The following is a 57,671-nucleotide window of genomic DNA, read 5'->3' on the forward strand; positions in this document are numbered from 1 at the left end:
AAAATATGAATAATAGGCAATTTACACTTATTTTTAAGATAGATTCTAAGAAGAAAATCAAAAATTAAAAAGGCATTTGGGAAAGAAAGCTTTCCCAAATGCCTTTTGTCTTCAATCTGTAGAATTGTCATTTAGATGACAATTCTTTTTTTTATGAAGTTTTCATTTTATTGTTAACGATTCCTTGACGAGTATTTCAATTCCTTTATACTTTAAATTAGGCATTTCTAATTAACGATTATTAGTGAAAGTTAATGTTTAGTAGGTGATCAATTGAAAACGATTTATGATGTACAACAGCTATTGAAGAAGTTTGGAATTATTATTTATGTAGGGGATCGAATAGCTGATTTAGAGTTGATGGAAGAAGAAGTTAGACAATTATATCAGTCAAACTTAATAGAACCAAATGACTATCAAATGGCGATTTTACTCTTAAGAAGCGAAGTGCAAAGATTAAAAGGGTAAGTGAAATCGGATACTAGCTAGTCAGCAAAAAAAGAAAAAGGTTTATTATTTCCTTTGATTGAAAACGGTTTCGGGTAGATGAATATATAAATAGAGGAAAAGGTGAATAGAATGAATGAACAATGGTTAGTCGGTGTTGATTTAGGTGGAACTACAATTAAAATGGCGTTTATTAATTATTATGGTGAAATTGTAGAAAAATGGGAGATACCTACTGATAAAACTGGAAAGGAAATTACGACAGATATTGCTAAATCAATTGATACTAAATTAACAGAGTTAGGTTTTACAAAAGAGAAGCTGGCTGGAATTGGTATGGGGGCGCCAGGACCTGTTAATCTTGAAAGTGGCCTTATTTACGAAACTGTTAATCTAGGTTGGAAAAACTACCCACTACGAGACCATCTCGAATTAGAAACGGGTTTACAAGCTATAATTGATAATGATGCAAATATCGCTGCACTTGGTGAAATGTGGAAAGGTGCTGGAGATGGTGCGAAAGACCTGATATGCGTGACGCTTGGAACAGGTGTTGGGGGAGGACTTATTTCAAATGGAGAGGTCATCCATGGTGTTAATGGAGCTGGTGGAGAAATCGGGCATATTACTGTTGTTCCAGATGGTGGAGCACCATGTAATTGTGGAAAGACAGGATGTATCGAAACCATCGCATCTGCAACGGGAATTGTTAGGGTGGCAAAAGAGAAGCTATCAACAAGTGAAAAACAAAGTATTCTAAGGGAGATCCTTGAAGCAAGTGGTAATTTAACCTCGAAGGATGTCTTTGATGCACTAGAGAAAAAGGATGCTATAGCGGAAGAAATTATTGACTATGTAACGTTTCATTTAGGTTTAATGTTAGCTAATGTTGCAAATGGCTTAAATCCTGAAAAAATTGTTATCGGTGGTGGAGTTTCAAAAGCTGGTGATAAGCTTATAAAAAAAGTTGAACATTATTTTAAACGTTTCGCTTTTCCTCGTGTTGGTGATGCAGCAACAATTACTGTTGCCACATTAGGTAATGATGCGGGAGTAATTGGAGGAGCATGGCTAGTAAAAACGAAATTATTAAATAAATAGGTAATAAACAAAATAAGAAATGAGTTCAACCTTGTTGTTCTCATTTCTTATTTTTGTATATTCTGAATATTAAAACTTTTATAAAAACGAAACTTTTTTTCAACTCATACGTCTAATAATTAGGTTATTGGAATAAAGTATAGATTATAATTCTATCATGTGTTTGTTATGACAATATTAAAAAGGATTGATTTTTTGTAAAAGAAGTATTAAGATATGTTTTAGTTGTTTTATTGTATACCTAATATATGGAAAACATGAGAGATAAAACGAAAGCGCTATTGTCCTGTGGGATGAGGAGGTTATTTATGCGTAAGAAATCTTTTTCGAAAATTTCATTTTTATTAATAGCAACGCTTTTTATGTGGATTAAAACATATATTGTCTATAAAACTAGCTTTGATATTAAAATTGAAAACTTTAAACAAGAGTTTATTCTATTCATTAACCCTTTAAGTTTTTTACTTTTCATATTCGGAATTGGATTGTTTATGAAAGAAAAGAATCGGAATCGATATATTTTTGGTGCTAGTATTTTTGTGACAATACTTTTACTCGCAAATATGGTATTTTATCGATTCTACAATGATTTCTTAACAATTCCGGTCTTATTTCAGACAAGTAATATGGGGGATTTAGGAAGTAGTATTAGTAGTTTATTTTTACCTACAGACTTGTTAATGCTCGTCGATTTAGTAATATTATTTTGGTTATTGAAAAAACCAACCTTTAAATCAGATTCTCAATTAACTAAAAAAGAAAAATCAGCATATTTTTTATTAGTAGCGGCAATATTTTTCTTTAACTTAGGTTTAGCAGAAACTGAAAGACCTCAATTACTAACACGTACATTTGACAGAGAAATTCTTGTTAAGAATATTAGTGTTTATAATTTCCATATTTATGACGCATTTTTACAATCGAAAACTACGGCACAAAGAGCGCTAGCAGATAGTGATAATTTGACTGAAATTGAAAACTATGTAAATGCAAACCGTAAGGAGCCTTCTGAAGATTTATTTGGAGTAGCAAAAGGTCGAAATGTGATTTTAATTTCATTAGAATCACTACAAAGTTTTGTCATTAATGAGAAAGTAAATGGCCAGGAAATTACTCCATTCCTAAATGATTTGATTGGAGAAAGCTACTATTTTGATAATTTCTACCATCAAACTGGGCAAGGGAAAACATCAGATTCAGAGTTTATTGTCGATAACTCATTGTATCCATTAGGACGTGGTGCAGTATACTTTACAAACAGTAGTAACGAATATACTGCTACGCCTGAGTTATTAAAGGATCATGGATATTATTCAACAATTTTTCATGCTAATAATAAGAGCTTCTGGAATCGTGACATAATGTATGAAACTTTAGGTTATGAACGTTTCTTTGATGTTAATGATTATGAAGTGACAGCGGACAATTCGATTGGTTGGGGATTAAAAGATATCGACTTTTTTGAGCAAACTGTTCAACATATAGATAATCTTCCACAGCCGTTCTACACAAGACTTATTACATTAACAAACCATTTCCCATTTGATCTTGGGGAAGAGGATAAAATGATTGATGAATTTGACTCAAATAGTAAAACACTAAATCAATATATCCCGACAGTGCGATATATGGATGAGGGTGTTAAGCATTTCTTTGAGAAATTAAAGCAAACCGATGTATATGAAAATTCAATCATCATTCTATATGGTGACCATTATGGTATCTCTGAGAACCATAATAAAGCAATGGAGCAATTTACAGGAAAAGAAATTACTCCATTTGAAACAATCCAATTACAGCGTGTTCCGTTTATTGTTCATATACCTGGAGTTACTGATAAAGAACCAAAGACAATATCAAAAGTAACTGGACAAATTGATATTCGTCCTACAATTATGAGCTTACTTGGTATTGATACTTCTGATCAGATTCAATTTGGTTCAGATGCCTTCTCTGACGAAAAACTATCATTTGCAGCATTAAGAGATGGAAGCTTTATAACTGAAAATAATGTTTATACTCGTGGCGTATGTTATGACAAAGCAACAGGTGAGGAAGTCGAGGAAGCGGTTTGTGAGCCTTATATGGAAAAGGCTAAACAGGAATTAAGCTATTCGGATGAAATCATCTATGGTGATTTATTACGCTTTTACGGTAAACAGGGAGAATCCACTGAAGTAAAAAGTAATACGAAAACAAATGATAATAAATAATAATTAAGAAAGCTGACTTTATGCTAGTTCCTTTATGGAATAAACTGGCGAGGTCAGCTTTTTTATGTTGGTGCTGCTAATCTTGGTTTTTTATTTCCCTCTTGCAGTCTTTGCTTTTAGCAATTGGGTATGGAGGCTCCTGTAGCATTAAGTGCAGAGTGTCTCTCTTCGACACGCATCTTATGCATTCTCTCACTTAACAAAGTGTTAAGAAGCAACAGTAAGCTTTAACATAGCCTTTGATTGAAAAAAGCGATGTTCTACAACGTGATTTAAGGATGTTTTAGATCTGTTGTATATTAACTTAAAAATTGAATATATATGAAAAGTCAAAGCTAATATGAAATTGAATAGTATAGATCAATATTATTAAATTGACCTATAATATTTAGCATTTTTATAACAATACATAACGATGGAGGTTGGTACGTAATGCTCTTTTACATTAAAAGGAAAATATCATTAAATGATTTATCGATACTGCTCCAATTAGATAAACGTTTAATTTTGGATAGTAATAAAAAACTGAAAAACTTACAATCTGGACTTATTAACGAAGATACGTATTTGTTAATACCTTATAAGGAGTCAGTGTTGGACATAAGTAGTGAATATGTAGAACTTATGAACAATGACATAAAAATAATGCATGAAACGCAGGGAAATGGTACAATTCTTAATACTAAAAAACCTTATGATTCATTAGAATTATATTCTGAACTGAATCAATTAGTTACTTTATATCCATTTTTACAAAAGGAAATAATAGGCTATAGTGTTTTAGGAAAACCAATAGTAGAATTAAAAATTGGAAATGGTCCTAAAAAGATTCATATGAACGGATCCTTTCATGCAAATGAGTGGATTACAACAAGTATTATGATGTATTGGTTAAAGAACTTTTTGGCATCTTTAGTTAATAATCAGCTTTTAGATGGCAATTGCTGCAGTTCTTTATATAAAGAGGTAACTCTCTCATTTGTGCCAATGGTTAATCCAGATGGTGTTGATCTTGTTCGGAATGGCTTACCAAATAACTCAAAGTACAATAAGTTAATTCTTGAAATAAATGGCTATAGCCTTGATTTTTCACAATGGAAGGCAAACATTAGAGGCGTTGATTTGAATAATCAATACCCCGCTAATTGGGAGATCGAAAAAGAGAGAAAAATACCTAAAGGTCCTGCCCCACGTGATTATCCAGGAGATGCCCCGTTAACAGAACCGGAAGCAATTGCATTAGCAGATATAGTTCAGAAACGGCAATTTGACCGTGTCCTTGCTTTTCATACACAGGGAGAAGAAATTTATTGGGGTTACTTAGGGAAAGAGCCCAATGAAGCTGGCCAAATTGTTGCGGAATTTGAAAGATTAAGCGGATATAAAGCTATAAGAAATATTGATAGTCACGCTGGTTTTCGAGACTGGTTCGTCAATGAATATGAAAAGTCGGGATTTACTATTGAATTAGGACTAGGTGTAAATCCATTGCCTTTTGAACAGTTTGATGAAATGTATACAAAAAGCAAAGGAATATTTTTGGCTGCATTATTTATGTAAATTTCATAAGTTTATGAAACAAAATCTCATGTAATACGTATTAATAAGTAGAAGAAGATTTACTATAAGATAGGCTGTTTTCGCAATAAATTTGGTAAAAACAGAGAGTGGTTGATTTCCGCGGGACTGCATAGCTAACTCGGCGCTCTTTGCCTATGTGTATGCTTCACTAGTTCCGCATAATCAACCTATTTATTTTTCCTGTAAAACAGCAATCTTTTAGAAAAATTAATAACGACAAATAGAGAGGTGAAAATGAGAGTTGATGAGATTAATTAAGTTGGTTTTTCTCCTTATGTTCACGTTACTTCTTTGTGCAGGCTGTGTATCATCTCATCAACAAGAGAAAAATAAGGATCTTCCACCTACGGAGGATGTACAAAAGTCGAGAGAGGAATCTAATCAGCAAAGTAAACATGATGAAGTTATTTCTACTGAAATAGATGAAAGTGTATTCCATTCAGTAGCTGATTGGAAAGATGAGGAATCAATCTTTTACATTACTAATACAGCAAATGGGTCAACGATCCATTCCTATAATATATATACTGGAGATTCTTCTATATTTTTCCGTTCTGAAGCACCGATAGTACAGTTTGAAGCAAATAGCAACCATTCCTTGTTTTTAGTACATACAAGTCCTACAACATATGAAGCTAATTTAATCATATTAGATGAAAAAGGTGAAATACAATATAATACAAAAATTCAGTCATTTGAATTAGAATTTACTTGGAATCAGCTTAATCATGAAGAATTATTTGTGTCTAGTTTTAATGAGGATTGGACATATAATACATATATTATAAATACTACGGAAAAGTCTATAACAGATAATCCAGTTAAGATTCCTTTTATGCAATGGGTTGGGGATACTAAAATTTCCTATTTGAAGTGGAATCAGGATGTACCAACTTTAACTGCACCAATGTATATCTATGATCGAAAAATGAAAGAAGAGTCACTTTTTGCAAATAATGTGTTAACAAATACTAATTATTCAAATGTTATGACTACGGTTGAAGTTTTCGATGATAAAGGAAATGCATCTATAAAGTTTTATGAATTAAGTACAATGAAGCTAATAAATGAGTTGCCAACAAGAGTGGTGTCACTTTATTCAGATTGGTCAATTCCATACCAGGATTATAATGAAGATAAACAAGTTTTTTACTTATTAGAAGTAAATGAGGAAAATACTTCTTATTCTTTAATATCGTATAATATTGAAACAAAAGAAAAGAAAGTATTAATTGAAGGCCTTGAAAATTATCAATTTAAATTATCTCCTAACGGGGATTATGCATTATACGGCCCAAGATTTGAGTATATGATTGATTTAAAAAACAAAAAACTAGTGGATTTAATAACATTCAAATAGTGAATAAGAAAGGAAAAGATGATCATGGCTATAGTAGATGTAACAGTAATTCCTATTGGAACTAACGATCCTAGTGTAAGTAAATATGTGGCTAATATTCAGACGATCTTAAAAAAGTATGAGCTTGAGGAGAAGATTACGTATCAATTAACACCTATGAATACTATTATTGAAGGAGAATTATCAACTCTATTTGAAGTTATTAAGGCTATTCATGAAGCACCTTTCAGCATGGGCATTAATCGAGTAGCTACTAATATTCGTATTGATGATCGCCGCGATAAAAATACAACAATGCAAGGAAAATTGGAAAGTGTTCAAAAGCACTTATAATAATTAAAGAGAGGCTGACTCATTGGGGATTTATATCCCTTGATTGAGACAGCCTCTTTTAAAGCTACAATTGTTTATCACAGATGTACCTTCTTCTAAATGATAGCGTTTTAATTCAAAAGCATAAAAGTTATGTATGCATTAGTGTGTAGTAGGGAATCCGTTGTTTAATACAGTCATAACTGCAAACCATCCGAACACAGCCAAAGCACCGAACGCAAAAATCATCCCAAGAAAGTTTTTTTCTTTTAATGAACGAATCAATCCAAAAATAGCAAGAATGGTAACAAGTCCGAAAATAATTACTAAACCCATTAAAAAGCCCCCTTACGCTATATAAATTATATTCATTGTACCATGTAAAAAAAGGAGAAGATACAAACAATTCCTTATAATATTTTAATCGGTTTCATTAGCTTTGTCGAGTTAATTTTGGATTCATTTGCCATAGTTTACTAATAGAATACCCAAAGGAACGACAAATCAAACTGCTAAATGTAAAGCTTGAACCCTGAAAAAATAAGTGTAAAATAAGAGTAATTCATCAAATAGGAGTTGTTTAAAATGAATTGGAGACAAATACCACTAGGCCCACTTCAAACAAATTGTTATTTATATACCAATGGCAATAAGGAATGTTTAATAATTGATCCAGGTGGTGAAGCACAAAAACTGACGAGTATTATACAACAACAACATTTAAAACCTCTAGCAATTTTGTTAACACATGCTCATTTTGATCATATAGGAGCTGTAGACGATATCCGAAATGAATGGAAAATTCCGGTTTATGTACATAAAAATGAAAAGGATTGGCTAACGAATCCATCATTAAATGGGTCAGAATATTTTATGGCTGGGAAAATTAAGGCATCTGAGCCAGATCATCTTATTAAAGATGAAGGAATGATAGAAATAGGGAATTTTAAGCTGAGAGTTTTTGAAACACCAGGTCATTCACCAGGAAGTGTTTCATATTATGATATTCAGTCCGGAATTGTCTTTTCTGGAGATGCATTGTTTGCAGGAAGTATTGGGAGAACTGACTTGCCTGGAGGTAATCATGAAACATTACTCAAAAGCATTCATGAAAAGTTATTAACACTACCAGAAGAAACACTTGTATTATCAGGTCACGGACCGGATACAACGATAGAATTAGAAATGGAAGGAAATCCATTTTTGAATGGATTTTAAAATTAGTTATAAGAACTAAGTGAGTTTCCTAAGTAGAGGAGTATGTCAAAGTGAGTAAGTACAGCTTTGAATAGCGAGGTCTAACAAAAAAGAAACAGGCAGTAAAAAGCTGCCTGTTTCTTTTTTTATTCATAAAATTTAATGACCAGCACCTTGTCCTGGAATCATCATAAATGTTGTCCAATACGTAAATCCGACAAAGAAAATAGTTAAATATGCACCAAAGATATAAATGTACATACGTTCAGTTAATTTTAAGTAAGATAAAAAGACGAAAAACCCTGTTTGCCCGAAAAATAGTAAGGAAGTAGTCTTCATGTCTCCAAGATAAAACATGACTGCGAAGATTCCTGTCCAAAAACCTAATACTCGGAACATACGATCCATATGTATTCCTCCCTTTGTTGGTTTTGCCACAAACTGCCATGTTGTTTTAATACATGAGTCATTCTTATGTGATGTAATAACAACGTTTATAATAGCTTTAGACAAATCATCCTCATGTATAAGAAACTGCCACTTTCATTATTATAATGTACCTTTCCCATAATTGTAAATAGCGTTTACATTTCCTTCTCCAAATTAAAAATGATGTGTACTATGGAAAAAGATAATAAATTAGATTTTATATCCTGAATTTTTGAACAATTGACCATATCATTCTATAAAAGACCATTAGAAAACAAAATTGTTTTGATGAATAATACTTTTTTTGTAAGATGCTCTTCCTTTTATTATTTTGTACAATTACCTTGTAAATATACAAATAGAAGGGAGATGACGATATGCAAGCAATTGAACAATTAAGTGAACGATTAATTGAGGAGGCATGTGCGTTACATGCGTCAGATATTCATTTAATTCCAAAGGCACAAGAAACACAAATACATTTTCGGGTTGATGATGAACTAATCGAAAAGCATTCGATGAAAAAAGAAATATGTGACAGAATTATCTCTCATCTGAAATTTTTAGCATCGATGGATATAGGTGAACGAAGAAGACCTCAAAGTGGTGCGCTTTCTCTAGAGACGCCAAACATAAATGTCCACCTACGCTTATCAACGTTGCCTACTATTTATGAAGAAAGCTTAGTAATCCGAATTTTACCACAAGGAAAAATTCCAGCGATTGGGGAATTAGCGCTATTTCAAACAACGACGAAAAAGTTATTATCGATATTAAACCACTCACACGGACTGATGATTTTTACTGGACCAACTGGTTCAGGGAAAACGACTACTCTTTATTCACTTATGCACTATGCAAAACGACATTTCAATCGAAATATTATCACGCTCGAAGATCCTGTTGAAACAAGAAGTGATGAGGTATTGCAAGTTCAAGTAAATGAAAAGGCAGGAATTACCTACGCTACAGGTTTAAAAGCTATTTTAAGACATGACCCAGATATTATTATGGTTGGTGAAATCCGCGATAGGGAAACGGCACAAATCGCGATAAGGGCAAGCTTAACAGGACATTTAGTACTTTCTACAATGCATACGAGAGATGCAAAAGGGGCGATATATAGATTGCTTGAATTTGATGTTAGTTTATCGGAGATTGAGCAGACTTTAATTGCTGTTACTGCCCAACGACTCGTTCAAATAAAATGTCCTTTTTGTGAAGGGCCATGTTCCCCATTTTGTCGAAAGCTTCGAAAAAATAGAAGGTTAAGTGTATATGAAATCTTATATGGCAGGAATTTAGCAGCAGTTGTTAAGGAAGCGAAAGGAGAATCAACTGTATACCGATATCCTACATTAAAGGATGTGATTAAAAAAGGGATCGCATTAGGTTATTTATATCCAAACTCATATGATCGTTGGGTATATAACTATGAAGATTAAACATGTATGGAGTATTAAAGAGCAAGCAACACTGCTAAAAAGATTAAGTACTTTATTAGAGAAAGGTTATACACTAAATGAGGCTTTAAATTTTCTATATGTAAATGAAAAAGGAAAGAAAAAAGATGATTTGAATATTTGCTTGTCACAGCTGACTGCAGGCTATTCACTTAGGAAAGCCTTCACTATCCTTCGTTTTCACCGTGATGTACTAAGCTATTTGTATTTCGCTGAAGAGCATGGTGATTTGGAATTTGCATTAAAAGAGGGCAGTGAAATACTTCATAAAAAAATAACCCATTTAGATCAATTATTTAAAATTCTTCGCTATCCAATATTTTTAATTATTACCGTCTTTGTTATTCTTGGATTTGTTCAATCGGTTATAACTCCACAGTTTGAACAACTATATTCCTCTATGAACATCGAGTCTTCATTCTTCTCGCAATTTCTATTACTTATATTTTCGTCACTTCGATGGTTGGCGATTTTTGTTTTTATGTCTTTTATAGTTTTAGTTATATATTATTTTACCTCATATAAGAAAAAATCCAGTGAAGAGAAAATGAACATTATACTGAAAATTCCTATTTTAAAGTCGTTTTTTGTAATGATATTTAGCTACTTTTTTGCATTACAGCTAAGTAATTTATTACGTGGTGGGATGTCAATTTTTGAAAGCCTGAAAACATTTGAAAAACAAAGAATTATGCCTTTTTATCAAGTTGAAGCAAAAATTCTAATTCAAAAATTAAAAGCTGGCACAGGGTTGCATCAAATAATTTATGAGCGTGATTTTTATGAAAAGGAGCTCTCGCAGGTTATTTTACACGGACAGGCTAATGGTCAATTAGCAAGAGAGTTATATATGTATAGTCAATTTGTCATTGAAAGGCTAGAAAGTAAATTGAATAGAATAACCATGGTCATACAGCCGACAATATATGGTTTTGTTGGCATCATAGTATTATTTGTCTACTTATCTATGTTATTGCCGATGTATAAAATGATGGAAAGTATTTGAGGAGGAAAAAATGAAAGATCAAAAGGGTTTTACATTAATTGAAATGTTAGTTGTATTACTAGTTATTACGATATTATTGCTAATTACAATTCCAAACGTTACAAAACATAATAGTAGAATCCAAAAGAAAGGCTGCGAAGGATTAGTTAATATGGTACAAGCACAGGTTACGGCTTATAAAATTGACAATAATAAAACACCTAAGATGGATGATTTGCTTAATGCTGGTTACTTAAAGGGAGAGCAGGCTCCTGTCTGTCCAAATGGAAATAGCATTATTATTGGTGCTGATGGAGAGGTTACTGCTAGTGGAGAAGGTCAGTAACAATCAAGGTTATACTTTGATAGAAGCATTAGTTGTACTTTCAATCGTAAGTATCATGAGTTTTGTTCTAATAGCAAATTTAGTTCCAATCCACCAAGCCAAAATTATAGAAACGTTTTTTGATCAATTTGAAAAGGATATGATGTACGCTCAACAATATGCTCTTCTTAATGAGGAGACGATTTATATATTATTCAGAGGAGATCGTTATCAGTATACGATTGAACAAAGTAAATTAGCGGGGGCATTAATTGTTAGGAATTATCATCAGGGCATAAAAATTGAAGGTGGTACGATGAAAAATCGGGTTACATTTCGAGCAAACGGAGCAATTCAGACGAGTGGCTCTTTGCTCATTACCTATAACAATCGTACGTATAAAGTCACCTTTTATCTTGGAAAGGGGAGATTAAATATTGAAGAATTGTAGTAAAGGATTCTCCTTTTCAGAAACCCTTGCAGCCTTTAGTATATGGACGATTATTACATCTTTATTAATTCCGCAAGTTATCATGATAACAATTGAAAGAGTAAATACGAAACAATCCATTACTGCGTATAAGCTACTTCATGAAAAAGTACAGCATGCAGCATTCCAAAAAGCTGAAATGCATGATGAAGTACTAACAAAGGATAATATTGTTTATAAATTAAAATGGGAGGAGGAAGAAGCTTATAGTAAACCATGTGTTTTTTGGGAGAGTGCAAATAATAAAGAGAAAAAAGCTTGTTTATTATTATCGAAATGAACAAGGATGTACCTTTTTGAACATGTTACTATCCTTCATAGTTTACGCTATTATTATTTCTTCTCTCTCAATGGTTTTTCATTTTCTTATGAGTCATTCACAGCATTCACATGACTTAAAGCCTTTTGAATGGGAGCTTTTTACTGTTCAATTACATCGGGAATTGAAGGATGCAACTGATATTCAAGTTAAGGATGAACAGCTCTCATTTAAGAATAAATTAGGAGAGATTGTAACAGTCCAGCAATATAAAAATTTAATTCGCAGACAAGTAAATGGAAAAGGGCATGAAATCTATCTATTTCGAGTAAAAGATATTGAATTAAATAAAATAGAAGATGGGATAAAAATAAAAGTCTTTAGTAATTTTGGGAAAGATTATGAACATATATTTCGAATATTTAAGGATTTGAAAGTATGAGAAAAGATGAAGGATTTATTTTACCAACAACAATGGTTGTTATTTTCTTTTGCTTACTGATCATTACTCATATTTCAACCGCAGCAATTAGTGAAAAAAAGTTCTATAGTGAAACTGAGCAATACTATATTGTTGATCAGTTAATGCTCATAGCAGTGGAAGATTCATTAAAACAGTTACAAGCAACAGAGGCTGATAATGAGAAGACTATTTATAAAAGTACAAGCATTGGTGAAATAACGTATTCCTTTGTGAAGGTATCACCCGAAATATATGAGGTTCAGTTGAAATGCACTACATTAAAAAATAAAGACTATACGGCAAAATATCAATACGATATCGCGAAAAATGAAATGATTGTATGGTCTGAATATTAAAGATTATGTTATTGTTAAAGAAAACCGTGGAGGAATTTTTGGTGAAGGCAATATATTTAACTGGGTTTATGGGAGCAGGTAAAACGACTATAGGGGAACAGCTTGGAATCGAACTAAGTTTACCTGTCATTGATACAGATAAAGAGATTGAAAAAAAGCAAGGCTTAACGATTAAACAAATTTTCGAACAATATGGAGAAGCGTATTTTCGTGAACTCGAAACTGAAATTTTAAAAACTCTTCCTAGTGAGAATGTCATCATAACTACTGGTGGAGGCATAGTCATTAAGAGAGAAAATCGTGAACTAATGAAAAATAACGGCCAAATAATTTTACTACATGCTGAGATTGACGTGGTATATGAGCGTATTCATGCTGATCCAAATCGCCCGATTGCAAGTAAAAAGTCGAAACAACAGCTTGCTTCATTATATCTATCACGCAAATCATTTTATGAAGATTGCACTATTAAAATTGAAACAGGAAACAAAAGTATAGCTGAGATTGTAAAAGACATGATTTTACGATTAAAAAAGGTAGAAATTGGTCATAACTAAAATCAGAAACTTATAATTAAGGAGTTTTGATTTTGTCTACAAATGATTATGTTAAGTATCTTACTCAACAAATCGTAAAATTTATGGATACTCCAAAGGAAACGAGAAAGCAACAACGAGAGGAGAAAAAGTTAGGCGAGACATCGTCGACCTTCTATACAAATAGGTGGTTTGGCGTTTTACCTTTCTCAATAAAATTGTTTGTAAAAAAACGGAAAAACGATGAGTGAAATAATTAGACATTGGAAAAAGGCAAACCAATTAAAAAGTTTGCCTTTTTCCAATGAAATTTTAATGAGAAAGATGTTTTTATGCCTCTGGGATTACTTGAACTGTTTTAATTTTTCCAGAATTTGAATCATATGTGATCGTAGTATATACGGCAAAGTCTTGCAAGCCTTCTCTTAATGTAAGACGATATTGTTTGACTGTAATATCTTTTTTAGATTTATCCCATATTTTTTGAGAAAACAATACCTGTGATAGCGGATACCTCTTTTTTGTTTCTTTAACAGCAACATCTTCCCAAGATTCAGAGGAAGCAGCAAGACTGTGACTTAATTCAAATCCTTGTGTGAGTGTAAGTCCTAATAAAAAAGAAATACAAAAAACCCACCTTTTCAATATAAACACCACCCTTATTACTTATTTTTTCCAATCTGTTAAGATCTATACTTAGTGGTGTTATATCTTATTAGGAGAACGGATAATAATAATTCATTATTGTGGGAAACAAAAAGTCGAATGGTTAGAGGATGGAAATAGCATATCAGTTAGAAAAAGTGAAATACTTTGGTTAGACCTCTCACTATTCGAGAGGTCCTAAGTCATTTAATTGCTTATTTTGCAGCATGTCCATTTTGAAGAAAAAGGAGAATTTCATCAAATGACAATCCAATTTGTTTTGCCTCTTTTATTAATTCTACCCATTCAATGTCTAAATCTACTAATTGAATATTCTTCTCTGGATTATCCATTTTGACCTTGTCCTCCTGAATAAGTTTGTCCTCTTATTTTTTCTCTTCCTGCCATTTTTTGAATTTTAAATAGTCACGGAACTCTTCGAAATCTTTTTTGCTCATTCCTTCTTCAATAGCTTTGTTTAGTAACCTGCTCCATTCATCATCTAAAATAAATTCCTTCGATTGACTTCCTGACGTTGAGCCTAATAAATCTTCAACATCTATTTCAAGTGTTGAAGCAATCTTCTTTAAAAATTGAAGCGAGGGATTTTTTTGTACATCACGTTCAATGTAGCTTAAGTATGATTTTGAAACTCCTGCTAACTCAGCTAACTCACTTATAGAATATCCCTTCTCAAGTCTCAACTCCTTTAATCGTTCTCCAACCATATACGGTTCTCCTTATATTCTTTTACCAAATTTATACTAACTAAATTCATTATATGAAACAAATTGTTCTTAATAAAATAACATAATTGTATGATATAAAGAGTAAGTAGAAGAGAATAGAAGTAATTTGTTCTTTTTAACGAAAAAATGGTAAATTTTCAGAGTTTTTAAAAATAGGTAATATAGCTTATATTTATTTTTGTGCATTCGGAGAAGGGTAAAATGGTGATCAATAAAAATATTGATTTATAAGAAAAAACATTGACTTGTTCTTTATAGTGAACTATTCTAAGTTATAGAGAGAACGAACTCGGTTAAAGGTATTTAATGATAAAAAGTAGGTGGATAAATTATATGTCTAGTTTTCCAGATCTAGAAGATAAACATAAAAAAGAGCAAAAGAAAATAAAGGAAATCGATATTAGAGAAATATTCATTGTATTAAAACGATATATATGGATCATTATTATGATTACTTTTATAACAACCTCTTTAGGTACCTATTACACGATTTCAACCTTCACTCCTTTGTATCAATCTACGAACAGAATTATTTTTGGATCAGCTGATGTCAATTTAATTACAACATTAAAGGTCATTATCAAGGATACTACAGTACTAGATAAAGTTGTTAGTAAACTTGATTTACCTTATACGTCAGAAATACTGGCAGGGAAAATTGATGTAGGAACTATAGATAATTCATCAGTTGTAACGATTACTATTACAGATAAGGATCCGGAGCAAGCTGCTCTGATAGCAAATGTTGTAGCGGAAACCTATAAAGAAGAAATTCCAAAAATTATGGGATTTAATGATGTAAAACCGTTATCAGAAGCTAAGGTAAATCATACTCCAATAAATCAGAGCCAAAACCGAAATATCGTTATATCGATTTTAGGTGGTATCGTTATAGGGGTAGGGTTAGCTTTCCTATTGGAATCACTAAACAATAGTATAAGAAAAGAAGATGAGGTTGAAGAGTTATTAGGTATTCCAGTGTTAGGTTCAGTCTCAACTATGAAAAAGAAAAATATGCAAAATAAAAGGAAAAACGACAAACTTATGTATAGAGGTGAGACTCTTGGTTCTTAGGATAAACAAGAAAAAATCAGTAAGGGAAAATTCAAAACGTCATTTTGTCTCATATTCTAATCCAAGCTCACAAATTGCAGAACAGTTTCGAACAATACGAACAAATATACAATTTTCCTCTATTAATAAAAAACACAAAACATTAATCATCACATCTCCATCACATGGAGAGGGAAAAACTACATCCGCAATTAATTTGGCCATTTCACTTTCTCAACAAGGGGATAAGGTCTTGTTAGTTGACGCTAACTTGCGAAGACCGACAGTACATTCTACTTTTAACCTAAAAGATGCATTAGGTCTATCAGAAGTTTTAATTGGAAAGGCAACGATAGAAGATGCAATAATACAAACTCAAATTGGTCAACTTGAAGTTTTACCTAGTGGTATAACTCCTCCTAATCCAGCGGAATTGATCGGTTCTAAAGCAATGAGTCAATTTATTAAGGAAATAACTGATGAATACGATGTAATTCTATTTGATTCTCCTCCTGTACTTGAAACAACCGATACTAAATTACTTGCCGGTCAGTGTGATGGGGTGATTTTAGTATTAACGAGTGGTAAAACAGATAGAGAAAAAGCGATTGAGGCGAACCGGTTATTAAATTTAGTAAGAGCAAAGGTATTAGGTGTTATATTAAATGAACGAAATTAACCGCTTTGTTCTTTTATTATAACGATCGGTTCTTTATTAAGAACGAATGAAATAGTATTTGTATAGGTGATATCTCCTAACCTTTATAAATGGAGGTACTCGGCCATGCTGTGGGTTGAAGAAACCTTAGACACGAGTTGTCAAGAGTGTGGTGTGAGGGCGGGTTAAATGCCCATTTATTTAAAATTCCCGCAAAGATATCTCAACTGTGAGATATTTTTGCGGGAATTTTGAAGGAAGCAAATGATATGAAGAAAATATATTTCCGAGAGTTTTCCCATAATGTTAGCTATATAATTTGTTCATTCATAAAACTATAAAAGTTAGTAAGGAGAAGCTTGTTTATTCCTATAGATTAAAACCAATTTAACTTGAAAGGAGGAAATAAAATGACCTATAAAAGTAGGTTATATTTCTTAATTAGCTTAGACTCCTGCATTGTCTTATCAACTATTTTTTTAAGCCATTTATTATTTAATCAGGTATCAACCACTCCTACTTCTGCAATGCTACTAAGTGCAGTAACCTTATTGATTTGTCATCATATTTTTTCATTCGTTTACAACCTTTATAAAAAGGCATGGGAGTATGCAAGCATTGGAGAGTTATTAAGTATATTTAAGGTTATCTCTTTCTCTATTTTTACAACAGCAATTGTTCAAGTGATTGCTTACCAGCAAGCTAACTATCGCGTACTAGTTGTTACATGGATGACACATTTATTATTAATCGGAGGATCGCGATTTATATGGAGAATCTATCGCGATAACTATTTAAAACCAACAGTAAACAAAAAGCGAACCCTAATCGTAGGAGCAGGCTCTGCTGGAACTATGGTAGTAAGACAGCTTTTATCAAATCCAGATGCAGAATTATTACCAGTAGCTTTTATCGATGATAATCAAAAGAAACAGAAGCTAGATATATTTGGAATACCCGTAATAGGTGGTGTGAAGGATATACCACTACTATCAGTTAAATACAAAATTGAAAATATCGTAATAGCTATTCCATCTTTAAATAAGAAGCAGCTTAATTTTATTTTTAAGGAATGCGCAAAAACAACTGCAAAAACGCAAATGATTCCAATGCTAGAGGACATTATGACAGGAAAAGTGTCAGTTAATCAATTTCGAGATGTTCAAGTTGAGGATTTATTAGGTAGAGAAACAATTGAATTAGACATGACAAGTATTAGTGATTCTATAACAAATAAGGTGGTGCTTGTAACAGGTGCCGGCGGGTCAATTGGATCAGAAATTTGTAGGCAAATTTCAAATTTTAGCCCAAAGAGATTAGTCTTATTAGGTCATGGGGAGAATAGCATTTACTCAATAGAAATGGAACTAAAAGAATCATGTAAAAACAAAGGAATTGAATTTATTACTGAAATTGCTGATTTACAAGATTATGAAAAACTACTATCTGTCGTAGATATTTATCAACCTAATGTCGTTTATCATGCTGCTGCACATAAACATGTCCCACTTATGGAACGAAATCCAGAGGAGGCAGTAAAAAACAATGTAATTGGAACTAGGAATATAGCACAAGCAGCAAGTCAACATGGTGTTGAAACATTTGTAATGATATCAACAGATAAAGCGGTAAATCCGACAAGTGTGATGGGAGCGACGAAAAGATTAGCGGAAATGATCATTCAGCATTTCGATCAAATTAGCTCTACGAAATTTGTTGCCGTTAGATTTGGAAATGTACTAGGAAGCAGAGGCAGTGTAATCCCATTATTTAAAAAGCAAATACAAAATGGCGGACCAGTTACTGTTACTCATCCTGATATGGTTCGTTATTTTATGACAATACCTGAAGCCGCACGATTAGTAATTCAGGCAGGTGCATTAGCAAAAGGTGGAGAAATCTTTGTCCTTGATATGGGGGAGCCTGTAAAAATCGTTGATTTGGCTATAAATCTAATCAAACTATCAGGTAATTCAATTGATGATATAGGGATTGAATTTACTGGTATAAGACCGGGGGAAAAACTTTTTGAAGAGTTGCTGACAAAAGATGAAGTTAATGAAGAACAAATATATACAAAAATATATATTGGGAAGACATCTGAGTTGTTTATAGATGAAATAAATTACATCATAAATAACTTTAAAAAATTTGACAGAAAACAGTTAAGAGAAGCGCTATTAGAATTGGCAAATGAAAAAATGAAACAGAAGAAGTTGATTTCGGTTTAGAACATACATGTACATTGTATGTTCTAAACAATTAAAAATTATGTATAAAGGGGCATGTAATGAAGAAAAAGTCAATTTGTGTCGTTACAACAAAATCTTCTACAGTTGAAGCATTTCTTTTAGAACAATTATATTACTTACAAAAAAATGGCTATGATGTCACAATTGTTTGTGATGTAGATGATGAGTTAGAAAAAAAATTGCCGAAATCAATATCGTATTACCCAATTCCTATGAAACGTGGAATTGAGATAGGGATGATCATAATTATTTGGAGGCTATTCCTATTATTTAAGAGGGAAAGATTTGATATTGTTCAATATTCCACCCCAAATGCAGCGTTTTATGCATCAATTGCTTCTTGGCTTGCCAGTAGACCGATAAGACTATATTGCCAATGGGGAATAAGATATGTAGGCTATAGAGGTCTAAGAAGATTGATTTTTAAACTAATTGAAAAAATTACATGTTTATTATCAACTGACATTGAACCTGATAGTTTCAGTAATTTGCAATTTGCTAGGGAAGAAGGTTTATATTCCACTAAAAATAGTAGAGTTATTTGGAATGGAAGTGCAAATGGTGTAAATATAAAAAAGTTCGATATAAATAAGAAAAATGAATGGAGAAATGAAATTAGAAAATATTATAACATTCAAGGCTCTGAATTTGTATATGGTTTTAGTGGAAGATTAGTGAAGGACAAAGGGATAAATGAGTTAATAGCAGCATATAAAATAATTTATGAAAATTTTGTACCTAATTCCAAATTATTAATTGTAGGTTCGTATGATGATGATAATAACATTGATCAACAATTGATGTCTTGGGCAAGAGATAGTCAGTCAGTCATTTTTTGTGGATATACCAATGAGATAGAAAAATATTATTCTGCAATGGATGTTTTTATTTTACCGAGTTATCGAGAAGGCTTTGGAAGTGTAGTAATAGAGGCCGAAGCGATGGGGAATGCTGTAATTGTGACAGATATTCCAGGGCCAATTGATGCAATGAAAAAAGGAGTGACTGGTTTAACGGTTAGAAAGGGAGAGGTTGGCGAATTAGTTAATGCGATGAAAAAGTTGTTTGATGAGGTGGATTTGCTCTTATTAATGAAAGAAAATGCAGTAAAATTTTCACGGGAGAATTTTGAGCAAAAAAAGCTATGGAATCATGTGCTTAATGATAGAAATTTGTTAATTCAACGAACTCGAACAAAAAGCATGGGAGTGTATAGAAAAAATGCATAGAAGTCCGAAGGTTTCTGTCATTATGGGGATATATAATTGTGAAGATACATTGTCTGAAAGTATTGAGTCAATAATTAATCAAACCTATAAAGATTGGGAATTAATTATTTGTGATGATGCTTCAACTGACAGTTCATATAAGATTGCTTGTCATTATGCGAAACGGTATTCAAATAAAATAATTGTAATAAGAAATAATGAGAATATTAAGCTTGCAGGGACATTAAATAAATGTCTTTCAATAGCAGCAGGAGAATATATTGCAAGACAAGATGGAGATGATATTTCATTAATTAATAGATTGGAAAAGCAAGTGGATTTTTTAGACAATAACCTACATTATATGGTGGTAGGTACAGGGATGATTCCTTTTGATGATTTGGGAGAAAACGGGATTAGAATAGGAAAACCTGAACCACGTAAAGAGGATATCCCTAAAAATCGAATTTTTATGCATGCTACTATTATGATGAGAAGAGAAGCTTATATGGCATTGAATGGTTATCGGGTTGCTACTCGGACAAGAAGAGCGGAAGATTTTGATTTATGGATAAGATTTTTTGCTAAAGGATATAGAGGCTATAACCTACAAGAAGCTTTGTATAAGGTAAGAGAAGATAATTCTGCTTTTGCAAGACGGAAATTTAAACATTATACAGATTTATCTTTACTTATTTTTTTGGCATGTAAAACATTGAAGCTGCCAATAAAATATTATCTTTTTATGTTAAAGCCACTAATTATTGGATTATGTCCAACTCTTATCGTTAGAAATTACCATAGATATAAAGATTCAATTATAAACGAAAAGAGTATATAAATATTTGAGATTTCTAGGTGGAAAATATGACTTTATTTTGGATTAATTTATTTTTAGTATACTCATTTTCTTTTTCTTCCAGATTGGTCGCAGGATATACTAATCCTATTTCAAATAATTTCCCAAAACCTTATAAGCCGTTCGTTGCTCTGGCATTGTTATCATTAATTTTAATTTCAGGGTTAAGAATAAATATTGGAGATACTAGTGCATATACCCATAGTTATCTTATGAATGATTTTACTTGGGAATATGTTCAAAATAATAAAGATCCAGGATTTAGTATTTTACAAATGATATTAAAAAATATAACAGAAGACCCTCAATTATTATTATTTATAACGGCATTTGTAACTAATTTACTTATTGGGATAACTTTATATAAATATTCAAGAAATATAGAGATTAGTTTATATGTATATATTACATCAGGATTATTTACTGTTTCAATGAATGGAATAAGACAATTTCTTGCAGCTTCTATCATTTTCTTTTCTTTAAAGTATTTATTAAAGGGAGAGTTCAAATTCTATCTTATTTTTGTATTAATTGCTTCTACTTTCCATCAAAGTGCCTTAATTCTAATCCCTATATATTTTATTGTAAGAAGAAAAGCATGGACAAAATTCACCTTATTTATAATCGCTTTAGCTGTCACACTAGTGTTTGGTTTCAACTATTTTTCAGAGATTTTATTTTCTGCGATAGAAGATTCACAATATAGTCATTATAGTGATTTTAATGAAGGTGGAGCTAATATTATGCGAGTTCTCGTAGATATCGTTCCAGTTATTATTGCGTTTTTAGGAAGGGAAAAGTTAAGAATACTCTGGCCGAAAATTGATATAATTGTAAATTTGTCACTTATTAATTTGGTTTTTGGTTTAATTGCTACACAAAATTGGATTTTTGCAAGATTTAACATCTATTTTAGTTTGTTTAATTTAATTTTAATTACATGGATCATATATGCTTTTAAAGATTCTAATAAAAAATTAATATATTATGGGATTATAGTTTTATATTTTCTATATTATTATTACGACCATGTGATTATACAAGGGATAAATTACCAAAGTAATATTATTAAATTTTAAGAGGGAATATTTGTGAATTCTATAAAGAAGCTTAATCAATATGATTTACAAGAAATTATGGTAAAAACCGTCCTTATGTACCAAGATGCTGAGGATATTAAAGTAAGAGAAATTATTCAACAAATAATAACTCAAATATTAAGTCGAAATACAAATAAATAAAAATATTTAATTTATCTGTTAGGTTTATTATTGATAATACCAAATGCTGATATTTAAAATTTTTAACCCAACAATAAATGAGTTGGAGGGACCCTGTAAGTGGAAAAGATTAGTGAGAAAAGAGTTCTACACGTAGTTGGAGCAATGAATAGGGCTGGAACAGAGACAATGTTAATGAATATCTATAGGAATATTAATAGAAAAAACATACAGTTTGATTTTCTAACTTTCAGTAATAAAGATTCTGACTATGATGTTGAAATTAAAAAGTTGGGAGGTAGAATAATTACTTTATCAAATCAATATTCTATTCTTGAAATAATTAAAGCAATAAGGACATATGGTCCATATGTCGCTATTCACTCACACACTTTATTTCACAGTGGTATTGTATGTGTCGCGGCAAAAATTGCTGGAATTAACGTTAGGATATCACATGCACATACAACAAATGATAAAAGTGATACGTTTATACGTCAGCTCTATATGAAGATAATGAGGTATTTAATAAATGCATATTCTACAAAACTTCTTGCATGTAGTCAGGCTGCAGGAATTTTTTTATTTGGGGAGAAGAAAATTTTGGGGAATCAATATTTACTTTTTCCGAATTTAATCGATTACACTAATTTTCTAGTGAATAGAAAGGAAGATGTAAAAAAGTTTAAGGAAAAGGAAGGGTTAGGAGATTCCCTTATTATCGGTCATATTGGTAGATTTATTGATTCGAAAAATCATAAATTTTTAATGGAGATAATGGGAAATATTGTTGAAAAGAATCCCAAAGTTAAAATGATTCTTGTTGGTGATGGAGAATTAAGAGAGAGATATGAAGAAATTGCCCAAAAAGAAGGTTTACAAAATAAAATTAAATTTTTAGGAATAAGACAAGATATAGCAACAGTCTTGCATTCAATGGACATATTTGTTTTTCCATCAAAATATGAAGGGTTAGGCCTTGTTCTCCTTGAAGCACAGGCTTGTGGTATACCTTGTGTTGTTTCAGAAGCAATCCAACCAGAGTCAGATTTACAAATGGGATTAATGACAAAGTTATCTCTTAATGATGGACCAGAAATTTGGGCTGATGCAATATTGCAAAGAATAAATAAAAAAGAATTGGATATTGAAATGATAAAAAATAGTTTTATTAAACAAGGATATTCAATGAATTCTGGAATAACAAAATTAATAAGTTTATATGAAAATGAAATGGAGGATTAAATGAAAAAAATATTAATTTCTTCGTACGATATGGAAGTGGGTGGTGTTGAAAGAAGCCTTTTAAGTATGCTTGATAACTTTGATTATAGAAAATACGATGTTGATTTATTTTTATATAAACAACAAGGAGATTTTCTATATTTGCTATCCCATAATGTTGATTTATTAGAAGAAATACCTCAATATACGACCTTTAGAAAATCAATTATTAGTGTATTTAAAGAAAAACAATTTTTAATTGGACTTGCGCGTGTCTTTTCAAAGATAAAGGCAGATATTAGCTCAAAATTAAGAGGTGTTGTCGAGCCAGGTTATTACCAAATGCAATTGATGTGGTTGTCTGCTCTACCTTTTTTACCATCAGTTGAAAAAGAATATGATGTAGCAATTAGTTATTTATGGCCACATTATTTTGTAGCGGATAAGGTAAAAGCTAGAAAAAAAATTGCATGGATACATACTGATTATTCTACAGTCAATACAAATATTAAAGTAGACTTAAAAATGTGGAAGAAATTTGATCATATAGTAACTGTATCAGAATCATGTAAAGAAGCATTTTTAAAAAAATATAGCGAATTAGCTAATAAAATTACAGTAATAGAAAATATTGTTTCTCCGACATTTATTCATGAAATGGCACAAATAAAAGTAAATAATAATATGGTTCATGATGAGAGGTTTAAAATTGTAACAGTAGCTAGATTATCACATGCAAAAGGAATTGATAATGCTGTAAAGGCGTTAAAAATCCTAAAAAATAAAGGTTATAACGATATTGCCTGGTATGTTGTTGGCTATGGTGATGATGAATTAAAAATAAAGGAATTAATCAAAAACTATCAATTAGACGATAGTTTTATTTTATTAGGAAAAAAAACAAACCCTTATCCATATATAAAGGAAGCTGACCTATATGTACAACCATCAAGATATGAAGGGAAGGCTGTTACAGTAGTAGAAGCACAAATACTTTTGAAACCTGTGTTAATAACAAATTATACAACTGCAAAGAGTCAAGTGAAAAATGGAATTAACGGCATGATAACCGAATTATCTGTTGAAGGGATTGCACGTGGAATTGAAACATTATATAAAAATCCAAGTTTAAGAAATACTTTAAAAATGAACTGTGAAAATACAGATTTCAATAATCATTTAGAAATTGAGAAGCTTTATAACATCTTTTAAAGATTACGCTTAGTTAATCATTAGTATTATAAAAAGGAGCATTTACTAAATGGAAAATGTCTTATTGTTAGATACATCAGTCGGATCGCTCAACAAAGGAGACGACATAATAATGAAGTGTGTGAAAAAACAATTGTCGGATATAACAAAGAAGGCTTATGTGTTGACATTACCTACTCACGTTTCTCCATTTCATTGGTACCAAGTCGCAAGGAATTCAAATCGAGTACAAATTTATAGTAACGCAAAATATAAATTTGTTGGAGGTTCAAATTTACTTACTATGGATATGTTAACTCACTTTCCACAGTGGAATATTAATATATTTAATTATAAACCATTAAAAGGAAGTATATTACTTGGAGTTGGTGCTGGTAAAGGTTCAGAAATAAACTGGTACACAAAAATGTTGTACAAAAAAGTGCTTTCCCATGAATACATTCATAGTGTAAGAGATGAGAGAACAAAAAAAATTCTTGAAGAGATGGGGTTTAAAGCTTTGAATACTGGTTGTGCGACATTATGGTCTCTTACCCCACAATTATGTAATGAAATACCAACAAAAAAATCAGAATCGGTTATTTTTACTCTTACACATCACTCTAAGGACATGAAAAACGATCAATTATTGATTGATACATTAAATCAACATTATCGCAATGTGTACTTCTGGATCCAGGATGCAAAGGACTTAGAATATTTGAAAACTCTTAATCATACTGAAAAGATTATCCACGTCTCTCCTAGTATTGAAGAGTATGAAAAAATATTAAGTACAGATGTTGATTATGTTGGAACCCGACTACATGGTGGAATATACGCAATGCGACATAAAAAACGCTCTATTATTATTTCGATTGATGAAAGAGCGAAGGGTATGGAAGAAACATATAATCTTAATACCATTGATAGAAATAACCTAAACGAACTTGCTGAAATGATTAATTCTGAAATAGTAACAAATGTAAATGTTAATTTTGATATTGTAAATGAATGGTTAAATCAATTTGAAATTTAGATAGGTTGTGATGAAACGGGAGGAAAATATGAATAAACTAATCTTAAATAATATTGTAGTGAAAAATAACAGAGTAGATTACTATTTTAGTTTAGAAGGTCAATTACAAAAGTATTTTAGAAATGAAAATCATATGTTTATTGAATATAACTTTGGAGTTGAAGATGTTCCAGTAAGTATATTATCAATTCCATTTGTATCAAATGTTATACCACTCATTTGGATAACAGACTCAGTAATACAGCTAAAACAATTGGATAAAACGTTTTTTGAATGTTTAGATGATTTAAAGGCAGCCTATCAAGAGATGTTTCCATCGGTTAAGTTTAATGGAGCCATTCTCCTTGAGGAAATTGTTCCCAATTATTACGTGCATGAAAAAGAAGCTGCTTCCCTGTTCAGTGGAGGTCTTGATGCACTAACAACTTTTATAAGAATAAAGGATAAAAATCCTCTACTAATTACAGAGTATGGATGGTATGAAAATGAAATAACATATAGTGATGTATGGGAAGCAGATAAACAAAATGCAGTTGATTTTGGTAAAAGGTACGGACTTGATAATATTCTTATCCAATCGAATTATGGTACCTTTTTAAAAGCCGAAGAAATTGACATTGATTTTAAGAGGAAATTAGGAGACTCATGGTGGCATGGTTTACATCATGGATTAGCTATAATTTCCGCAGCAATTCCAATAGCATATCTTTTCAAGGTTAAATGTCTTTATATTGCTAGTTCAAACTCACCTTTATATAAAGTAACATGTGCATCTGATCCTACAGTTGATAATAAGATAAAATTTGCCTCAGGAAAGGTATTTCATGATGCTTACGAACTTACTAGACAGGATAAAGTAAAGGTTGTTGTTGATTATTCCTTAAAATCAAACGAAAAGTTAAATATAAGAGTATGTTTTAAAAATGAGGAAAATTGTTGTAAATGTGAAAAATGCTTACGAACAATCTTAGGAATACTTGCTGAAGGGGAAAATCCGTTAAATTATGGTTTTAATATATCAGATAATATGGCTGACCATATTAAAACATATTTGTATCAAGAGGTTAAATTTTTTACCGATACATTCATTAAAATTTATTGGAATCTGATACAAAATAGGATGAGAGAAAATTATTCAAAAATTAAAAATGAAGATTTACTCGATTGGTTTTTAGATTTTGATTTTGTAAAAGAGCGAAAAAGAGCATTATTAAGATATAGAATAAGAAACTTTATGCCTATATTAAAAAGAAAGCTAAAGATGAAGCTAGATAAAAAGATTGTGTCAAATTAAAAAACAGTAGGTGGATAATGAGAATTGAAAATTCACTTAAAAATATGCTTTTTGGGATCTCGGGACAAGTTATCAGTGCAATTATGGGGTTTGCTGTTAGAACTGCATTTATATATACGCTAGGTATTGAATATTTAGGAATAGATGGGCTATTTTCAAGTATTTTAATGATGTTATCCTTAGCAAATCTGGGGTTCGATTCAGCCATTATTTATAATTTGTATAAGCCATTAGCAGAAAAGGATCAATATAAAATACAAGCATTCATTAACTTATACCAAAAGGCTTATAGAATAATAGGTATTGTCATATTAATCATTGGTTTATCATTAATGCCATTTCTTAGTTATTTAATGAATGGTCAAACTTCAATTGAACATATAAATATTATTTATTTGATATTTTTGCTTAACTCTGTTTCATCATATTTTTTTGTATATAAACATTCTATCATAATTGCAGATCAGCGTAGTCATATTATATCTAAAATACACAGTGTATTTATATTTATATCTAATTTAATTCAAATTATTTTATTAATATTGGTTGGGAATTATATATTAGTCCTCATTACTCAAGTTTTATTTAGAATAATCGAGAATGGTTATATCGCAAAAAAGGCAAATAAGTTATACCCATTTTTAAAAGGGAAAAATATTTCAAAATTAACGAAGTTAGAAAGAAAAGCATTTTTTAAAGATTTATATTCTTTATTTTTATACAAAATTAGCGGAGTAGTGATTAATGGAACAGACAATATCATTATTTCCATATTTATTGGTGTAACTACAGTGGGAATTTATTCAAACTATCTATTAATCATTACAACATTAACTACATTTTTAGGATATATTTTTTATTCAATTACTGCTAGCGTGGGGAATGTCATTGCAAAAGAAGGTCAAGAAAAGAAATATTTTATTTTTCGGGTGTTAAATTTCTCGAATTTCTGGATATACGGATTTTTTGTTGTATGTCTTTGGAATTTAATTAATCCTTTTATCACAATATGGCTAGGTGAACAATATATATTTAATAAATATATCGTTTTTGCTATACTAGTTAACTTTTATACGACAGGAATGCAAGATGCACCTACAACATTTAGAGATACAACCGGGTTGTTTAATAAAGGGAGATATAGGCCTGTCATTGCTGTAATTATCAATATTATATTTTCAATAATTTTTGCTAATCAGATAGGAATAGCAGGGGTTATATTAGGGACTGTTATTAGCAGATTTTGTACCTATTTTTGGTACGATCCTTACGTTATTTTTAAATACGTATTTAATCAATCAGTTAAAATTTATTTCCTAAGATATTTTCAATTTACTGTTCTAGTATTCATGTCAGCAATAATTACAGATGCTATAGGTTCATTATTTTTTCAAGATAAGCTGTTGCTTGAAATAATCGTACGTATTCTAATATGTATAATCGTTCCAAATTTTATTTTTTATTTAATCTTTAAAGGCTCTGTGGAGTTTAATTATTTATTAAGTATAGTAAAAGCAATTACGAAAAAATATACTCGAAAGAAAGTTGCTGAAATAGCTTAATAATATATGAAATTATTTTATAAGCTATTTAGGGGGCTAGGGATGAACAGTAAAGGGGATAACCTAATGAATGAAATTAGTCAATCTCAGTTGCGAATAGCCTATATGTTACAAGTCCATAAAAATCCAAAACAAGTAAATACATTTATTGAACAACTAATATCTGAAGACACAGCTGATGTTTATATTCATATTGATAAAAAATATATAGATGAATTATCAACAAAAATAATAAAACATCAGAATGTATATATTACTGAAAAATCGATTAATGTAAGCTGGGGAGATATTTCTCAGATTGATGCCACTTTACTATTAATAAACGAAGTTTTAAAAGCGAATAAAAATTATGATTTTGTTTGCTTACGTAGTGGGCAGGATTTATTAGTGAAAAATGGCTTAAAGGAGTACTTATTACAACATCCCGGTAAAATTTTTATGACTTCGGAACATATAACTAAAAGAATTGATAAAGCTTTTCTAAATGTAAGATGGTTTAATTTATTAAGAAGGCAATATAGTAGTAAATATCACCCTTTTAGGCTATTAAGAAGGGGAATCATTTATTTATATAGTATTGGTTTGAATTTATCACCTAACTTTTATAAATTACCAAATGAATATGAATATTATCATGGTTCCCAATGGTTTTGCATGCCGTTAAATGTAGCTAAATATGTAGATGAATTTGTTGAAAATAATAGTTGGTTCTATAAAGCATTTAAAAGAGCTTTATGCCCCGATGAATGGTTTTTTCAGACTATTATTATGAATTCACAATATAAAACAAATGTAATAAATAATAATTTAGTTTATATTGATTGGAATGGAAACCATCCTGAAATTTTACAAACAAAGGATAAAAAAAGTATTAACAAGTCAAACCATTTTTTTGCGAGGAAATTTGATGAAAAAGTCGATGATAAAATCATTAATTATTATAGCCAAAGAGTAAAAATGTAGAAAAGGTTATTAAACTGATAATATCTAATAATAGTTATTTAATGTATAAAGATACCTTTTCTAAAATATAAGGGAGGTTTCTATAAATGAAACGACTATTCGATATTGGTTGCGTAATTGTAATGCTGATTTTGTTATCGTTTTTTATAACTATCATAGCAATCCTTGTTCGAATAAATTTAGGATCACCGATCATATTTAAACAAATACGACCAGGTAAACATGGAAAGCCATTTTCACTCTATAAATTCCGTACAATGACGGATGGAAGAGATGAAAATGGTTTTTTATTACCTGATGAGCTAAGGTTAACCTCATTTGGGAAATTTTTAAGAAAATATAGTCTAGATGAATTCCCACAATTACTAAATGTATTAAAAGGGGATATTAGCTTAGTTGGTCCTCGTCCACTTCTTATGGACTATTTACCCTTATATACGGAGGAACAAGCAAAGCGACATTTAGTTAAACCAGGAATAACAGGGTGGGCACAAGTAAATGGTCGTAATAGTATCTCATGGGAAGAAAAATTCAAATTAGATGTTTGGTATGTAGAAAACCAAAGCTTCCTATTAGATATTAAAATCCTATTTTTAACAATAAAAAAGGTTATTAATTCTGAAGGTATAAAGCATGGCGATTATGCAACAATGCCAATATTTAGAGGGAGTAATGAATATGAACAAGGACAATGAATTCAATATTCTTTTCACAAGTTCTGGAAGGAGAGTTTCACTGATTAAACTATTTAAGGAGGTTTATCATACAAATAATATTTCTGGGAAGATAATAACGGCTGATTTAAAAAATAGCGCACCATCTGCATTTATTAGTGATAAACATTATATTGTTCCGAGAGTAGATAATGGCAATTATCTTCTGGAGCTTTTAAAAATTTGTGAAAAAGAAAATATTAATCTAGTTATCCCCTTAATAGATACAGAATTAGTACTCTTATCCGAAAATCGTCATTTATTTGAAGAGCTTGATGTAAAGCTATTCGTATCTGGTACTCTTTTGAACGAAATTGCTTGTGATAAAGTAAAAACCTATCAATTTTTCAAGGAGAATAATATAGAAACACCAAAGGTTTTTAGTAACGAAGAACTAACAGAGAAAATTTATGAATTTCCTCTGTTGATAAAACCATATAATGGAAGTTCAAGTAAAGGGGTAACGAAAGTTCATACTGAAAAGGAATTAAGTTTTTTTAAAGACTATATTGCTAATTCAATCGTTCAAGAATTTATTGAAGGGATTGAATATACTGTCGATGTAATGGTTGATTTTTATGGCAATATAAAAACAATCGTACCTCGTCGCAGAATTGAAACTAGAGCAGGTGAAGTGAGTAAAGGAATCACGAAAAAGGATATAGATATTATCCATGCAGTTGAAAAGGTTATAAATGTCTTACCTGAACCGATTGGCTGTTTGACACTTCAGTGTTTTAAAAAAGATAACGGAGATATTACTTTCATAGAAATTAATCCAAGATTTGGTGGAGGTATCCCTTTATCTATAAAAGCAGGGGCAAATTTCCCGTTATGGACAATTAATAGTACAAAAGGTGAAAAATTCTTAGAAGAAGATTTTAGTTGGAAGGAAAATTTAACAATGCTGAGATACGATGAGGCAATTTTTATTGAGAGGTTACGTGATGTCAACTAAAGCAATGATTTTTGATTTGGATGATACTTTATTTGCTGAAAAAGATTATATCTTCAGCGGATTCCTTGCAGTTGATAAAGCTGTTCAAAAAAAGTTGTCAGTAAGTGGATTTTATAAAATAGCTATTGAACTTTTTGAAGAAGGGGAAAGAAAGTATATATTTAATCGGGCACTTGATAGGTTGAATGTAAATTATAATAATAAATTAATTCACTCTCTTTTAAAAACTTATCGCACACATTTGCCGGATATTCAGTTGTTAAATGATGCTAAATGGGTAATAGAAAATCTTCATGATAGTGTGAAATTGGGCATTATTTCAGATGGTTATATTGACGCGCAATACAACAAAGTAAAAGCATTAAATCTAAAGAATATGTTTCACTCAATTATACTATCTGACCGATTTGGAAGAGAGAATTGGAAACCAAGTAAAGTACCGTATTTACATGTTTGTATGGCATTACAAGTTGAACATAAAGATTGTATATATATTGGTGATAATTTATCTAAGGATTTCATTACAGCAAAAAGCTTAGGTTGGAAGACAGTTTATATTGAAAGAAGACATGGTATGTATCCTAATATTATTGTTGATGAGGAATACCAAGCACATTATAAAATTAGTGATTTGAAGGAATTATCACTAATTAATGAGTTTGAAAATTTATTTAAAAAGCAATATGTACCATATAGTATTTAAGGGGGAAATAATTTGCAAAGTCGGATTTATTTATCGGCACCTCATATGAGCGGAAATGAGAATAAATATATTAATGAAGCAATTCGATCAAATTGGATAGCTCCACTTGGCCCAAATGTCGACCTTTTTGAAAAAGAGTTATCTGAAAAAATCGGAGTAAAGGCTGCTGTTGCGGTTTCATCGGGGACAGCAGCTATTCATTTGGCACTATTGTTACTTAACGTTAATAAAGGGGATAAGGTTTTTTGTTCTACACTAACTTTTGTAGCAAGTGCCAATCCAATTTTATATCAGGGTGCAGAACCTGTTTTTATTGATTCAGAACCAGATACTTGGAATATGTCCCCACAAGCATTAAAAAGAGCGTTTGTTGATGCAGAAAAAGAAGGGGAATTGCCAAAGGCAGTAATTGTTGTCAATTTATACGGGCAAAGTGCTAAAATGGATGATATACTTTCAATCTGTGATAGTTATGGAGTTCCAATTATTGAGGATGCTGCTGAATCATTAGGAGCAATGTACAAAGGAAAGCCTAGTGGTACTTTTGGGAAATTTGGAGTTTATTCCTTTAATGGCAATAAAATTATAACAACATCTGGTGGTGGTATGCTTGTATCAAATGATGTTGAAGCTTTAAATTATGCACGTTTTTTGGCAACACAATCTAGAGATCCAGCTCCTTATTATCAACATAGTCAGATAGGTTATAACTATAGGATGAGTAATTTATTAGCTGGGGTCGGGAGAGCTCAATTGGAAGTGTTGGAGGAGCGTGTCGCTGCTAAAAGAAAAATTCACTCTATATACTATAAGGAACTTGGAAATCTCCCGGGAATATCATTCATGCCTGAATTAAAAGGATCAATTTCAAATCGTTGGTTAACTACAATTTCTATAGAAGAAAAAGAGTTTGGTCAAACTGTCAATGAATTATTAGAAAAACTGGCAATAGAAAATATTGAAGCTCGACCAGTGTGGAAGCCCCTTCATTTGCAACCACTCTTTAAATTTAGTCGTTTTTACTCTCATGATGATAGAGATATTGCAAGTGAATTATTTGAAAATGGCCTCTGTATTCCATCAGGTACAGGAATGCTTGAGAAAGAGCAATATAGAGTTATTGAATGCATTAAGAAACTAATAGAAATTTCTGTATAGACTTTTTTACTAGACGACAGCTCAGATATAATCTATAAGATAAATGTGCTGGGCAGAAATTATAATTTTAATCTTTATCAATTAAGCCATCTATTATATTTTTATTTCTGATTTCTGTACCATTGTATTTGATAGAAGCATTGTTTAGTATGTTATTTCTAATAACTACAAATGTACTGGGTGAAGTTGCATTTTCTATACCAATTTGCTTTAAGTTAGAAACATCTAGAGTATTATTTTCAATGATAATTGATTTTCCACTATATGAAGACTGTAATAAAATAAGCGGCCTTAATAAATGGTCATCGGAAATTTTTATTGTATTCCCAACTAATGTAACGGATTCGGATATTGAGCCAACGTTTAATACTGTGCCGTTAGGTTTCTCGATATAACAGTCCTTTAATGTAAATGATTTAATATTGTTTACGCTCAATAGAGAATTAAACCTGTCACTTGTTTTTATTGTACAATTTATTAATTCTATAGAATCTTCACTTGTACCCATTATCCTTAGAGTAGAAAAATCGTTCTGAAAAATACAGTTAATATACTTACCGACTAGGATCGTTCCATTGTTGAAAATAGTATTACTAAATAGCCAACCACCCTTTGCATTATTTAATACATAAGTATTATACAAGGTATCTTTCCCTTCGAAGATGCAATTTGAAATAATTTGTGGTTGGTTTTTAAGTTCTAAAGTCCACGATATCTCAGAAAATGCATTTAATTTATCAATATCGTTATAAAACCTACATCCGTCGACTGTAACGATATAGGGGAAGTCTGTATTCGAAATTAATTTACTATTATGGAATAGATTGTCGGATATTAAAATTGGTCTACTTTGATATTTACCAAGTACATGTAGTTGTGTTGCATAAAGGAAATTATTGGAAAATAAACTATTTCCTGATAGAGTAATTTTCGCTTTATGAAAAGTATTTTCTGTTACAAATATTTTATCTGCTCCTCCGTTTATCGATAAGGAAACTCCTTCTTTAACAGTGTTTGTAAGTTGATTTTTAGTAATATGAATTGATTTTCCATTTACTACTAAAATATCGTATGATGAATTATTGTGAAACTGATTGCTTTCGATGTAAATATTTTGGTTTAAATCATAGCCATCTTCAATATCTATTCCTGATTGTGGTGAAGTTCCTCCTATATGATGTATATGATTCTCTCGTATATAGCTTTGTTTTGTACCACATAAACTGATTCCTTGTCGCCTACAATGATGGAGGTTACATCTTTCAATAAAAGTTTGTTGTGGAAATGTAGCTACTCTTATATTAATTAAACATTTATTCGGATCAGGGATTGTCGTTTGGTGAAGTACTACCCTGGCAAATGCTGCACCTAATGGAACTTCAACTTCATCGAAAAATTGAACTTTTTGTTTAGAAGAATGAAATGTGTTGTCTTTGCTATAAAAAATAACATCGTAAAAGTCACAAACAATATCTGCTCCAAGATTTCCAAATCCATTCCCATATAATCCGAAATAACCATATTTTACTATTTCAGTTTGTGTCAAATCAATCACTAATGTAGATCTAATCTTTTCCTTGGTAACTATGAAAGAACCGTTAGATGGACTTATACTTCCTTGCTCCCAGGATTTAGCTATTAAGGATGGGAAAGGTGAAATTTGACCGAAAGTACTATTTAAAATTATTGCATCTCCAGTGCAATTAAGTATCTCTAAATTGGTTAATCTTACATATTTTGTATTATTTCCACCATTTGAAGGTGGATTAATTGTCCCGATTTCAATCCCATGGCCTCCTTCATGGCTTCCACCAGATGAATAATTGTGTTGGTCTTTATCACCCATAATTATGCCGTTAGTTATAGTGGAATACTTCTGATTTTTTTTATAACAAATAATAGAATAGTTACTTAATCCGTTTTCATTTATTTTTAAAGTTGAACCATTTAAATCAATTGTCATATTACTGGCGGGTTCAATAGGAGTAGTTTCATTTATTACATAAGTTCCATGTGGAAATATAACTTTTGTAAAACCATTCTGACTTGCCCACATAAGCGCATCATTAATCCCTTTAGAATTATTTATAGAGAAGGATCCATTATTTGTAATCCCCCATCGGTTTAGTTCTATATAATAGGTGGAAGTTGAAGTTTCCATTTTATTTTTCATCCCCTTAAATAATGTTTATATATTAGATTCATTAATTTGTAGATTGGATTGGATGAAAAGGATTAAAAATATGAGATTTTAAAATATAAAAGGAAGAAAGGGTTGATAACAATTTACTTGAAGTGTATTATTAAAATATATTCTTTATATAGAACGAATTGTGTTTTGTAAAGCACGGAATTTTCTTAATTTATTTAAATTGAAATTATATTTTGTTTTGCTAGGAATGATCGAAAGTGAAGACATACACTGGGGGTAAAAGACATGTCGATACTTGTCACAGGAGGTACTGGATACATAGGATCACATACATGTATTGAATTATTAAAAGCAGGTTATGAAGTTATCATTGTTGATAATCTTTCAAATAGTAAACTGGAAGTGTTAAAAAGAATTCAAGAAATTACTGAAAAGGATTTTAAATTTTATGAAGTAAATTTATTGAATAAGAACTCACTTAAAGCTGTATTTTCTAAGCACGATATTAATGCAGTTATCCACTTTGCTGGTTTAAAAGCAGTTGGAGAATCGGTTGAATTTCCACTTCAATATTATCAAAATAATATTACAGGGACTCTAAATTTGTGTGAAATAATGGAACAATTCAAAGTGTTTAAATTTGTCTTTAGTTCGTCAGCCACCGTATATGGACAAAATGAAAATGCACCTTTTCATGAGGAATTACCTCTGTCAGCAACAAATCCTTACGGAAGAACAAAATTAATGATTGAAGAGATACTAAGTGATTTATATAAGGCGAATCATAATTGGAGTATTGCTCTGCTACGATATTTTAATCCGGTAGGTGCCCATCCAAGCGGTTTAATAGGTGAAGATCCAAACGGAATACCAAATAATTTAGTCCCTTATATTACTCAAGTAGCTGCTGGGAAATTGACAGAGCTCAAAGTATTTGGAAATGATTATAATACTATTGATGGAACAGGAGTTAGAGACTATATTCATGTTGTTGATTTAGCAAAAGGTCACCTGAAGGCACTTGAGAAGGTAATTAAAACGACGGGGGTTCGTCCTTATAATCTTGGAACAGGTAAAGGATATAGTGTTTTGGAGATAATTGGAACTTTCGAGAAAGTAATTGGTAGAAAAATACCATATGAAATTATTGAAAGAAGATCAGGGGATATAGGTACGAGTTTTGCAGATCCATCAAGGGCAGCAAGAGAATTAAATTGGGTTGCGACAAAAGGACTAGAGGAAATGTGTGTTGATTCATGGAGATGGCAGAAAAGCAACCCAAATGGTTTTAGTGAAGCTACAACGTTTATTGAAAATTTAGAAACGATAACAAATTAAGTTATTGAGATGATAATTTCGACTATTTATTAGTGGAAAAATATCATTGTGTTCTTTATAGGGACATATTATCGTTCTTTATAGTGTGTGAATTATTTATTATTCTATAATTGCGTACAAATAAAAATTAAATAGAAATATTCCTAAATAGAGATTTTTATACGTAACTGTTCTTAATAAAGAAAAATTTGTTCAATATGATGAAAATTAGTCTTTATAGTATTATACGAATTTCTAAAACATTTACAGAATATTTAGGATTCAAGAAATGAGTTAATTTGAAGAGTCTATTTCTATAAAAACCACTATGCAATGAAATAAAAGAAATATCCAAAGGTAATTTGTTTGAATTATCAAAAAATATTACATCATTATTGGGGGTTTGCAATGTATAAAAAAATTTGCTCAAGATGTTCAAATATTTCATACAGTAGTACGAATATAGGAAAGTGGATATGCTCTTCATGTTTAAATGATCTGACTTCGATAAAGGCGTTAACTGTTGATCATACAATCAATTTAGCGCAAATAAAAAGAAAATTGGAATTAATGAAGGGAAGTCAAGTATTTGGTAGAGGTTAAGGAGGTTCATGATGGATAAAACCATAGAAGATAATTTAATCTTTTTACTTTGTGTTCCTAGAAGTGGAAGTTCCTTAACGACGACTATCCTTCAAAACCATAGTAAAGTTTTTGCTACACAAGAAATGTGGTTATTAATGAGTTTATATGATTTACAAAATAGTCGGTCAGCACATGGAGGGAGTGCAATTATTAACCGTTTTTATAATGGAGTTGTTCCAAAGGAGTTATTTCATGATGCTTGCCGAAGCTTTGCAAATGAAATTTATTCTGGATTTCTCCAAAGATGTGGTGGGGAAGTAGTTGTAGATAAATCACCAAGATATTATTATATTCTTGAATTTTTAGATGCACTTTATCCAGCATCAAAGCGAATTTGGTTAATTCGGAACCCTTTAGCTGTTATGGCCTCATATAAAAAACTTCATTATTCAAAAGATAGAAGCTTACAACTACAAAGAGATTTGATTTCACCAACCTTTAATCTAAGATTGGCTGACATTACTGTCGGATATTTTCGTTATGCTAACTATTTTTCTAAGTGCAATTCATATTCTTATCGTTTAACATATGAAAAATTAATTCAACATCCACGTGAGGAAATTGAGAAATTATGTACGTTTCTTAGTATAAGTTATGAAGAAGGAATTGAGAAATACGGTGACTTTTTAGATAAACCGAAGGGGACCATGTTTAAAAGCATGGGTGTAGGGGATCCAAATCTTTTTGAACATAACCAGCCACATACTAAATCTCTAAATTTATGGAAGAATATTTTAACTAAGGAAGAAGTTGAAACGTATTGTAATATTCTTGGCGCAAATATTTTTCATACCTTAGGTTATAGTGATGTACTATTAGAGGCTGAAAAATGGACGGGGACAAAATATAAAGCAGATCCAGATCTTGAATTTCTTCAACTCAGAACAGAACAAATTGAAAAAATAACGAATTATAAATGGCAGAATCGATATCAAATGAAATTTAGTAGTAATACAAAGAACGGAAAAGTAGAACGATTGAATACTGAAAAAATTAGCTATAATGACCGACAGCTTTATGAGGAAAACCAACAAATGAGGATTTCTTTACAAGCTATAGAGGAAAGATTACAGAATAGTTATCGTGAACAAGAAAAGCTAAAAGGTGAATTACTTAGAATTAGAGGGAAAATAAATAAGGTCAAAACATTTATTCCTTTTAAGCATCAGATTCATCATTTTTTTGAAAATTACATATTGAAAAGTGAGGAAAAGAAGTGAGTGCAATTACAGGGATTTTCCACTTGAATGGAGAGCCAATAAAATCTGATGAAGCCTCGAGCTTGATGGAATCGTTTAATCGCTTTCCTTCAGATTATCGTCAGGTTTGGCAAAGGGAGCAAATCTTTTTAGGCTGCTTGGGCCAATGGATTACACCTGAGTCAATATTTGAACGGTTACCTTTTTATGATTATGAAAAAGAACTAGTTGTAACCGCAGATGCAATTATCGATAATCGAGAAGAATTATTTGAACGGTTGCAAATTATTAATCCATCAAGAAAGAAAATGACTGATAGTGAGTTGATTTTACATTCATATATAAAGTGGGGTGAAGCTGCCCCAAAATATATAATTGGTGATTTTGCTTTTATGATTTGGGATATCAAAAAACAAACTATATTCGGAGCCCGTGATTTATCTGGGGTAAGAACACTATATTTTGTTACCGATGAAAGTAAAAGCAGGTTTGCATTTTCAACACTTATTAAGCCCTTATTCTCACTTCCATATGTAAAAAAGCAGCCAAATGAACAGTGGTTAGCCGAATTTCTTGCTATCGATTCTATGGTAGATTGTACAGATTCATCAACAACTCCATATAAGAATATTCAGCAAGTACCCCCAGGGCATTCTATCATAGTTAACACAGAAAAAATAAAGATTATGAAATATGGAAGTTTACTCCCAGATGATTTCATTAAATTTACATCTGATGGAGAATATGAGGAAGCTTTTAAGGGAATATTTCAGGAGGCTGTGAATGTTAGATTGCGTACCTTTCGAAATGTTGGTTCACAACTAAGCGGTGGTCTAGATTCAGGCGCTGTTGTTAGCTTTGCCTCTCCAATATTAGCTAATCAAAATAAACCATTGCATACATTTAGTTATATTCCTAAAGAAGGTTTTGTCGATTGGACGCCAAAATGGGCTGTACCTAACGAAACTCCCTTTATTAAGGCGACAGCAAACTATGTTGGAAATATTCATGATAAATTATTGAATTTTCCTGATAGAGATTCTTATACAGAAATAGATGAATGGCTCGAGATGATAGAAATGCCCTATAAATTTTTTGAAAATACATTTTGGATTAGAGGAATCTATGAAAAAGCACAAGAAAATAATATCGGAGTTTTGTTAACAGGGGCGAGAGGAAATTTTTCAATCTCATATGGCCCAGGATTAGATTATTATAGTTTATTACTAAAAAAATTGAATTTTATTAAACTTTATAATGAAATTCGTTTATTTAGTCATAATCGAAATATCAGTAAGAAAAGATTATTATCTATGATTACCCACAGAGCATTACCAAAACGAAAAGGCAGCTACGGACAAAATCATTCTCGTTTACCCCAATTAATTAATCATAGTTTTGCAGAAAAAAGTCAGGTTTTTCTTAAATTAAAAAATAATAATGTCGGCAAGGATTTTAATTCATTTGAGACACGGAGAAATCATTTTGAACAACCATATTATTGGAATAAGAGTGGGGTAGTTGGAACGAAACTATCTCTAAGATATGGAACTTTAGAAAGAGATCCTACAAATGATCCGAGAATAATTAAATTTTGTTTAGCAATTCCAGTTGATCAATATATAAAACATGGGATTGATCGCTCTCTCATTAGAAGAGTGACTAAAAATAGATTACCAGATGAAGTCAGATTAAGTCAAAATATTCGAGGTATGCAAAGTGCTGATTGGATTGAACGAATGTTATCGGTTAAGGAAGAAATATTGAATGAAATACATAACGTTATTTCTGACTCAATGACAAAGGAATACCTCAACATTGATGTTTTGAAATTAGCTGTACAAAAATTAAAGGAAAAGCCATTAACGGAACTTGCTGTAGATTCCCATGTAAAAGTAGCTATACGAGGATTAATTTTTCACCGGTTTATGAAGAAGGAATTTATTTAATAAATTGAAAGGGGGTGAACAATGATGATGCAATTAAAAGCGCAATGGGAAAAGCCTACATTGGAAATTCTTGATGTTAGTCATACGTATGGAGGTAAAGGTACTACACAAGTTGATACAGTAACGAGCCATGATTTTGACATTTGGGATCCTCCTGTTAGCTAACAACTCTTTATTTAGTTCCTCATGTAAAATGAAAGAAAATTTTATATGAGGAACTAAAACATTGAACAAATTACATATGTCCTTACCATTATCCTCTAACCTCTTCGCCAGATAATATTATATTCCCCTGCTTATTGACACATTTAATAAAAAATGGTAATTTGAATCTATGGTTGTTCTTTATAGAGAATAAAATAATGGAAATTCCGTAATTTCATTCCTGATAATTAAATTCTCACTAATAAAATGTTCATTATATTGAACGTGTTTTAGGGTGTTGTTTTACAAAGGGGGGGTATTATGAAGCAAGTGGAAAGACAGGGATTATACTATGCATTTGGTCTAACATTTAGTAGTGAAATTGATTTTCCAGAACTAATAAATATACAAACTAGTCGGTATATCGATGTAACAATAAAGGAGGAGGATTTAACTGAAATTTGGTTAGAATATGGGGATTCAGATAGAATTTTTGTTATTAAAGAAAAATTTTGGCTTTTTAAAGTGCCTAATGTTGCTATTTATTGTATTCAAGAAGGAAAACAGATAATAGTTTCTCCTATTTCAGAGGATAGGAAAGACTTAATTCGACTTTATCTATTAGGTACGTGTATGGGTGCATTATTAATGCAAAGAAGAATTCTTCCTTTACATGGTAGTGCAATTGAGATTAACGGCAAAGCGTACGCAATAGTTGGTGATTCTGGCGCTGGAAAATCAACAACTGCAGCTGCTTTTTTAAGGCAAGGATATCGTTTTATTAGTGATGATGTAATTTCGGTTTTTCTTAATGATAGAAATGTACCTATTGTTTGTGCTTCCTATCCTCAGCAAAAGCTGTGGCAAGAAAGTATTAATGAGTTTGGGATGGACTCCAAATTATATCGTCCTATATTTGAAAGGGAAAAGAAGTATGCAATCCCAGTAAGCGAGCAGTTTGTAGATAAGCCCTTGCCATTAGCAGGTATTATAGAGCTTGTAAAAAATGAAGACGAAAAGTTAGGAATCTACCAAATACATAAACTAGAGAGGCTACAAACAATATTTAATCATACATACCGGAACTTTTTTATTGTACCAGCAGGTTTGTTGCAATGGCATTTTCATACCTCTACAACCATATGTGAAGCTGTTAAGCTTTTTAGAATCAAACGTCCATTGCAAAGATTTACAGCCTATGATTTAACAGAAATGATTATATCGACATGTAATGAGGAGGAAATAATATATGGGTGATATATTTGAAGGACCCTTTTATATAAAGCAAAAAGAGGGAAATATTGTAAGTGATATGGATGGAGAAAAAGTAATGTTAAGCATTTTAAATGGGAAATATTATAATTTAGGGAAAATTGGAGGAGTAATTTGGGACTTAATTGAAAAACCAATTTCTTATCCTGAGCTAGTAGACTCTTTAGTAAATAATTATGATGTCGACAGAGGTGAATGTGAGAAACAGGTACTATCATTTCTAGAATCCCTTAAGAAAGAAGAATTAATCGTAATAAAAGAAGGTAGCATAATGTGAAATTCAACATTATAAAGAGATGGAGACCTTTTGCAAAGTTGAAAATTTTGATTGCTATGGATTGGAGGATGAAATGTCTTCTTGTAGAATCCTATATTTATTTAGCATTAGGATGGCATTTGAAAAGATTACCATTTTCGAATGTGGCACCTTCTCTAGGACTTCAAATGGATGAAACAACCTATTTACCTATGCCAAATAGAAAAAAGGAATTATTAAATATATCCCAAGCAATTCGAATTATGAATAGGTATACCTTTTGGGAAAGTCAATGTTTAGTTCAGGCATTTGCTGCGATGAAAATGTTAGAAAGACGAGGAATAGAAAGTACGCTATATCTTGGTACAGCAAGAGAGGAAAACGGAAAGTTAATTGCCCATGCTTGGCTGCGAAGCGGGCCTTATATTGTTACAGGCTTTGAAGGAAAAGATAAGTTCACGATAGTAGGGAAATTCGCCAAAAAAATTGGAGGCAAGGATTGTGGAGAAATTTCAACTTGATATAGCAAGCATCCCAAATGAGCTTAATGTTATTTTACAGATTTTAAGGAATCAAAATAGCTATAGTCCTATTCCAACAAGAACATTGTCCTCTTTCCATTGGAAAAGCTTTATAAAACAGGCTAAACACCATCGTGTTTTTCCAGTATTATATAAAAAAATAAAAGATGTTGATCAATTTATAGTTCCAAAAGAAATAATACAAGAATTCGAAATTGAATACCGACAAAACACATTTATGATGCTTAAATTAAGCGCGGAGATAGACTTAATAAATCGATTATTTTCTGAAGAGGCTATTAAGATATTATTTTTAAAAGGTCCGGTCATTGCCCATGATCTGTATGGTGATATTTCACTACGTACTTCAAGTGATTTGGATTTTCTTATTCAGATAAAAGATCTTCAGAGAGCTGAAAAAATTTTAATGGAAATGGGTTATATAAAAAATGATTATATTAAGTCTGTCCTAAATGATTGGAAGTGGAGACATCATCATTTTGCGTTTTATCATCCTCAAAAGAGAATAAAACTTGAAATTCATTGGAGGTTAAATCCAGGACCAAATGCTGAACAAAGCTTTAATGAATTATGGAAAAGGAAAAGAAATAGTAACTTAACGAACACAAATGTTTTTTATTTAGGGAAAGAAGATTTGTTTGTCTTTTTAATATCACATGGTTCTCGTCATGGTTGGTCAAGACTTAGGTGGCTACTAGATATTCATTATCTCTTACATAAAGATATTGACTGGAATTTAGTGAAGCATCTTTTACGTAAGTATCAGTTAACACACATAGCGGGTCAGGCGCTTCTACTATCCAATTCTCTCCTAAATACTAAGTATCCACATGAAATCAAGTTTTTAGTAAATAAAAGACGTTCTCGTAAATTAGCACAAGATGCAATTTTTTATCTTGAAAGAATGGTTAACCTTCATACAGAGCCTCTACCAGACGAAGTGGCATCATACCATTCGAGGCATTTGTTTTCTCTAAAATCGATGAATCAAAAACTACTATTTATAATAAGTTTACTATTTCCTTTCTCAGAAGATGCGGAAACTCTACCATTACCAAAAAGGATGCATTTTCTTTATTTTCCTTTACGTCCTTTTTTATGTGCTTGGCGAAGAGCTAGGAAGCATGTATAACCCTAGGAGGAACAAGCAATGTCAGATCTTTTTTATTTTTTAAGGCAAATCCAGTCGTTCGCAGGCAAGAAATTATTCGTTAATTTTTTTGCAATGGTATGTATTAGTTTGTTAGATGGAATTGGAATTTTGCTATTAATTCCAATGATAAGCATAAGTGGTGTAATTGAGGTCGAACCAAGTGGACAATCTGTCATAAGCCTTTTTTCATTTCTACAAGATGTTCCAACTGAAGCTGGCTTAGCGGTTATTTTATGTTTGTATTTACTTATTGTCATTAGTCATAACTTTTTCCAACGAATGATTACTGTACAAAACGCTAAAATACAGCATGGGTTTCTTCGATATTTACGTGTTGAAACATATCGTGCTATTTTGCAAGCAAATTGGGACTTTTTTATAAAAAATAGAAAATCTGATCTTATCAATATATTAACAACTGAAATCGTTCGAACAAGCTCAGGTACGCAATCGTTTCTACAATTTATGTCATCTCTGATTTTCACGTTGATCCAAATTGGTCTAGCTTTTTTCCTTTCTCCGGCAATTACTTTATTTGTTTTACTATGTGGAATTATTTTATTAGTGTTGAATCGGAAGTTTTTAAAAACATCTATTGCACTAGGTCAGCGGAACTATCATTTAGGAAAAGAGCATTTAGCTGGGATAACAGAACAAATTAACGGCATTAAGGATGTAAAAAGCAATACATTAGAACAGTCAAGAATCAACTGGTATCAAATGATCACAAAGCAAATATTAACTGAGCAGGTAGACTATACAAAGCTGAAAATGAAAACACAATTTTATTATCGAACTGCAAGTTCTATTTTTCTCGTAATCTTTATTTATTTTGCAATAAATCTTTTTCATGCACAAGTAGCGCAGTTAATGATGATTGTATTAATTTTTTCAAGATTATGGCCGAGAGTTGCAGGGATACAAGGTTCTTTAGAACAAATGGCAACGATTCTACCAGCATTTAAAGCCGTAAAAACGATGCAATATCAATGTTATGAAGCAAAAGAAATAAATTTAGAAAATTTAAACGAGATTATGCCTCTAGAAATTACCCAGGAAATGGTTTGTGAGCAGGTTTCATTCCGCTATCATCCTACATCTGAATTTGCGCTGAAAAATATTAATCTTACTATTCCTGTTAATAAAATGACCGCAGTTGTCGGTCGTTCAGGTGCAGGGAAGAGCACACTAATTGATTTGTTAATGGGATTAAATTATCCGGAAAAGGGAAATATCGTCATCGATGGAGTTCCTTTAACAAGCGATATGGTTATCGCATTAAGAAAAGCTGTAAGTTATGTACCTCAGGAACCATTCCTTTTTAATGCAAGCATTCGGGAAAATTTATTACTTTTAGTGCCTGATGCAACTGAGGAAAGTATTTGGGATGCATTAGATTTTGCCTCTGCAGCTGAATTTGTGAGAAAGCTACCACAAGGGTTAGATACACGTATAGGTGATCGTGGTATTAAATTATCTGGGGGAGAACGACAGCGTATCGTTTTAGCTCGCGCTATCCTTCGAAAACCATCGATTCTTGTACTGGATGAAGCTACAAGTGCTCTAGATGTTGAAAATGAAGCGAAAATTCAACAATCTATTGAAAGATTGAAGGGAAGGATGACAATTATTGTAATCGCCCATCGCTTATCTACAATTCGCCATGCTGACCAAGTAATTGTTTTAGATGAAGGTGTTATTGTGCAAAAGGGGCAATACCGTCAATTGGCAAAGGATAAACGAAGCGTTTTTGGACATTTAGTTAGTAATCAATTAGAGGCAAATTATTAATTATTGGCTCTTTTGAGCTACTGATTATAAGGAGTTTTGCTCTTGAAAAGACGTATTAGATACTTGATTCTAGCAATTTTTATGTTCGTATTGTTTCTTATTGGATATACAATTTGGGATAATAATAGAATTATTGTCACCGAGGAGGAAGTTTTGATTAAAGATTTACCTCAAGAATTAGAGGGATTTACAATATTGCAAATTTCTGATTTGCATGAAAAAGAATTTGGGAAGAATCAGAAAAAATTGATCGAATTAGTTAATTCCTTACAATATGATTCGCTCGTAATAACGGGAGATTTATTAGCTGATCAAAATAGTCTGAATTATGATCCGATTTATATGTTATTTGAAGGGATTCGAAATAAGGAGCATGCATTATTTGTCCCAGGTAATACTGATCCTGTTAAAAGCTTTAATGTTAGAAAGAATAGAAGTGAAAAACATGAATTTATACAAGGATTGGAATCTCGAGGAATAAAATTATTGGATTCGAATTATTCAATTACAAAAGGAGGTTCAAAAGTTTACTTTGTGGATTTTAAAAAGTCATTACAGGCAGAGAATAATAAGAGCGAGATAGGTGGAATTGAAGCATTGCAATTAGCACGAAATGATATGTCGATCTTAAACAATTTAACAGAACAAGATGTGCTTATTGGATTGACACATTATCCAATTGTTGATATCCAAATTGACCAAATTAAAGCAAATCCTAATATGAAGTTTCATAATTTTGATTTAATTATGGCAGGACATTATCATGGCGGACAAATAAGATTACCTTTTCTTGGAGCATTATTTGTACCAGAGCCTTATTATAAACATGGTGGTTTATTTCCTCCTTCAGATCGAGTAAAAGGCTTATGGGAATATCGGCAAACTAAACAATATGTTAGTGCAGGGTTAGGAAGTAGTAAAGCCATCTCCTTTTTAGGATTCCGGTTATTTAATACTCCAGAAATAAATTTAATTAGCTTTAAAAATAGAGGTGAATAATACAATGATAATTTTTAAATGGATGATAGCCTTTTTCTAAACTTATTCTTAAATCGGATATAAATCTTAATTATATTGGAGAGAAATGGAAACTTGGTAATGAAATAGCCCCAAAGTATTGCTTTTAAATCATTTGAATAAACCTTCTTTTTCTTTTTATCAATTGTAATAAGCTTACCAATAATTTGATTTATTTCAATTGGACCAATACTTTTTGAATTTAAATCACCTTTTAAGAATACATATTTTGGATTCGCTTTATCTATGTATAATAAACGGTGTGTTAGCAATTGCCCAGAGGATGTATAGTAAAGAAGGATATCACCCCGTTTAACTGTTTTTAGATCAAATTTAGTATATCTGCAAATATTTCCTTCTTTTATAAATGGATACATCGACATACTTGATGCTGGAAGATCCATCCAGCCATATGTTTTAATTGTATGGAGCAATAAATCGATCGTGTCTTGATTAAATTGCATGAGTCACCAACCTTTTCTTCCTTCTTCCAGTGATAACTTTTCAATAAACTAGAAATATATTAGCGTTTTATTAAGAACGAGTTAATTGAAGGTTTTGCTATCATTTTCTATAGTAAGTATAACGATTATAGTACTTGCTGAAAAGAAATAAAAAGTGACAGGAAAATATCTATTTTGACAATTTCAAGAGAAGTTCATTATAAAGAACAAATAAAGAGCATAATTAGTGAAATTTCACCAATTATGCTTATGTACATTATTTATTTGTTTCATTCTTAAGCTTCCATTTATTAAATTCTAAGAATTCCCGAAATTGTTCTTTAGATACACCGGATTTCATGGCATCTTGCACTAATTTCGTCCATTCATAGTCTAGTTCATTTGAGTCATTTTCATTTTTATCTAGAAGTACATTTACAGACACTCCAAGCACTGCAGAAACCTTTTCTAAAAATTGAACAGAAGGGTTGGATTGGAGATTGCGTTCAATGGAACTAAGATAAGATTTTGCAACTCCTGCTCTTTCTGCTAATTCAGATAATGATAAATTTTTCTGTGTCCGATATTTTTTTATTCTAGGACCAATCACGTCAAGTCACCTTCCTTTTTGTTAGTTATAGTATAACATATAAAGAAGGAAAGGTTTTATATGGAGAACATAATAAGAAAAAAATTATATCAAATAGTTCTATTATTTAGGAGGATGTTCTGCTTTTGAAAAAAACTCTTTTATTTCCTCGATACTAATCCCTAGCTCGAGAGCCTCTAAAATCATTTCAACCCATTCACGATCTAATTGTCCATCCTTTTTAATTTTATCAATAAGCTCACTATTCAATATGTACCCCTCCTAAAATACTTTGATGTATTCCAGGCAGTCCAGCCGTCATAGTATGTACGATACATTAGACCTGTGACTTTGCGTCCCAATTTTTCAATAGGTTTGCCTTTATCTGTTCATATTAACGTTTTCATTATATAAATCAAAAGTCCTCTGTAGAAATAGACTTTTTGACTACAATCTCTATTATAAAAATAAATTTTCAGAATGTTTGTTGATTGGTGTCGAGGGAGTAAAATTTTATTATTCTTCGTCATTTGTAATCTATTTGTAATAATACATAGGTATTAATGCCTGAAAATGCGCTAAAAATCAGATGTTGTTATGGTAATTTAAGGAATCTTTAAATGAACTTAAAGTAACCTTATGTAAGGGATGTTGAATGTTGTCGAAGAATAGTGAATTTTGTTAGAGTGGATGATTTTTAACGTTTTGTCCTTTAAACAAAGAGAAAAAAGCAATTGGAAGACCAACTGCTACTTGAAGTTACTTAAATATAGCATTTTGCGTTAGAAAGAAGATCCCACCGTTTTGGATATTAATATGAATATGTGGTTCATATAGTTCACGTAATGCTTCTTTTTCTAATGTGTAACAATCAGGTTTTTCCTCAATGTCCTCGTAAAAATGGTCTAGTAGCTTTAGGTCATCTTCCCATCTTTTTCTCGCTGAATCAGCCCATGAATGATCCTGACTTTTAACATATTGTTCAATGAATTGTTCAATTCTCTTTAATCCACTTTGTGGTTTTATTAATGGAGTCATTGTAAAACAAAAGTCAGGTATTTTGGGTGTTAGATTAAGTTTTTCTAATTTTTCTTGGAAACCCTCTACAAGTGTCCCACTAACTAAATGTAGACCAATTGAATGAATTTCGTCTTTTTTCATATCACACTGATAGGAAACAATGATATTTACACCGATCCAGGGTTGTAAGGCAATGTTTCCGTTATTCTCATGTTCAACTTTTTCGTATAAGCGGATAAACCTGCCTAACCGTTTTGTTGCTTGAAAGATTTGATGAAGCCGTGGTGAACCAAAATGCATAAATTCACCTTTTAGATCGGAAGGGGCTTTTTGTTTGTCTGTAATAAATGTTAGTTTCATTGGGTTAGGTACACCGTTTGTTTTTTCAAGATAATGCCAATAGAATGGACGATTCATTAGCTCCTTATCCATTTCTATCGTAAGTTGCACTGTTAAGTAACCAGGGTTATTTTCTATTAGTTCACAGGAGTTAGCGTTAAAAAAACTTTCAAGAAAGTTGTGTATTTTTTGTTGTTCCATCTAATTTTTTCCACCTCTTGCAATCAAGTTGCTTTTCGTTTTTGTTCTTCTTGTGATTTTTGGGCAAAATCTAATATTGATGCTAAGTTTTCCATTTTAATTTTCATTTCACCATCAGATTTTGAGTGATACATAATTTCCTGAACATGCTCCTCAAAATTTTTTATTTCTAACCTTGTTAAAATTTCATCTAACTCTCCAATTACTTTTTCAAACAAATGAATTTTTTCATATAATAGTTTTAAAATATGCTCTTCTACAGTATTCTTCGTTGCCATATTGTAAATGTGTACGTCATGTTCTTGACCTAAACGGTGTATACGTCCAATTCTTTGTTCGAGTCTCATTGGGTTCCATGGGAGATCGTAATTTATGATATGGTGACAGAACTGTAAATTTATCCCTTCACCACCTGCCTCTGTAGCTATTAACACCTGGACTTGATTTTTAAATAAATCTTTCATCCAATCCTTTTTGCCGCGTTTGAATCCTCCACGAAACGGTACAGAGGTTATTCCGTTCTGTTTCAAAAACCATTGTAAATAAAATTGTGTTGCTCGATATTCGGTAAAGATTATAACTTTATCATTTATTTTTTTAATTAGTTCAACAACTTTAAGGGCTTTTGAATTTTGGGTGACACCGTCAATTGCGACCATTATATTTTTTATTACATCATTTGGTAAGATATTTTCAGCTTCTTCAGAGCGATCAAGCATTTTCTTCAATGTCATATAGACAGCTTCACGGCTGCTGCATGCCTCACGCTGAAGAGTCATAATTGAAAAAGCAAAAGCTGAAAATTGGTTAGAATCACGCAAAGATGTAATGGTGTCATATAATCGTTGTTCAGTCTCTGAGAATTGAATTGGGACGGTTTCAACATGTCGTTTTGGCCAATCGATACCAGTATCTCCGCGGCGGTTTCGAATCATGACCTTGTCGATAAGCTCTCGTAAGTGTTCATGGTCTTCAAGAGAGCGTTCTTTTGCTGAGAATGCTTCACTAAAGTAAGACTCATTTCCTAAATGCCCAGGCTTTAAGAGTGAAACAAGGTTGAAAATTTCTTCAATTCTATTCTGGACAGGTGTTGCTGTTAAAAGTAAGCAATATTTCTTTTTTAAATTTTGTACAAATTCATAGTTTTTGGTTTTATTATTTTTTAACTTATGTGCCTCATCAATAATAATTAAATCATATGGTTGTTCTGTAACAATTTCACGATGAGGACTGCGCTTTGCTGTATCAATCGATGAAACAACGACATCACATGATTCCCATACATAGCTCTTTTTTTGTTCAACAGCAGGGATAAAAAATTTTTCATTCAGTTCTTTTGCCCATTGGGAAACAAGTGATGCTGGAACTAAAATTAGTACTTTTTTGACAAGTCCACGAATCATATATTCTTTTAAAATTAATCCTGCTTCAATTGTTTTACCTAAACCAACTTCATCTGCTAGAATAGCTTTTCCGTTCATTTTCTCCACTACTCTTTGTGCGACCTCTAATTGATGTGGTAAAGGTGTAAAATTCGGTAGATGCTTTGGTGCCTGCAAGCCAGTAAATGAAGGGACAACTGTTTGTTGTTGGACCTCATATGCTAGCTTATAAAGGTCCCAGTTTGCCCAAGGTCCATCACTATTTAACTTTGTGAAAAATTCTTCCTGCCAGCTTGAATCAAAGTTAATCTTTACATTCATATTAATGACAATCCTTTCATTGGTTGAGGCTAGTATCTTTAGTATCGCTTGAAGTGATATCCGAAAGTCTTTTTTTGATTTTCATAGTATAACCAAATTTAATAATTATATGTGTAGTTTAGACTTTCCGAATATCTAAGAAATCATGTATTGCTGAAATACCATTTCAAATAAAAAAGAATATTTAGCTATTCTTGCCGAATTCCCCAATTTCTTTAAAGAATATGACTAGTTTTTAGAAGCTTTGTCGTCTTGAAGGAATTTGCTAGTTACTACGAAGAATTAAGTAAATAAAGTAAATAGATAAAGGGTTGGTGGAGAGAATGACAACAAAGTATGTAACAATTTCTAAAGCTGCTTCATTGATAGGGGAAAAAGTATTTATCTTAAAAAGCTGGGAGAATGAATTTTCAGAGTTTTTAACAATAGAAAGGGATAGTAACAATTCAAGATTAGTGTCTGCAGAAAACATTGAAATGTTTAGGAAGATAAAATCATTTAAAGATAACCATCTTGATACGATGACAATTAAGCAATTACTGAAGAAGCAAACGGCTATGCATCATGTCGAAAGTCAATCTACCGAAGATAACGATAAATTAAAAAATTCTCTTAATAGGATTTCTGACTTTATAGAATCAGCAGAAGTCAAGGAGTTACTCAATATAAATGATCGACTATCTAAACTAGAAGCAACTATCATTGAGGCTGTTCAACAGAAGATTGTCGACACGGCGAAATTACAAACAGAAGTTGCTAGAATTGAGTTTTCAGATGTACAGGAAATGATTACGAGTTTATCTATTACTTCAAAGGAAGAACGTGAACTATATAAAGAGGCAATTCGCCAAGAACGGGAAATTATTTTGAAGAAAACAGATGAACGTGAGGAAAGATTTTTAGCGTTTTTAAAACAATATCAAGATAGACAAGTTCGCAATAAGCAAGAGCAGAAATCAGGTATAGCTATGTTAAAGCAGCTTATTGGCTTTGCTAAATAATTCGGTTTAACTATCCTTGAATTAAGCAAAAAAAAGCAAACTCTATATCATCAAATGATGAATAAGTTTGCTTTTTTCATTAGTTTTTCTTTTTAATCTTGCCTGTCCAACCTTTAAAGCCGCTTTTCAGACAGTTAAGATCAGTATAGCCCTTTTTTCTCAGCATTTGAGCTGCTCGACCACTACGTACTGTATTTTGACAATATAAGTATACAGGCTGGTCTTGTCTTATTTCTTTGTAACGCTGACGAAGCTGGGAAAGAGGGATGTTTCTTGCTCCTAAAATATGGCCAGCTTCAAATTCATTAGGTTCCCGAACATCAATTAATTGTGCTTTACGATATCCAGCACGAAATTCCTCTTCTGTTAACTGTTTCATTATTTTTCTTTGATAGAAAAAGGTAAACACAGCATAACCAATTAGCGCTACTGCTAAAATGATAAGAATCCAAGTTGAAATTGACAATTTTTTCGCTCCCTTTATGTTGTAATCTCATTTTCAATATTAAAAAATAAGTTCTTAGGAACTTTTATAGACTTTTATTATTATATAAGAGCTTCACTAAAATGTCATTAGCTAATCATGCAATATTATTTTCTTCTTATTGAAGTTCTGCTAGACTAAAATAGAAAATTTTTTGTGAAGAAGGGTTACAATATGGCAAAAGAAGTATGGCGATTTATTGATTCGGGTAACTGCTCTCCAACCTTTAATATGGCATTAGACGAAGCGTTGCTTGATTGGCATAGTGAAGGGAAAATTCCTCCAACAATCCGGTTTTATGGATGGGATCCTGCAACATTATCTATTGGTTATTTTCAAAAAGTTGAGAAGGAAATTAATTTAGAAGCAGTTAAAAAATATGGATTAGGCTTTGTAAGACGCCCAACAGGTGGAAGAGGGGTTCTCCACGATAAAGAGCTTACATATAGTGTCATCGTATCTGAGGAACATCCAGATATGCCAAAAACAGTTACTGAGGCATATCGAGTTATCTCAGAAGGTATATTAGAAGGGTTTAAAAATCTCGGATTAGATGCATATTTTTCTATTCCTCGGACAGATGAGGAAAAACAAGGGTTGAAATCACCTCGTTCAGCAGTATGTTTTGATGCACCTTCATGGTATGAGCTTGTTGTTGAGGGAAGAAAGGTAGCTGGGAGTGCGCAAACGCGACAAAAAGGTGTTATCTTACAACACGGCTCAATTCTCCTTGATTTAGATGAAGATATGCTTTTCGATTTATTTAAATATCCAAATGATCGTGTAAGAGAAAGAATGCAGCGTGCTTTTAAAGATAAGGCGGTTGCGGCAAATTCCTTACGAGAAAAGCCGGTAACCATTACAGAAGCAAAAGAAGCGTTTAAAAAAGGTTTTGAAGAAGGTTTAAATATTGAGTTAGAACCTTATGAGCTTACAAAGGAAGAAATTATAGTAGTAGAGAAAATTGCTAAAGAAAAATATGAGACGGATGAATGGAATTATAAAAGATAAGCAATAATGCGCAATCCGAATGGTTGCGCATTTCTCTTGCGAACATTCGTTCCGTTTGTTATGCTATTAGCAAATGTTTAGTTGAAACTAAAAATTTATCAAATCTAGAATCGATTGCAAACAATATAAACAAGGAAATACAACCATCCATATTTAAAGGATATAGTCCAACAGCATACTAAATCAGATAAAAATTATTCGACAAACACGAAAGAAAACCTATAAAGGAGTAGTGTTTTAGATATTTTAGTTTGTGCAAGAGACAAAATCCTTCAAAAAATGCATTTTTCGACATGTAATCTAATAATAACTCATTATTTCTTATGTTTTTAATGAGTTAGTAATTTGACAAATTACTAGTTTGTTGAACTGAAAACTACATATAGTATTATGTTTAAAAAAACAGATACTATATATTGAATTGTTTGGTGCGATGTGATAAATTTAATCAGAAGATTTAATAGAGAGATAGAACAAGGAGTTGTTACAATGACTGTTGTTACAGAGCAAAAGATGGAACTAAATGTAGAAAAGTTAAATAAAGATATTTCTGCATTTCCACAAGTCCATCCTATAACAGATGATATGAAGTTGACCCATAAAGGTGTATCAAGGCTGGTTATGCTTGATCGTTATACGTTTAAGGATACAGAGAAGATTACATTATCAGAAGGGGATTTTGTTGTTTTAACAATAAAAGAGGATCCTAAGTTTCCTGCACGTGGACTTGGATATGTTAGAGAAATTGATTGGCAAACGAAAACGGCAAGTGTGCTAGTTGAAGAAGAGTATCGCCACTCACTAGATAATCCTGAGGAAGTTGAAACAGGAATTGTGAAACGCTCTTTAGACGTCATTGAAAAACCACTTGAAATCTATTACGAACAAATTGCAAAACGTAACGCGACAGGATTGGCATCGGTAGAAAAAACGGAAGCAAAGCGTAAAGAATGGTTTGAAAAGTTTTATCAAGAGCTAGTGAATTTGAATTTTATCCCAGCAGGACGTGTCTTATATGGAGCTGGGGCAGGCACTGATGTAACGTATTTTAACTGTTATGTTATGCCATTTGTAAAAGACTCCCGTGAAGGAATTTCTGAGCATCGGAAACAAGTAATGGAGATTATGAGTCGTGGTGGTGGAGTTGGAACAAATGGTTCAACATTGCGTCCTCGAAATACACTTGCACGTGGTGTAAATGGTAAATCATCTGGTTCGGTATCTTGGTTAGATGATATCGCTAAATTAACACATCTTGTTGAGCAAGGTGGTTCCCGTTAAATCTTAAATCCACACGGCGGGAATAAAATCTCGTGAATTGCTGGAACACCCTAAAGATTCATCAACCACAACGTGACTGGCAACAGTGACCGTGAAGGTTTGAAAATGATGAATATAAATAATGGGCAATCAGCAGCGAAGCATCTTAGGAAACTAAGATGAACGTTCAGAGACTATCGAAAGTACCTACGTTTTAACAATAAGGTATAAGTAGATCAAAAGAAGAACTTCTTTTGAGGTACGAGACAGGGAATGAATATTCCTTGATGATATAGTCCGAACTCATGTGAAAGCATGAGAGTTAGGCAGAAATGACCTAGCCCCTCTAACGAATGAGGAGTAACAAATTGCGTGGTGCACAGATGATTATGCTTGCAGATTGGCATCCTGATATCATCGAATTTATAATATCTAAAATGCAAAACCCTAGAATTTTGCGCTATTTAATTGAAAATACAAAAGATGAAGCAATTAAGAAATATGCACAAGATAAACTAAAATTCACACCGTTAACTCAACAAGAAATCGATATGTATCAGGGGATTGTTAATTACAAACAAATACCTGGAACTGGTGGATTCAGTGAAAAAATCATTAAAGAAGCGGAATTAAAGCTTCGTACGGGTGGAACATATAGTGTTCATAATCCAGAGTTTTTAACGGGTGCTAATATTTCAGTTACTTTAACAAAAGATTTTATGGATGCTGTTGAAAAGGATGCTGAGTATGAACTACGTTTCCCAGACGTAGAAAGCTACGATGAAGAGAATATGAAAGCCTACAATGAAAATTGGCATAAAGTCGGAGATGTTCGTGAATGGGAAAAGCAAGGATATAAAGTTCGTACGTATCGTAAAATTAGAGCAAGAGACTTGTGGAATCTAATCAACATATGTGCAACGTATTCTGCTGAGCCAGGAATTTTCTTTATTGATAATGCGAATGATATGACAAATGCAAAAGCATATGGTCAACAGGTTGTAGCAACGAATCCATGTGGTGAACAACCACTTGCTCCATATTCTGTTTGTAATTTAGCGGCGGTAAATTTAGCTGAAATGGCGAATAAGGAAACAAAGACTGTTGATTTTGAAAAATTAAGAAAAACAGTTGAAATCGGAGTTCGCATGCAGGATAACGTCATTGATGCAACACCTTATTTTCTACCTGAAAACAAACACCAAGCCCTTGGTGAACGTCGTGTAGGTTTAGGTGTAATGGGGTTACATGACCTACTTATTTACTGTGAAACAGAATATGGTTCTGAAAAAGGTAATGAGTTAGTTGATAAAGTGTTTGAGACAATCGCGACAACTGCTTATCGTGCTTCTATAGAATTAGCGAAAGAAAAAGGTAGTTTTCCTTTCTTAGTCGGTGAAGAAGAGGGGGAGACAACACGTCTTCGTGAAGCATTTACACAAACTGGATTTATGAGTAAAATGCCTGAAGATATTCGTGAAGGTGTTAAACAATATGGTATTCGTAACTCTCATTTGTTAACAGTTGCTCCAACAGGTTCTACAGGAACTATGGTTGGCGTGTCAACAGGATTAGAGCCATATTTTTCATTCTCATATTTCAGAAGCGGTAGATTAGGGAAATTTATTGAAGTAAAAGCAGATATCGTACAAGAATATTTAGATCGCCATCCAGAAGCGGATCCAAATAACTTACCATCATTTTTCGTATCTGCGATGGAATTAGCTCCTGAAGCGCATGCCGATGTACAATGTGTAATTCAGCGTTGGATTGATAGCTCGATTAGTAAGACAGTAAATGCTCCTAAAGGATATACTGTTGACCAAGTTGAAAAAGTATATGAGAGATTATACAAAGGTGGAGCTAAAGGTGGTACCGTTTATGTTGACGGTAGCCGAGATACACAAGTATTAACATTAAAGGCAGAAGAAAATACATTTGACGATGTCGAAGATGTTGACAATAAGGAAAAAGGGAAGGTTGTATTAGTAGATACAATCAATGACCTTCGTTCCACTGATGTTACTATCGGTAATGAGGTTGGGAATACATGTCCGGTTTGTCGAGAAGGTACAGTCGAGGATTTAGGCGGATGTAATACTTGTACTAGTTGTGGTGCCCAATTAAAGTGTGGCTTATAAATCTTGATTTAGGGAGTCTGACATATCGTCAGACTCTTTTTTCAGAATGAAAAGAAATATCAAATTCTTTGTGTTCACATTTAGAGATCGTGTAAGCGGCTTTAAAAAGATTAAATGACAAGGGCGGCTGCAATTTTTGTGCCTCCTAATTAACTAAAGGCTATTAAGCTTTTCTTCCTTGTCATGCACTCATTTCTCATGTAAAATTAATTTGATTTCGTTTAAAGACGGCGCAATTTGGAGGGAACTTTATGCCAACACCAAGTATGGAAGATTATATAGAACAAATTTATTTATTAATAGAAGATAAAGGATATGCACGTGTTTCAGATATTGCTGAGGCTTTGGCAGTTCACCCCTCCTCTGTTACAAAAATGGTTCAAAAATTAGATAAAGATGATTATTTAATTTATGAAAAATACCGTGGACTTGTATTAACAAACAAAGGTAAAAAGACAGGAAAAAGACTCGTTTATCGTCATGACCTTCTCGAACAATTTTTAAGAATCATAGGGGTAGATGAGGATAAAATATATAATGATGTAGAGGGAATAGAGCATCACTTAAGCTGGAATGCAATTGATCGTATTGGAGATCTAGTCCAATTTTTCGAAGAAGATGAGCAAAGAGTTTCGACATTGAGGAATATACAAAAAAGTGATGATTAGGATATGGGAAGAGAGGATATGTTAATGAACTTATCCTCTCTTTTTATTTTACTCTTTTCTAAAATAGTGTTGTTTTAATAAACGTTGTAAAGGTTGATTTGAGCGTAATTGTAAGACTCCTGTAGAATGCATGGATAGGTTCATGTTGAGCTAAATATCCATCCCGCGGAAAGCAATCGCTGCACGAGGAAAGCGACCAAAACGACTACTTCTAAGCCGCAAGTTGAAAAAAATACTTGAGGTAGGAATAGGTAGGTTTATACAAAGACAGTAGTTTAAATAGTTTAAGGTTTTCTTATTTTCAACAGGTCTAAATTGCTTTCTCTGTTCTTACACTATTATAGGAAGATGTGTGGGAGGGGAGAGAAAATGTACATAGACGGTGTGTTTTCTGGAGGAGGAATTAAA

General features: G+C 31.9%; 59 protein-coding genes, 2 pseudogenes and 1 riboswitch (1 of these 62 running past the window's edge). Of the genes and pseudogenes, 49 read left to right on the forward strand and 12 right to left on the reverse strand.

Features of this window, described 5'->3' with window-relative positions; all coding sequences use genetic code 11:
* Window positions 1-273: 273 nt before the first annotated feature.
* The 6 genes from ACTJJ9_RS15625 to ACTJJ9_RS15650 all read left to right on the forward strand — a co-directional run bounded on the left by ACTJJ9_RS15625 (window position 274) and on the right by ACTJJ9_RS15650 (window position 7,035).
* Window positions 274-468: a YqgQ family protein gene (locus tag ACTJJ9_RS15625; protein ID WP_095299810.1), complete on the forward strand. Its 195-nt coding sequence runs from the start codon at window positions 274-276 to the stop codon at window positions 466-468.
* A gap of 111 nt (window positions 469-579) precedes the next feature.
* Window positions 580-1,548, forward strand: a complete 969-nt coding sequence (locus tag ACTJJ9_RS15630) for an ROK family glucokinase (RefSeq protein ID WP_095299811.1) — start codon at window positions 580-582, stop codon at window positions 1,546-1,548.
* Between the two features lie 308 nt (window positions 1,549-1,856).
* Window positions 1,857-3,761: an LTA synthase family protein gene (locus ACTJJ9_RS15635; protein ID WP_145581493.1), complete on the forward strand. Its 1,905-nt coding sequence runs from the start codon at window positions 1,857-1,859 to the stop codon at window positions 3,759-3,761.
* A gap of 432 nt (window positions 3,762-4,193) precedes the next feature.
* Window positions 4,194-5,321, forward strand: coding sequence for a M14 family metallopeptidase (locus ACTJJ9_RS15640; protein WP_145581494.1), 1,128 nt, complete (start codon window positions 4,194-4,196; stop codon window positions 5,319-5,321).
* A gap of 265 nt (window positions 5,322-5,586) precedes the next feature.
* The gene (locus tag ACTJJ9_RS15645; protein ID WP_440768719.1) at window positions 5,587-6,702 is read left to right on the forward strand and encodes a hypothetical protein; all 1,116 of its coding nucleotides are present in this window, start codon (window positions 5,587-5,589) and stop codon (window positions 6,700-6,702) included.
* A gap of 24 nt (window positions 6,703-6,726) precedes the next feature.
* Window positions 6,727-7,035 carry an MTH1187 family thiamine-binding protein gene (locus ACTJJ9_RS15650; protein WP_095299815.1) on the forward strand — a complete coding sequence of 103 codons (309 nt, stop codon included), beginning with the start codon at window positions 6,727-6,729 and terminating at the stop codon, window positions 7,033-7,035.
* A 141-nt stretch (window positions 7,036-7,176) separates the two neighbouring features.
* On the opposite strand, the gene ACTJJ9_RS15655 is transcribed toward ACTJJ9_RS15650, so the two are convergent.
* On the reverse strand, window positions 7,177-7,350 hold the full coding sequence (locus ACTJJ9_RS15655; protein ID WP_095299816.1) for a DUF2759 domain-containing protein: 174 nt from the start codon (window positions 7,348-7,350) through the stop codon (window positions 7,177-7,179).
* Between the two features lie 249 nt (window positions 7,351-7,599).
* On the opposite strand from ACTJJ9_RS15655, the gene ACTJJ9_RS15660 reads away from it, so the two are divergent.
* Window positions 7,600-8,232, forward strand: coding sequence for an MBL fold metallo-hydrolase (locus tag ACTJJ9_RS15660; RefSeq protein ID WP_145581496.1), 633 nt, complete (start codon window positions 7,600-7,602; stop codon window positions 8,230-8,232).
* Window positions 8,233-8,370: 138 nt separating this feature from the next.
* Here the strand turns inward: ACTJJ9_RS15660 and ACTJJ9_RS15665 are convergent, their stop codons facing one another.
* Entirely contained in the window at window positions 8,371-8,619 is a 249-nt protein-coding gene (locus ACTJJ9_RS15665; RefSeq protein ID WP_095299925.1) for a DUF2626 domain-containing protein, read from the reverse strand.
* 398 nt (window positions 8,620-9,017) lie between these two features.
* On the opposite strand from ACTJJ9_RS15665, the gene comGA reads away from it, so the two are divergent.
* Genes comGA through ACTJJ9_RS15710 form a run of 9 tightly spaced genes read left to right on the forward strand, consistent with a single transcriptional unit; the run spans window position 9,018 to window position 13,768 of the window.
* Window positions 9,018-10,085: a competence type IV pilus ATPase ComGA gene (gene comGA / locus ACTJJ9_RS15670; protein ID WP_145581497.1), complete on the forward strand. Its 1,068-nt coding sequence runs from the start codon at window positions 9,018-9,020 to the stop codon at window positions 10,083-10,085.
* Entirely contained in the window at window positions 10,075-11,109 is a 1,035-nt protein-coding gene (comGB, locus tag ACTJJ9_RS15675) for a competence type IV pilus assembly protein ComGB (protein WP_170944309.1), read from the forward strand. The genes comGA and comGB overlap by 11 nt, the downstream gene beginning before the upstream one ends.
* A 10-nt stretch (window positions 11,110-11,119) precedes the next feature.
* Window positions 11,120-11,434 (forward strand): competence type IV pilus major pilin ComGC, encoded by a 315-nt coding sequence (gene comGC, locus ACTJJ9_RS15680; RefSeq protein ID WP_095299820.1) that lies wholly within the window; start codon window positions 11,120-11,122, stop codon window positions 11,432-11,434.
* Entirely contained in the window at window positions 11,418-11,864 is a 447-nt protein-coding gene (gene comGD / locus ACTJJ9_RS15685; protein WP_186324173.1) for a competence type IV pilus minor pilin ComGD, read from the forward strand. Before comGC ends, comGD begins: the two co-directional genes overlap by 17 nt.
* A complete protein-coding gene (comGE, locus tag ACTJJ9_RS15690; protein WP_145581499.1) occupies window positions 11,851-12,183 on the forward strand; it encodes a competence type IV pilus minor pilin ComGE in 333 nt (110 codons plus the stop codon). The genes comGD and comGE overlap by 14 nt, the downstream gene beginning before the upstream one ends.
* The gene (gene comGF, locus ACTJJ9_RS15695; protein ID WP_255451845.1) at window positions 12,137-12,604 is read left to right on the forward strand and encodes a competence type IV pilus minor pilin ComGF; all 468 of its coding nucleotides are present in this window, start codon (window positions 12,137-12,139) and stop codon (window positions 12,602-12,604) included. The genes comGE and comGF overlap by 47 nt, the downstream gene beginning before the upstream one ends.
* Window positions 12,601-12,981 carry a competence type IV pilus minor pilin ComGG gene (gene comGG / locus ACTJJ9_RS15700; protein ID WP_440768711.1) on the forward strand — a complete coding sequence of 127 codons (381 nt, stop codon included), beginning with the start codon at window positions 12,601-12,603 and terminating at the stop codon, window positions 12,979-12,981. Before comGF ends, comGG begins: the two co-directional genes overlap by 4 nt.
* Before the next feature lie 41 nt (window positions 12,982-13,022).
* Window positions 13,023-13,538, forward strand: coding sequence for a shikimate kinase (locus ACTJJ9_RS15705; RefSeq protein WP_145581501.1), 516 nt, complete (start codon window positions 13,023-13,025; stop codon window positions 13,536-13,538).
* A 32-nt stretch (window positions 13,539-13,570) separates the two neighbouring features.
* Window positions 13,571-13,768, forward strand: coding sequence for a YqzE family protein (locus ACTJJ9_RS15710; RefSeq protein WP_145581502.1), 198 nt, complete (start codon window positions 13,571-13,573; stop codon window positions 13,766-13,768).
* A gap of 79 nt (window positions 13,769-13,847) precedes the next feature.
* Here the strand turns inward: ACTJJ9_RS15710 and ACTJJ9_RS15715 are convergent, their stop codons facing one another.
* The 3 genes from ACTJJ9_RS15715 to ACTJJ9_RS15725 all read right to left on the reverse strand — a co-directional run bounded on the left by ACTJJ9_RS15715 (window position 13,848) and on the right by ACTJJ9_RS15725 (window position 14,890).
* Window positions 13,848-14,162 (reverse strand): DUF3889 domain-containing protein, encoded by a 315-nt coding sequence (locus ACTJJ9_RS15715; RefSeq protein WP_170944311.1) that lies wholly within the window; start codon window positions 14,160-14,162, stop codon window positions 13,848-13,850.
* A 215-nt stretch (window positions 14,163-14,377) separates the two neighbouring features.
* Window positions 14,378-14,515 carry an anti-repressor SinI family protein gene (locus ACTJJ9_RS15720; RefSeq protein ID WP_095299828.1) on the reverse strand — a complete coding sequence of 46 codons (138 nt, stop codon included), beginning with the start codon at window positions 14,513-14,515 and terminating at the stop codon, window positions 14,378-14,380.
* Window positions 14,516-14,548: 33 nt separating this feature from the next.
* Window positions 14,549-14,890 (reverse strand): helix-turn-helix domain-containing protein, encoded by a 342-nt coding sequence (locus ACTJJ9_RS15725; protein WP_095299829.1) that lies wholly within the window; start codon window positions 14,888-14,890, stop codon window positions 14,549-14,551.
* Between the two features lie 354 nt (window positions 14,891-15,244).
* Between ACTJJ9_RS15725 and ACTJJ9_RS15730 the strand changes: the two genes are divergently transcribed.
* From ACTJJ9_RS15730 to ACTJJ9_RS15810, 17 genes are all read left to right on the forward strand, one after another.
* A complete protein-coding gene (locus ACTJJ9_RS15730; RefSeq protein WP_145581503.1) occupies window positions 15,245-15,985 on the forward strand; it encodes a Wzz/FepE/Etk N-terminal domain-containing protein in 741 nt (246 codons plus the stop codon).
* Window positions 15,975-16,643, forward strand: coding sequence for a CpsD/CapB family tyrosine-protein kinase (locus ACTJJ9_RS15735; protein WP_145581504.1), 669 nt, complete (start codon window positions 15,975-15,977; stop codon window positions 16,641-16,643). Before ACTJJ9_RS15730 ends, ACTJJ9_RS15735 begins: the two co-directional genes overlap by 11 nt.
* A 389-nt stretch (window positions 16,644-17,032) precedes the next feature.
* Window positions 17,033-18,853, forward strand: a complete 1,821-nt coding sequence (locus ACTJJ9_RS15740; protein WP_145581505.1) for a nucleoside-diphosphate sugar epimerase/dehydratase — start codon at window positions 17,033-17,035, stop codon at window positions 18,851-18,853.
* Between the two features lie 59 nt (window positions 18,854-18,912).
* The gene (locus ACTJJ9_RS15745; protein WP_440768712.1) at window positions 18,913-20,103 is read left to right on the forward strand and encodes a glycosyltransferase family 4 protein; all 1,191 of its coding nucleotides are present in this window, start codon (window positions 18,913-18,915) and stop codon (window positions 20,101-20,103) included.
* The gene (locus ACTJJ9_RS15750; protein ID WP_440768713.1) at window positions 20,096-20,923 is read left to right on the forward strand and encodes a glycosyltransferase family 2 protein; all 828 of its coding nucleotides are present in this window, start codon (window positions 20,096-20,098) and stop codon (window positions 20,921-20,923) included. The genes ACTJJ9_RS15745 and ACTJJ9_RS15750 overlap by 8 nt, the downstream gene beginning before the upstream one ends.
* A gap of 26 nt (window positions 20,924-20,949) precedes the next feature.
* On the forward strand, window positions 20,950-22,020 hold the full coding sequence (locus ACTJJ9_RS15755; protein WP_145585367.1) for an EpsG family protein: 1,071 nt from the start codon (window positions 20,950-20,952) through the stop codon (window positions 22,018-22,020).
* A gap of 12 nt (window positions 22,021-22,032) precedes the next feature.
* The gene (locus tag ACTJJ9_RS15760; RefSeq protein WP_440768714.1) at window positions 22,033-22,182 is read left to right on the forward strand and encodes a hypothetical protein; all 150 of its coding nucleotides are present in this window, start codon (window positions 22,033-22,035) and stop codon (window positions 22,180-22,182) included.
* Between the two features lie 99 nt (window positions 22,183-22,281).
* The gene (locus ACTJJ9_RS15765; protein ID WP_145585366.1) at window positions 22,282-23,406 is read left to right on the forward strand and encodes a glycosyltransferase family 1 protein; all 1,125 of its coding nucleotides are present in this window, start codon (window positions 22,282-22,284) and stop codon (window positions 23,404-23,406) included.
* Complete coding sequence (locus ACTJJ9_RS15770; protein WP_440768715.1) at window positions 23,407-24,597, forward strand: glycosyltransferase; 1,191 nt, start codon at window positions 23,407-23,409, stop codon at window positions 24,595-24,597.
* Between the two features lie 49 nt (window positions 24,598-24,646).
* On the forward strand, window positions 24,647-25,615 hold the full coding sequence (locus ACTJJ9_RS15775) for a polysaccharide pyruvyl transferase family protein (protein ID WP_095299838.1): 969 nt from the start codon (window positions 24,647-24,649) through the stop codon (window positions 25,613-25,615).
* Window positions 25,616-25,643: 28 nt separating this feature from the next.
* Window positions 25,644-26,909, forward strand: coding sequence for a peptidase (locus ACTJJ9_RS15780; protein ID WP_145585347.1), 1,266 nt, complete (start codon window positions 25,644-25,646; stop codon window positions 26,907-26,909).
* A 17-nt stretch (window positions 26,910-26,926) separates the two neighbouring features.
* Window positions 26,927-28,471, forward strand: a complete 1,545-nt coding sequence (locus ACTJJ9_RS15785; protein WP_095299840.1) for a lipopolysaccharide biosynthesis protein — start codon at window positions 26,927-26,929, stop codon at window positions 28,469-28,471.
* Window positions 28,472-28,537: 66 nt separating this feature from the next.
* On the forward strand, window positions 28,538-29,434 hold the full coding sequence (locus tag ACTJJ9_RS15790) for a beta-1,6-N-acetylglucosaminyltransferase (RefSeq protein ID WP_440768716.1): 897 nt from the start codon (window positions 28,538-28,540) through the stop codon (window positions 29,432-29,434).
* An 86-nt stretch (window positions 29,435-29,520) separates the two neighbouring features.
* Window positions 29,521-30,129 (forward strand): sugar transferase, encoded by a 609-nt coding sequence (locus ACTJJ9_RS15795; RefSeq protein WP_095299842.1) that lies wholly within the window; start codon window positions 29,521-29,523, stop codon window positions 30,127-30,129.
* Window positions 30,077-31,105 (forward strand): ATP-grasp domain-containing protein, encoded by a 1,029-nt coding sequence (locus ACTJJ9_RS15800; protein ID WP_249921961.1) that lies wholly within the window; start codon window positions 30,077-30,079, stop codon window positions 31,103-31,105. The genes ACTJJ9_RS15795 and ACTJJ9_RS15800 overlap by 53 nt, the downstream gene beginning before the upstream one ends.
* On the forward strand, window positions 31,095-31,808 hold the full coding sequence (locus ACTJJ9_RS15805) for an HAD family hydrolase (protein ID WP_095299844.1): 714 nt from the start codon (window positions 31,095-31,097) through the stop codon (window positions 31,806-31,808). The genes ACTJJ9_RS15800 and ACTJJ9_RS15805 overlap by 11 nt, the downstream gene beginning before the upstream one ends.
* 45 nt (window positions 31,809-31,853) lie before the next feature.
* Window positions 31,854-32,966 carry an aminotransferase class I/II-fold pyridoxal phosphate-dependent enzyme gene (locus tag ACTJJ9_RS15810; RefSeq protein ID WP_095299926.1) on the forward strand — a complete coding sequence of 371 codons (1,113 nt, stop codon included), beginning with the start codon at window positions 31,854-31,856 and terminating at the stop codon, window positions 32,964-32,966.
* A gap of 67 nt (window positions 32,967-33,033) precedes the next feature.
* On the opposite strand, the gene ACTJJ9_RS15815 is transcribed toward ACTJJ9_RS15810, so the two are convergent.
* On the reverse strand, window positions 33,034-35,127 hold the full coding sequence (locus tag ACTJJ9_RS15815; RefSeq protein ID WP_170944315.1) for a right-handed parallel beta-helix repeat-containing protein: 2,094 nt from the start codon (window positions 35,125-35,127) through the stop codon (window positions 33,034-33,036).
* Between the two features lie 276 nt (window positions 35,128-35,403).
* Here ACTJJ9_RS15815 and galE point away from each other — a divergent pair, with 276 nt between their 5' ends.
* The 10 genes from galE to ACTJJ9_RS15865 all read left to right on the forward strand — a co-directional run bounded on the left by galE (window position 35,404) and on the right by ACTJJ9_RS15865 (window position 46,385).
* Window positions 35,404-36,456 (forward strand): UDP-glucose 4-epimerase GalE, encoded by a 1,053-nt coding sequence (gene galE / locus ACTJJ9_RS15820; protein WP_095299846.1) that lies wholly within the window; start codon window positions 35,404-35,406, stop codon window positions 36,454-36,456.
* Window positions 36,457-37,049: 593 nt separating this feature from the next.
* Window positions 37,050-38,300, forward strand: a complete 1,251-nt coding sequence (locus tag ACTJJ9_RS15825) for a sulfotransferase family protein (protein ID WP_186324263.1) — start codon at window positions 37,050-37,052, stop codon at window positions 38,298-38,300.
* On the forward strand, window positions 38,297-40,228 hold the full coding sequence (locus ACTJJ9_RS15830) for an asparagine synthase-related protein (RefSeq protein ID WP_145583511.1): 1,932 nt from the start codon (window positions 38,297-38,299) through the stop codon (window positions 40,226-40,228). Before ACTJJ9_RS15825 ends, ACTJJ9_RS15830 begins: the two co-directional genes overlap by 4 nt.
* Before the next feature lie 21 nt (window positions 40,229-40,249).
* Complete coding sequence (locus ACTJJ9_RS15835; RefSeq protein ID WP_233452388.1) at window positions 40,250-40,393, forward strand: paeninodin family lasso peptide; 144 nt, start codon at window positions 40,250-40,252, stop codon at window positions 40,391-40,393.
* 300 nt (window positions 40,394-40,693) lie between these two features.
* Window positions 40,694-41,629, forward strand: a complete 936-nt coding sequence (locus tag ACTJJ9_RS15840; RefSeq protein ID WP_145583509.1) for an aldolase — start codon at window positions 40,694-40,696, stop codon at window positions 41,627-41,629.
* On the forward strand, window positions 41,622-41,921 hold the full coding sequence (locus tag ACTJJ9_RS15845) for a lasso peptide biosynthesis PqqD family chaperone (RefSeq protein ID WP_145583507.1): 300 nt from the start codon (window positions 41,622-41,624) through the stop codon (window positions 41,919-41,921). Before ACTJJ9_RS15840 ends, ACTJJ9_RS15845 begins: the two co-directional genes overlap by 8 nt.
* 56 nt (window positions 41,922-41,977) lie before the next feature.
* Entirely contained in the window at window positions 41,978-42,421 is a 444-nt protein-coding gene (locus ACTJJ9_RS15850) for a lasso peptide biosynthesis B2 protein (protein ID WP_145583515.1), read from the forward strand.
* On the forward strand, window positions 42,402-43,574 hold the full coding sequence (locus ACTJJ9_RS15855; protein WP_145583505.1) for a nucleotidyltransferase domain-containing protein: 1,173 nt from the start codon (window positions 42,402-42,404) through the stop codon (window positions 43,572-43,574). Before ACTJJ9_RS15850 ends, ACTJJ9_RS15855 begins: the two co-directional genes overlap by 20 nt.
* 18 nt (window positions 43,575-43,592) lie before the next feature.
* On the forward strand, window positions 43,593-45,386 hold the full coding sequence (locus ACTJJ9_RS15860; protein ID WP_145583503.1) for an ABC transporter ATP-binding protein: 1,794 nt from the start codon (window positions 43,593-43,595) through the stop codon (window positions 45,384-45,386).
* Between the two features lie 42 nt (window positions 45,387-45,428).
* Window positions 45,429-46,385: a metallophosphoesterase gene (locus tag ACTJJ9_RS15865; RefSeq protein ID WP_145583501.1), complete on the forward strand. Its 957-nt coding sequence runs from the start codon at window positions 45,429-45,431 to the stop codon at window positions 46,383-46,385.
* 14 nt (window positions 46,386-46,399) lie between these two features.
* On the opposite strand, the gene ACTJJ9_RS15870 is transcribed toward ACTJJ9_RS15865, so the two are convergent.
* From ACTJJ9_RS15870 to ACTJJ9_RS15890, 5 genes are all read right to left on the reverse strand, one after another.
* Window positions 46,400-46,867: a S26 family signal peptidase gene (locus tag ACTJJ9_RS15870; protein WP_145583498.1), complete on the reverse strand. Its 468-nt coding sequence runs from the start codon at window positions 46,865-46,867 to the stop codon at window positions 46,400-46,402.
* A gap of 256 nt (window positions 46,868-47,123) precedes the next feature.
* Complete coding sequence (locus tag ACTJJ9_RS15875) at window positions 47,124-47,456, reverse strand: helix-turn-helix domain-containing protein (protein ID WP_095299856.1); 333 nt, start codon at window positions 47,454-47,456, stop codon at window positions 47,124-47,126.
* 102 nt (window positions 47,457-47,558) lie between these two features.
* On the reverse strand, window positions 47,559-47,705 hold the full coding sequence (locus ACTJJ9_RS15880) for an anti-repressor SinI family protein (RefSeq protein ID WP_095299857.1): 147 nt from the start codon (window positions 47,703-47,705) through the stop codon (window positions 47,559-47,561).
* 32 nt (window positions 47,706-47,737) lie between these two features.
* Window positions 47,738-47,825: riboswitch (cyclic di-GMP riboswitch) on the reverse strand.
* A gap of 369 nt (window positions 47,826-48,194) precedes the next feature.
* The gene (locus ACTJJ9_RS15885; protein ID WP_145583496.1) at window positions 48,195-48,995 is read right to left on the reverse strand and encodes a YqhG family protein; all 801 of its coding nucleotides are present in this window, start codon (window positions 48,993-48,995) and stop codon (window positions 48,195-48,197) included.
* A gap of 23 nt (window positions 48,996-49,018) precedes the next feature.
* The gene (locus ACTJJ9_RS15890) at window positions 49,019-50,698 is read right to left on the reverse strand and encodes an SNF2-related protein (RefSeq protein WP_145583494.1); all 1,680 of its coding nucleotides are present in this window, start codon (window positions 50,696-50,698) and stop codon (window positions 49,019-49,021) included.
* Window positions 50,699-51,021: 323 nt separating this feature from the next.
* On the opposite strand from ACTJJ9_RS15890, the gene ACTJJ9_RS15895 reads away from it, so the two are divergent.
* Window positions 51,022-51,699, forward strand: coding sequence for a MerR family transcriptional regulator (locus ACTJJ9_RS15895; protein ID WP_145583492.1), 678 nt, complete (start codon window positions 51,022-51,024; stop codon window positions 51,697-51,699).
* 79 nt (window positions 51,700-51,778) lie between these two features.
* On the opposite strand, the gene ACTJJ9_RS15900 is transcribed toward ACTJJ9_RS15895, so the two are convergent.
* Window positions 51,779-52,159, reverse strand: coding sequence for a rhodanese-like domain-containing protein (locus ACTJJ9_RS15900; RefSeq protein WP_141231505.1), 381 nt, complete (start codon window positions 52,157-52,159; stop codon window positions 51,779-51,781).
* Window positions 52,160-52,357: 198 nt separating this feature from the next.
* Between ACTJJ9_RS15900 and ACTJJ9_RS15905 the strand changes: the two genes are divergently transcribed.
* The 5 genes and pseudogenes from ACTJJ9_RS15905 to ACTJJ9_RS15925 all read left to right on the forward strand — a co-directional run.
* A complete protein-coding gene (locus ACTJJ9_RS15905; protein ID WP_095299861.1) occupies window positions 52,358-53,194 on the forward strand; it encodes a lipoate--protein ligase family protein in 837 nt (278 codons plus the stop codon).
* A gap of 489 nt (window positions 53,195-53,683) precedes the next feature.
* Window positions 53,684-54,472 (forward strand): annotated as a pseudogene (locus ACTJJ9_RS15910) (ribonucleotide reductase N-terminal alpha domain-containing protein); the annotation flags it as partial.
* Between the two features lie 353 nt (window positions 54,473-54,825).
* Window positions 54,826-56,595: pseudogene (locus ACTJJ9_RS15915) on the forward strand (vitamin B12-dependent ribonucleotide reductase); the annotation flags it as partial.
* 251 nt (window positions 56,596-56,846) lie between these two features.
* Window positions 56,847-57,263 (forward strand): transcriptional regulator MntR, encoded by a 417-nt coding sequence (gene mntR, locus ACTJJ9_RS15920; RefSeq protein WP_145583490.1) that lies wholly within the window; start codon window positions 56,847-56,849, stop codon window positions 57,261-57,263.
* Between the two features lie 369 nt (window positions 57,264-57,632).
* Window positions 57,633-57,671, forward strand: partial view of a patatin-like phospholipase family protein gene (locus ACTJJ9_RS15925; RefSeq protein ID WP_145583487.1) — the beginning only. It continues 855 nt past the right edge of the window; only the first 39 of its 894 coding nucleotides appear in the window; it begins with the start codon at window positions 57,633-57,635; its stop codon lies beyond the right edge, outside the window.

The sequence above is a fragment of the Metabacillus sp. 22489 genome, assembly GCF_052044855.1.
Lineage (GTDB): Bacteria > Bacillota > Bacilli > Bacillales > Bacillaceae > Metabacillus > Metabacillus niabensis.

Excerpts from the sequence above, each read along its gene's own strand:
- ACTJJ9_RS15630 (WP_095299811.1), top strand. The coding sequence starts at position 580 with ATGAATGAACAATGGTTAGTCGGTGTTGATTTAGGTGGAACTACAATT.
- ACTJJ9_RS15635 (WP_145581493.1), top strand. The coding sequence starts at position 1,857 with ATGCGTAAGAAATCTTTTTCGAAAATTTCATTTTTATTAATAGCAACG.
- ACTJJ9_RS15640 (WP_145581494.1), top strand. The coding sequence starts at position 4,194 with ATGCTCTTTTACATTAAAAGGAAAATATCATTAAATGATTTATCGATA.
- ACTJJ9_RS15645 (WP_440768719.1), top strand. The coding sequence starts at position 5,587 with ATGAGATTAATTAAGTTGGTTTTTCTCCTTATGTTCACGTTACTTCTT.
- ACTJJ9_RS15650 (WP_095299815.1), top strand. The coding sequence starts at position 6,727 with ATGGCTATAGTAGATGTAACAGTAATTCCTATTGGAACTAACGATCCT.
- ACTJJ9_RS15655 (WP_095299816.1), bottom strand. The coding sequence starts at position 7,350 with ATGGGTTTAGTAATTATTTTCGGACTTGTTACCATTCTTGCTATTTTT.
- ACTJJ9_RS15660 (WP_145581496.1), top strand. The coding sequence starts at position 7,600 with ATGAATTGGAGACAAATACCACTAGGCCCACTTCAAACAAATTGTTAT.
- ACTJJ9_RS15665 (WP_095299925.1), bottom strand. The coding sequence starts at position 8,619 with ATGGATCGTATGTTCCGAGTATTAGGTTTTTGGACAGGAATCTTCGCA.
- comGA (WP_145581497.1), top strand. The coding sequence starts at position 9,018 with ATGCAAGCAATTGAACAATTAAGTGAACGATTAATTGAGGAGGCATGT.
- comGB (WP_170944309.1), top strand. The coding sequence starts at position 10,075 with ATGAAGATTAAACATGTATGGAGTATTAAAGAGCAAGCAACACTGCTA.
- comGC (WP_095299820.1), top strand. The coding sequence starts at position 11,120 with ATGAAAGATCAAAAGGGTTTTACATTAATTGAAATGTTAGTTGTATTA.
- comGG (WP_440768711.1), top strand. The coding sequence starts at position 12,601 with ATGAGAAAAGATGAAGGATTTATTTTACCAACAACAATGGTTGTTATT.
- ACTJJ9_RS15720 (WP_095299828.1), bottom strand. The coding sequence starts at position 14,515 with ATGGATAATCCAGAGAAGAATATTCAATTAGTAGATTTAGACATTGAA.
- ACTJJ9_RS15725 (WP_095299829.1), bottom strand. The coding sequence starts at position 14,890 with ATGGTTGGAGAACGATTAAAGGAGTTGAGACTTGAGAAGGGATATTCT.
- ACTJJ9_RS15730 (WP_145581503.1), top strand. The coding sequence starts at position 15,245 with ATGTCTAGTTTTCCAGATCTAGAAGATAAACATAAAAAAGAGCAAAAG.
- ACTJJ9_RS15740 (WP_145581505.1), top strand. The coding sequence starts at position 17,033 with ATGACCTATAAAAGTAGGTTATATTTCTTAATTAGCTTAGACTCCTGC.
- ACTJJ9_RS15745 (WP_440768712.1), top strand. The coding sequence starts at position 18,913 with ATGAAGAAAAAGTCAATTTGTGTCGTTACAACAAAATCTTCTACAGTT.
- ACTJJ9_RS15750 (WP_440768713.1), top strand. The coding sequence starts at position 20,096 with ATGCATAGAAGTCCGAAGGTTTCTGTCATTATGGGGATATATAATTGT.
- ACTJJ9_RS15755 (WP_145585367.1), top strand. The coding sequence starts at position 20,950 with ATGACTTTATTTTGGATTAATTTATTTTTAGTATACTCATTTTCTTTT.
- ACTJJ9_RS15770 (WP_440768715.1), top strand. The coding sequence starts at position 23,407 with ATGAAAAAAATATTAATTTCTTCGTACGATATGGAAGTGGGTGGTGTT.
- ACTJJ9_RS15775 (WP_095299838.1), top strand. The coding sequence starts at position 24,647 with ATGGAAAATGTCTTATTGTTAGATACATCAGTCGGATCGCTCAACAAA.
- ACTJJ9_RS15780 (WP_145585347.1), top strand. The coding sequence starts at position 25,644 with ATGAATAAACTAATCTTAAATAATATTGTAGTGAAAAATAACAGAGTA.
- ACTJJ9_RS15785 (WP_095299840.1), top strand. The coding sequence starts at position 26,927 with ATGAGAATTGAAAATTCACTTAAAAATATGCTTTTTGGGATCTCGGGA.
- ACTJJ9_RS15790 (WP_440768716.1), top strand. The coding sequence starts at position 28,538 with ATGAATGAAATTAGTCAATCTCAGTTGCGAATAGCCTATATGTTACAA.
- ACTJJ9_RS15795 (WP_095299842.1), top strand. The coding sequence starts at position 29,521 with ATGAAACGACTATTCGATATTGGTTGCGTAATTGTAATGCTGATTTTG.
- ACTJJ9_RS15800 (WP_249921961.1), top strand. The coding sequence starts at position 30,077 with ATGCAACAATGCCAATATTTAGAGGGAGTAATGAATATGAACAAGGAC.
- ACTJJ9_RS15805 (WP_095299844.1), top strand. The coding sequence starts at position 31,095 with ATGTCAACTAAAGCAATGATTTTTGATTTGGATGATACTTTATTTGCT.
- ACTJJ9_RS15810 (WP_095299926.1), top strand. The coding sequence starts at position 31,854 with ATGAGCGGAAATGAGAATAAATATATTAATGAAGCAATTCGATCAAAT.
- ACTJJ9_RS15815 (WP_170944315.1), bottom strand. The coding sequence starts at position 35,127 with ATGGAAACTTCAACTTCCACCTATTATATAGAACTAAACCGATGGGGG.
- galE (WP_095299846.1), top strand. The coding sequence starts at position 35,404 with ATGTCGATACTTGTCACAGGAGGTACTGGATACATAGGATCACATACA.
- ACTJJ9_RS15825 (WP_186324263.1), top strand. The coding sequence starts at position 37,050 with ATGGATAAAACCATAGAAGATAATTTAATCTTTTTACTTTGTGTTCCT.
- ACTJJ9_RS15835 (WP_233452388.1), top strand. The coding sequence starts at position 40,250 with ATGATGATGCAATTAAAAGCGCAATGGGAAAAGCCTACATTGGAAATT.
- ACTJJ9_RS15840 (WP_145583509.1), top strand. The coding sequence starts at position 40,694 with ATGAAGCAAGTGGAAAGACAGGGATTATACTATGCATTTGGTCTAACA.
- ACTJJ9_RS15845 (WP_145583507.1), top strand. The coding sequence starts at position 41,622 with ATGGGTGATATATTTGAAGGACCCTTTTATATAAAGCAAAAAGAGGGA.
- ACTJJ9_RS15850 (WP_145583515.1), top strand. The coding sequence starts at position 41,978 with ATGGATTGGAGGATGAAATGTCTTCTTGTAGAATCCTATATTTATTTA.
- ACTJJ9_RS15860 (WP_145583503.1), top strand. The coding sequence starts at position 43,593 with ATGTCAGATCTTTTTTATTTTTTAAGGCAAATCCAGTCGTTCGCAGGC.
- ACTJJ9_RS15870 (WP_145583498.1), bottom strand. The coding sequence starts at position 46,867 with ATGCAATTTAATCAAGACACGATCGATTTATTGCTCCATACAATTAAA.
- ACTJJ9_RS15885 (WP_145583496.1), bottom strand. The coding sequence starts at position 48,995 with ATGGAACAACAAAAAATACACAACTTTCTTGAAAGTTTTTTTAACGCT.
- ACTJJ9_RS15890 (WP_145583494.1), bottom strand. The coding sequence starts at position 50,698 with ATGAATGTAAAGATTAACTTTGATTCAAGCTGGCAGGAAGAATTTTTC.
- ACTJJ9_RS15895 (WP_145583492.1), top strand. The coding sequence starts at position 51,022 with ATGACAACAAAGTATGTAACAATTTCTAAAGCTGCTTCATTGATAGGG.
- ACTJJ9_RS15905 (WP_095299861.1), top strand. The coding sequence starts at position 52,358 with ATGGCAAAAGAAGTATGGCGATTTATTGATTCGGGTAACTGCTCTCCA.
- mntR (WP_145583490.1), top strand. The coding sequence starts at position 56,847 with ATGCCAACACCAAGTATGGAAGATTATATAGAACAAATTTATTTATTA.